The organism is Chryseobacterium sp. ERMR1:04 (genome assembly GCF_001297705.1).
In the GTDB taxonomy this organism is placed as follows: domain Bacteria; phylum Bacteroidota; class Bacteroidia; order Flavobacteriales; family Weeksellaceae; genus Chryseobacterium.
In genome coordinates, this window is sequence record NZ_LIRF01000005.1 from 1 (window position 1) to 57,671 (window position 57,671).

The following is a 57,671-nucleotide window of genomic DNA, read 5'->3' on the forward strand; positions in this document are numbered from 1 at the left end:
AGTTCCGACCTGCACGAATGGTGTAACGATCTGGGCACTGTCTCAACCATGAGCTCTGTGAAATTGTAGTCTCGGTGAAGATGCCGAGTACCCGCAATGGGACGAAAAGACCCTGTGAACCTTTACTATAACTTCGTATTGACTTTGAGTAAGTAATGTGTAGGATAGGTGGGAGACTTTGAAGCAGGCACGCTAGTGTTTGTGGAGTCAACGTTGAAATACCACCCTTTACTTACTTGGAGCCTAACTTCTTTTAGAAGGACATTGCGTGGTGGGTAGTTTGACTGGGGTGGTCGCCTCCAAAAGAGTAACGGAGGCTTTCAAAGGTACCCTCAGCACGCTTGGTAACCGTGCGTAGAGTGTAATGGCATAAGGGTGCTTGACTGTGAGACCTACAAGTCGATCAGGTGCGAAAGCAGGACATAGTGATCCGGTGGTTCCGTATGGAAGGGCCATCGCTCATAGGATAAAAGGTACTCCGGGGATAACAGGCTAGTCTCCCCCAAGAGCTCATATCGACGGGGAGGTTCGGCACCTCGATGTCGGCTCGTCACATCCTGGGGCTGGAGAAGGTCCCAAGGGTTGGGCTGTTCGCCCATTAAAGTGGCACGCGAGCTGGGTTCAGAACGTCGTGAGACAGTTCGGTCTCTATCTATTGCGGGCGTTAGATGTTTGAGAGGGCTTGATTCTAGTACGAGAGGACCGAATTGAACAAACCTCTGGTGTATCAGTTGTTCCGCCAGGAGCACCGCTGAGTAGCTACGTTTGGAAGAGATAAGCACTGAAAGCATATAAGTGCGAAACTCGCCTCAAGATGAGACATCTTTTAAGGGTCGTTGGAGATGACGACGTTGATAGGCTACAGGTGTAAAGTTGGTAACAGCATAGCCGAGTAGTACTAATTACCCGTAGATTTATTGCCTATTAAAAGGAATAAATATAATCATCAAATGAGTAATCATTAATATTACATTAAAAACCTATCTCAAGAATTGCTAGCAAGTGCAAGAAAGGTTTTGTCTTTGTGACTGTTTTTATCGATAAAATAAGGTATCAGGAAAAAGGTATCAGGATTTAGCGTAATGCTAGGGCCTAACCCCTAATCCCTCGAACCTTCATATAACGCCTTTAGGGTGGTTTTAGCGGTGGGGCTCACCTGTTCCCATTCCGAACACAGAAGTTAAGCCCACCAGCGCCGATGGTACTGCGAAAGCGGGAGAGTAGGTCGCCGCCAGTTTTTATTTAAAAGTCTCATACATTTATTTGTATGAGACTTTTTTTTGTTACATACCCAAAGAAAACCCGCAACCCAACTCAAAGTTTGACTTTTGCTAGATGCTAGATGCTAGATGCTAGATGCTAGATGCTAGATGCTAGATGCTAGATGCTAGATGCAATCTCTTTATCCACCAACTCTGCCGCTCTCTTTGTCATCCTGAAAGGATCTCAACAGCGAAATTCAAAAAAAGGGTAGAGATTCTTCACTCCACTACATTCCATTCAGAATGACAGATTCATGACATACTTTGAAATAAAATAAGATAACGATGTATTCGAAGATAAATACTTCAATGCTTACCTCGGGGATTATTTATTGGTAATCCTCATCGCCTCTAAACCTAACAGGTTTTTGAAACCTGTTAGGTTTGCTTTAAGAGTAAAAAAATCAACATTTCATCCATCCACTATTGTCTATGCTCAATCTATTCAATACTTAACCAAACATCTGTGTCAATCTGCGAAAATCTGTGGGAAATGAAAAACAGTCCACTCACGCTTCAAGTCCAAACCTGCTAGATTTACTAGGGTATACCTTATATATAGTATACTTGGGATTGTATTTAATATTCAATAGAGGTGGGCTTCAGCCCACTTTAATGATATGAATATTAAAAGGCTTTAGCCAAAACTTAAATTATGACTTCCATTATCATTTACCTCCAAGTAAGAATAACTCAATAAATAAAAAGAATAGACTTTCCCTTTGTATTCTTTTGATAAGTTTACGCCTTTATTTAGCTTGTATACTCAAACTTCAATCATCCCTTCTGTCTTGCATAAACAAAATAGAAATAAGTATTTGCCCACACTCATAATGCTAATTTTATTCTTTCTTAATTTTCTAAAAATAAAGGGTATTTTAATTTTAAAAATAAAATTAATTAGATTATTAATCTCTGAAATAGCGATAAATAAAGAGAATTTAAATTTTAAATTTATATTTTATTATTTATTTATGTTAAATGTGTTTTTTTTACGAAACATTTGTAAATTAGCGGCTTTATTAGTGTATATGAAAAAGATAATTCTACCTGTTTTATTTGCTGCATTCGCAGTATTTCCTTCTACTTTATTTGGACAAGATAATGAGAAGCTTATTAAAGATTATATCTCTCAAAATAAATTGAGAGAGTATAAAAAATCTGACCTTACGAATTTCATTATTGATAATGTAGATAATTCGAAGTCCTTAAATGGAAATGTTGTTAAATTTCAACAAACATATAATGGTTTTCCAGTATATAGTTCTGTTGGGACCGTACTTATTAAAGACAATAAAATTGTTTATTACACAGATAACTTCGTAAAGAATTACTCGGTATCTACACCAAATACTGCTGTGATTAGCAAAGGTACTGCACTTCAGAAAATTGCTGAAGATTTACAAAATCCGGAAATTAATAACTTTACCATTCTGGAACGTTCTCAGAAAGGTGGGAATAATAATGCAACGGCAAGACAAAGATTAGTTTATGCAAATGATGGGAATGAAAAACTACGTTTAGCATATGAGTATAGTCTGGCAGAGCCTAAAACATCAAATTATTGGAATATACTAGTAGATGCAAATGATGGAAAAATTATTGAAAAAAATAATTTAACATTATCATGTAATTTTACACTTGATCCATATGCTTCAGATTTTACACATGATCATTTGACTGATAATAACAATCAATTAATTGGTGCGGAAAATAAAGCTCCACAAAATTTTCCTTTCTTTGTTCCGGACAATGCTTCCTATAATGTGTTTCCTTTACCTATTGAGTCTGCTACCTTTGGATCTAGGTCAGTTATTTCAAATCCTTGGATGCTTAATGCTTCGCCTGAAGGATGGCATTCTGACGGTACCACTCATTATACTGTAACCAGAGGAAATAATGTTTTTGCGTATGAAGATGTTGCAGGAACAGCTTTAACTATACCTCCTGATTACTTACCAGGAACGCCAGCAGATGGAGGGGCAACAAGGAATTTTAATTTTCCTTTTAATATTGATGGAACACCTGCAGCTAATAGAAATGCTGCTATCACAAATTTATTTTATTTAAACAATAGAATCCACGATGTTTTCTATCAGTTCGGATTTACAGAATCGGCTAGAAATTTTCAAGATAATAACTTTGGAAAAGGAGGTGTAAACGATGACTCTGTATATGCTGAAGCACAGGATGGAAGTGGATTAAATAATGCCAATTTTGGAACTCTACAGGATGGAATTAATCCTAGAATGCAAATGTATCTATGGTTAGGATCAAATCGTAAATTATTTTATAATACTCCATCTGATGCAGTTGCAAGAGTTGTGAACGCTGGTGTCGCACAATTTGGCCCTGCTTTAAATGCTACCGGAATAACTGGTGATGTAAAACTTGGAAGTGTTATTGATGGATGTACTGCGCTACCTGCAGGTGAAATGACTGGTAAAATTGGACTTATTGAAAGGGGAGGTGCTGCTAATTGTGGTTTTGCTGTAAAAGTTAAAAACGCACAAAATGCTGGGGCTATTGGTACAATTATTTATAATAATACAGCTAATGGTGCTACCATAGGAAATATGGGTGGAACAGATGCTACAATCACAATACCATCTATATTAATTACAAATGCTGAAGGAGAATTCATTAAAACAAAACTAGCTGCGAATACTGTTGTGAATGTTGACCTAAGAGTAGATGCAAAATATGATGGAAGCTTTGATAATGGTATTGTTACTCATGAATATGGCCATGGTATTTCAAATAGGCTAACGGGAGCGGGCTACAACTGCTTAAATTCCAATGCAGATAAAGAACAAATGGGTGAAGGTTGGTCAGATTTCTTTGCTTTAATGTTGACCAATAAAGCGGGAGATAATGCTTCAGTACCAAGAGGTATTGGTACTTATGTGATAGGTGAGGATAATGCGGGAGATGGTATTAGACCAGCAAAATATTCTCCAAATTTTACTATTAATAGTTTCACTTATGGTAATACTAACGGTATGGAATATAACAACGGAACTGCTGTTGTTCCGGATGTGCATTCTATTGGATTTGTTTGGGCAACCATGTTATGGGATCTAAACTGGAAATATGTTGAGAAATATGGATACTCTTCTGATGTAACAGCTAATACTACAAATGGTAGTACAAAAGTATTACAGTTAGTTACTGATGCATTAAAGCTGCAACCTTGTAATCCTACATTTATTGATGGCAGAAATGCAATTTTAGCTGCTGAATTGGCTACAACAGGAGGTGCTGATAAATGTATGATCTGGAATGTTTTTGCAAAAAGAGGCTTGGGAGTTAATGCTTCTGCAGGAAGCAAAACGAATATTAATGATCAAGTACAAGATTTGACTGTACCAGCTGAATGTGCTAGCTTAGCAACAAACGAAGTAAAAGCAGTTAAAAATGTGATTTCAATCTATCCGAATCCTGCTAAAAACGAATTCTTCATCAATTTCCCAAGCAATACAATTGGTAAAGTAAGTGTTGAGATCTACGATATGTCAGGAAAATTAGTTTCTTCAGAAGATAAAATATCTCCTGATACTAAAAAAGCAATTTCTACAAGTAATTTAATAAACGGAACGTATATGGTGAAGATCAAAGGCCTTGGCTTTGATGCTGCATCTAAAGTAATTGTTAATAAATAAGATCGAAAAGATCAAATTATATATCGCCTCAAGCTTGCTTGGGGCGATTTTATTTATCTATGATACTAATCACCTTCTGACAAATTTGATTATTATATCGTAACTTTGCCGGCTGTTTAAAAAAAGAATATGAAGAAGAAAAATATACTTAAAGGAGTTTTATTTGTCGGGATTGGAGCCAGTATATATGGTATGCTAGCAACATTTGTTAAGATGGCTTATCATGACGGATATACCACTTCAGAAGTTACAACTGCTCAGTTTATCTTAGGATTGGTAGGATTATTAATTTTAAATTTTATTCAAACCATAACATCAAAGCAAAAATTACCATCACCTAGTCGTAAAGAAATAAAAATGCTTATGCTTGCTGGTACTTCTTTAGGGTGTACAAGTTTGTTTTATTATATCGCCGTTCAGTATATTGCTGTTTCTATTGCTATTGTATTGTTGATGCAGTCTGTATGGTTTAGCGTAGTTGTTGAAAGTTTTTTAACAAAGAAATTACCTAATGCCAGAAAAATAGTATCCGTTGTTATTGTTTTATTAGGAACGGTTTTAGCGACGAATCTTATCAATATGGATATTGAGCTAGATTGGCACGGTATATTCTGGGGATTATTAGCGGCAGCTTCTTACACATTAACGATGTTTACCTCTAATACCTTAGCGACTCATTTACCGGTTTTAAGAAAAAGTATTGTGATGCTTTCAGGAGGTTCTATTGTGATATTTGCATTTTTATTTTTTGCTCAGATAGGACCAATGTATTCTGATGGACTAAGATCTATTTATTTAAATTTCACAGAAAATACGCAGCATATCCACTCTTTTGATTATTCAATATTATGGACGTATGGTTTTGCTCTGGCTATTTTTGGAACAATTATTCCTCCCATTTTGTTTAATATTGGTTTCCCAAATGCGGGATTAGGTTTAGGAAGTATTGTTTCATCATTGGAACTTCCGGTTTCTGTAACCATGGCTTACGTTTTATTGGGCGAAAAGGTTGAATTGATTCAATGGATGGGAATTATCCTTATTCTTTTTGCGATTGTTTTAATGAATCTACCTTCTAAAAAAGAAATGACAATAGCAGAAGTTGCTTAAAAATAATAAGCTATACATATAATGAAAACCGTTTCTCTTGAGACGGTTTTATTTTTTTAATGAAAAGATCTTTCCATAGCTTAGACATCGCCAAAGCCATTCCAATAGTCCATAATTATATTTTTTCAGCCACCATCTACTAAAAATGATCTGTAAAATAAAGACAAGAATGGAAATCAATATATATTGATATAATGGCCAGTCTACCTTTAAACAGATAAAAAGAAAAAAAGCAATGATATTTTGTGTGATATAGTTGGTTAAGGTCATTTTACCGACAATTTGTAACCCTGAGAAAATCCTTTTAGCTTTGCCGGCATTATACATCAAGATAATTCCTGTAGTTATAAACGTCATAATACAAAGTATTTCAGGATAAAATAGATTGTAATACGTATTGAATTCCCACTCATATTTTTCTATTAGAATTTGACTGAAAAATAAAACAGTTGATAAGCTTAAACTAACCCAAAATATCTTCTTTAAAAGTTTTGGATTACTATGTATGATTGAGAAAAAATTACTGCGATGCAGGGCAGCACCAATTAAAAAACAGCCTAATTGTATCAGATGCAATATAATAGAATAACTTAAACGAAACATCCATTTATATCTCATAATAAGGTTGGCCTTAATATGATCGAAGAAAGTATTCCTATCATAAAATTCATAAAACAGGTCGCGGTCTTTAGGTGCAAATAATAAATGATGTCTCCCTAAAAAGGATTGTAAAAATGGAGTTAGTAATAAGATTGTAACTCCAATGATAAATAGATTTTTGGTATTAAGATTATAGAAAAGGAGCAGTATTAATCCCATAAAAGCGTAGTCGTTGAGAATATCACCGCCAAAAAAAAGTGTATTGATAAAAGCAAAAACAAATAGCCACATCATACGCTTGATGAAAAATACATTGGTTGATTGACCGCTGGAGCTTATCTTTTTTAATAAGATGGAAAAACTAAAGCCAAATAATAGGGCGAGTAAAGTCCAGCCTTTTGAACGGAGTATAATTTCAGAAATCCTTTCAATGAGAGAAGTGAGCGTATCTGCTTCTACTGTTATGGAATGAGTATTCCAAGTGTATATCGTGGCATAATTCATGACAACAACGCTAAATAATGCCCAGCCTCGTAAAATATCTATGATGGGAATTCGCTGATTTTGTAAAACAGGACTGTTGTTATTCATAGATAATCGTGATAAGTATAAAAGTATTCTGTGAATAATACTTTTTTTGGTTATTTTTCTCAAATATACTTTTGTATTCTGTGGTCTGAATATTATTTATGTTAATGTTTATATAAAAGAATATTGTAAAATGGTAAATTATCTTAAAAGTTTTAAATGAAAACTAAAATACTCATTATAAACCATTTCCTTTGGAGTAGTTTTTTTAATTTTATACTTAAATAAAAATTCATGAAACATTTTAGAAATGCTGTTGCGGTTATTATGTTATCGATTGCGCCAACTTTACTGTTTTCACAAGTAAAACCTTTGGATGCAGATCTTACCAATTATCAATATCCTTATGAAGTTCATTTCATTAATTTAAAATCTCAGAACAACGATCTGAAAATGGCGTATATGGATGTAAAGCCTAAAACGTCCAACGGGAAAACAATACTGCTGCTTCACGGGAAAAATTTCAATGGGGCTTATTGGGCAAAAACGGCAAAAGATCTTTCAGATAAAGGATTCAGAGTAATTATTCCAGATCAAATCGGATTTGGGAAATCATCAAAACCTCAAAGTTATCAGTTCTCTTTTTCTCAATTGGCAGAAAATACAAAAGCAATTTTGGACGAATTGAAAATTGATAAAACAATTGTTTTAGGGCACTCAATGGGAGGAATGGTTGCCACGAGATTTACATTGCTATATCCTGAAATGGTTCAAAAATTAATTCTTGAAAACCCAATCGGATTGGAGGATTATAAAACCTTTGCAGGCTATCAAACGATAGATCAGGCATATCAGTCAGAATTAAAAAATACCGCAGAAACGTATAAAAACTATCAGTTGAAATTTTATTATGATAATAAATGGAAAGCGGAATATCAGCCTTGGTTGGATTTAATTGCAGGTTGGACTTTACATGCTGATTATCCAAAAGTAGCTTGGGATGCAGCGCTTACCACAGATATGATTTATAATCAGCCGGTTTGTTATGAGTTTAAAAATATTAAAACTCCTACTTTATTAATTATCGGAACGAGAGACAGAACCGCGATAGGAAAGGATAGAGCTCCAAAAGAATTGCAATCCAAAATGGGGCAGTATCAAGAATTAGGAAAAAAAACGCAGCAACAAATTGAAGGTTCAAAATTAGTGGAAATTGAAAATGTAGGACATCTTCCGCACATTGAAGTTTATGATAAATTCTGGAATGCTTTATATGATTTTATTAGATAAGGCAGGAAGCTAGAAGATGAAATTACAGTATTGAGAATAATATGTTCGTTATTCACAATCTTTGTCATTCCGTAGGAATCTAGGCTCATTTTGTAGGAATCGAATTATAAAATTGTTGTTTATATTCCTTTGCAATGACCAAAATAAAAAGAGACTGCTCAAATATGAACAGCCTCTTTTTGTATGTATTGTTGTCTGAATTATTTCTTCTTGTAAGTAGCGTCTTTAATTCTCGCTTTCTTACCTCTAAGATCTCTAAAGTAATAGATTCTAGATCTTCTAACGCTACCTTTTCTGTCAACTTCAATTTTTTGAAGAGCTGGCATATTGATAGGGAATACTCTTTCTACACCTACATCACCAGACATTTTTCTGATAGTGAAAGTTTTTGTAGAACCAGTACCTCTTATTTGGATAACTGTTCCTTTGAAGAACTGAGTTCTAGTTTTTTGTCCTTCTTTAATTTCGTAATACACAGTGATTGTATCACCAGCTTTGAATTCAGGAAATTCTTTTTTTGTAATGTACTTGTCTTGTACGTACTTTAATAAATCCATTTTTATTAATAATAAAATGTTAAGGCTAAGCAACTTACACGTTTTTCGTCAGAGGTTGAATAACAGGTTGCAAATGTACAAAATACTTTTTGAATATGCCAAATAATTTTTTGTTATTAAACTACATATTTTCAGTGTTTTTGGCTTCAAAAATTAACATATCCTTTACGCAGACGGCAGATTGAGTTTACATGGGAATTCCTACTTTTGCCCGAACTAAAAACGACAGTAACCATTTCTTGCATTCATTCCTACACAATTTAAAAATCTATACACTACTTTATTATGAAACATTACTTATTTTTTTTCTTTTTTGTCGTCCAGATGGCATTTGGGCAGGCTTTGTATCCGTATTTACAAAACCCGACACCCAATTCTATGATTGTTAATTGGAAGACTTCTTCTAATAATGAAACAACCGTTATCTACGGAAATTCTCCAACAAGTTTGAATGTTACCGTTACCGGAACAACAAACATTTTTTCGGATACAGGATATAATAACAACTATTATTATCACACGGCGAAGATTACCAACTTGCTGCCGAACACCAAATATTATTACAAAATAAAAACAGGAACCAGCGAATCTGCAGTGTATAACTTCAGAACATTGCCTTTGCCTGGGCAAGCTGTAACAGCAAATGGAAAAATCCGTTTCCTGATTATGGGAGACAACCAGATTAAAGCGGAACCGAGATATGATACCTTAACTTTAAATGCCTATAAAAAGTTAAAAGAAAAATTCGGAGCGACTTCAGATCCTTCTGATAATGTGGCGTTGACTTTTATGGTGGGAGATCAGGTAGATGTAGGAACGCTTGATCATTATGAAAATGTTCACTTTAAAAAGAATATTAATTTATCACCTTATCTTCCAATCCAGACAACCGTTGGAAACCATGAAACGTACGGAACGATGGGGATGAACTCTTATTACGCCCATTTCTATATTGATGAAATTAAATATAAAAATATCACTTCAGGAAATGAGAATTATTATGCTCAACAAGCCGGGAATGTTTTGTTCATCAGTTTAAGTTCAGAACATACGGGTTCGGCTCAACAGACTTGGCTTCAACAGATTTTAAATGAAGCAAATAATGACCCTACCGTAGATTGGATCATTTCGTTAAGCCACAGACCTTATCAGGCTGAGCAATATGTAGGAGATATTTCAACTTGGGTTAGAAATAATGCCGTTCCGCTTTTAACGACATCTAGCAAATATTTGATGCATGTTGGAGCTCACCATCATTTATACCACAGAGGACAATTAAAAGATTCACCAAATTACCAGTTGATTTCTGGTGGAGTGGCTTGGGATCAATATTGGGGAATGTCTACCGAGCAGGATTTTGATGATGTTCAGAAAACATTGACAGATTGGACATATCAAATTGTTGAAGTAGATGTAGCCAGCGGAAAAGTAGATGTTGAATGTTATTCGATTGGTGGCGTTTACAATAAAAAGAATAATGAATTAATAGATACATTCCATAGGTATAAAAATCAGCCTAAACCTGCAAAACCATCGATTACCAATACGTTTTCAGCGCCTATAACGTTGCCGTTAACATTAAATGGAAGTGCTTTTTCATCTTCTAGCAACGAATTATTAAACACAACCCAGTTCTTAATAAGCAAAGCAGCCGATTTTTCTGTTATTGAAAAGGAATTCTACAGAGATTACGAAAACTGGTTTGGGAAAGATGGAAACGGAACACCGGATAAAACTAAAAACTTAAATGCCGGAGTAGATATCACCAAGGCTACCATTGGAACCAATGCTATTTCAAACGGAACGTATTATGTAAAAACCCGTTACAGAGACAGAAATCTAGAATGGAGTGATTGGAGCGATGTAAAACAGTTTCAAGTTACGGGAAGTGTAGTTTCTAATCCTACATTTGTTTTAGATAAAACCGAATACACCCAAAACTCACCTATTACAGCTACTTACACAGGCGGTCCTGGAAATCAGCAAGATTGGGTGGGGATCTATAAAAAAGGACAAAGCCCTGCAGGAGTAACATCTCAAGGTTTTATTTATACGAACGGACAAACTGCCGGAACAGCTCTTTTCACGAATGGTTTACCTAATAAAGGTCAATATTACGCCGGATTTTTTGCCAACAATGGGTACACAGAAATTACACCAAGAAAGAATTTCTATGTAGGTCCGAAAGTCGTTTTACAGGCAACAGCAGATACATATCCTGTGGGCGGAACGGTAACTGTTAATTTCAGTAACGGTCCCAATTTGGTAAAAGACTGGATCGGAATTTATAAAATGGGACAAACTCCAGGAACCAATACTTCTATTAAATGGGATTATGTAACGACAGCTTCAGGAACGCTTAATTTTACAGGACTTCCAAAAGGATATTATTATGCTACTTATTTGCTTGAAGACGGATATACGCCAATTGGGGAGAAAGTTTTCTTTAAAGTGGGAGACATTGTTACCGAACTTTGGGCTAATAAACCAATTTATACTTTAGGGGAAAGTATCACCGCTTCTTGGACAGATTCTCCGGGAATTATCAAAGACTGGTTGGGAATTTATCCTCAGAATATTCAGACGCCGGATGATAATTTTGTTTCTTATACGTATTTTGATGGGGTTACGCAGGGAACAAAGACAATTCAGGGAACAGCAGTTCCTGCGACACCTGGAAATTATTATATGGTAATGTTTACCAATGATTCTTATACAGAGGTTTCAAACAGAGTACAATTTCAGGTAGCAGGGCCAACGTTAGGTACAGATGAAGTTCATAACAGTACTACGAAAAATGTAATTTTATATCCGAATCCTACAAAACCTGGCCAGCCAACATTTATTAAGAGTGATTATCCAATTGATAAAATTGAATTGATCTCAGCGAATGGAGACCTTTTGTATGAATCGAAAAATATCAATAATCAACGATTCTCTTTAGTGAATGAAAACCTTCCAAAAGGAGTCTATTTCGTGAAAGTTCACACAAGAAAATTATTTACGTTGAAATTGATTATTCAGTAAAATTTGAAGTAATTTATTTTTAAAGAAAGAGTCCCAAAGGGACGATTTAACGGAGGATTGGATAAAATCCAATCAAACAAAAAAACAAAAAAACAAAAAAAAGCAGGAATTAATTTTCCTGCTTTTCTGTTATGTATAAGGATCTGCTTTTTTCTTTTTAATAAATCGGTCAATACCAAAAGCTTTATAGCCGTACAATGAAAATAATCCTAAGATCATGATGTATAAAACCTGTGGAAGATAGAAGAAATAGCTCAGCCATGTAAAATTATCCATCGGACGGTTTCCCACTTTAGGATCAATAGGAATTAATTCTGTAGGAATAGAATGAATATCTTTTGTAAAGAGAGCAACAAGCATGACAATGATTAAAGCGAATGAACTCAATCTTGTCAACAGTCCCAAAAGCAATAATAATCCCCAGAACATTTCATTAGATGCAACAAAATTAGCCATCAACTGAGGGTTTGAAAAGCCCAAGCTAGTAATTGTTTTCAGCATATATCCCTGAAAAACGGGATGAAAGAGCTTGTTGAAACCGGTGACAAAAAAGAATAAACCAATGCTTATTCTGCATAGTACATAAAATACGTCTCCGATTTTGTTGAAATTTTCTTTTTGCATTGTGTATTCTATAATTAATTTAAAAAAAACTGTGTATGAGAGGGATTAAGACGCCAAATGTATAAAAAGTAAGATCAAAATTCAAATAAATTCCTAGATACCGTAGTTATGAGAAAAATTATTAAATTTAGCCAACAGAAAAATCTAATATTTCATGATAGATAAAAGAGTAAAAAATGCAAAGGAGGCCATCGACGGAATTAAAGATGGAATGACTTTAATGTTGGGTGGTTTTGGACTTTGCGGAATTCCTGAAAACTCAATTAATGCTTTAGTAGAAAGCGATGTGAAAGATTTAACATGTATTTCAAATAATGCAGGTGTTGATGATTTCGGATTGGGATTATTGCTTCATAAAAGACAAATTAAGAAGATGATCTCTTCTTATGTAGGAGAAAATGCAGAGTTCGAAAGACAAATGCTTTCGGGAGAATTGGATGTTGAATTGACTCCACAGGGAACTCTTGCTGAAAAATGCAGAGCAGCTCAGGCTGGAATTCCTGCTTTTTATACCCCTGCAGGTTTCGGAACTGAAGTAGCAGAAGGTAAAGAAGTAAAAGATTTTCACGGTAAACCTCATATCTTAGAACATGCTTACGAAGCAGATTTCTCTATTGTTAAAGCTTGGAAAGGAGATCACGCAGGAAACCTTATTTTCAAAGGGTCTGCAAGAAACTTCAATCATCCAATGGCTGGAGCGGCAAAAATAACGGTTGCTGAAGTAGAAGAATTGGTAGCACCGGGAGAATTAGATCCTAACCAAATTCATATTCCTGGAATTATGATTCAAAGGATTTTCCAGGGAGAAAAATTTGAAAAAAGAATTGAACAGAGAACAGTGAGAACAAAAGACTAATCTCTTTTGATGAAGAGTATTCGAAACAAAATATTTTAACACTTAAGTTTTTTGAAGTTAAGATTTTACAACAAAGAAGAACATATTAGTTTTTGAAAATCTTTAGATATTGAGCGGAGTCGAAATATTCTTCTTATGTGCTCTTAATTATTTCCAAAGCTTTAAACTTTCTCAAGTGCTAAAATCTTTTGAAACTTTTGTGGTTAAAGAATAAAAACAAAAGCGCTGAAATATTTCAGCGCTTTATTTATGTTATGATTCCGGGGAAATAAGCATTTTCCTTTCCCCAATCTGTTGTCTCCACATCGCATAATACAAACCTTTTTCGGCAATCAAATTATCATGAGAACCCATTTCTATGACTTGTCCGCGTTCCAATACATAAATTCGGTCTGCATGCATGATGGTGCTTAAACGGTGGGCAATAAGAACGGTAATCTGCTCTTTCTCTTCGGAAATATTTTTGATGGTAGAAGTAATCTCTTCTTCAGTAATACTATCCAGTGCAGACGTTGCCTCATCAAAAATCAATAAATGTGGCTTTCTTAAAAGTGCTCTTGCAATGGCAATTCTTTGTTTTTCACCACCACTTAGTTTTAGTCCGCCTTCCCCGATAACGGTTTCGATGCCTTTTTCAGCTCTTTCTATTAATGCGGTACAACTCGATTTCTGTAGCGCTATTTCTATATCAGCATCTGAAGCATTAGGATTCACAAAAAGAAGATTTTCTTTAATGGTTCCTGCAAAAAGTTGGGTGTCTTGGGTTACAAAACCAATTTGATTTCTCAGTTCATCAAAATCAAATTCTTTTCCGTTAATCGTATTATAAAAAATATTTCCTTCCTGAGGTCTATACAATCCAACCAGCAATTTCACCAATGTACTTTTCCCTGAACCACTTGGTCCTACAAAAGCGATGGTTTCACCGTTTTTAACATCAAAAGAGATATTATTTAAAGCTTTATATTGAGCAGACTGATGTTTGAAAGAAACATGTTTAAATTCTAATTCTTCAATAGCCCCAATTTGTTTTGGATGAAGTGGCTTTTCTTCGACTTCTTTTTTCATTAAACGATCAAAATTAGTAAGGGAAGCTTCGGCTTCACGATAAGAAATAATGATGTTTCCGATTTCCTGCATCGGTCCGAAAATAAAGAATCCATAAAACATTAGAGATAAATATTGTCCGGGAGTAACGATGTTTTTAAAAATTAATAATAACAAGGTCATGGTGATCATCTGTTGAAGAAAATTCACCATTGTTCCCTGAATAAAACTTAAAGAACGGATACTTTTAACCTTTCTAAGCTCGAGCCCAAGGATCTTGTAGGTGTTATTATTTAAACGGATAACTTCCTGATTGGTTAATCCTAAACTTTTAACAATTTCAATGTTTCTTAAGCTTTCCGTAGTACTTCCCGCTAAAGCCGTAGTTTCTGAAACTATATTTTTTTGAATACTCTTGATTCTCTTACTTAATAAATTGGTGATAAAAGCAATCAGAAAAATTCCGCAAATATACACCGGCATAATCGACCAATGTAAACGGATAGCATACACGGAAACGAAAATAATGCTGACCAAAATTCCGAAGAAAATATTAATAAAACTTGTAATGAATTTTACAGTATCTTCTCTTACTTTCGTTAGAATAGACAACGTTTCACCACTTCTTTGGTCTTCAAATTCCTGAAATGGCAATGCCATAGAATGCTGTAAACCGTCTGTAAATATTTTGGCGCCAAACTTTTGGGTTATCACACTTACGGCATAATCTTGAAAAGCTTTGGCTATTCTACTGATCATCGCTGTTCCTATAAGCAAAGTTAAAAAATAGAAAACACCGTGGTAAATTCCATCTCCATATAAATATTGATCCATATTTCGGGGAAGGACTTTTTCCTTATCAAAAAAATTAGGGTGGGTAACCAACTGATCCAGGATATTACCTGTTATGGCAGGAGCAAATAAAGAAAAAACCTGATTAATTGTTGCCAAAAATAAACAAAGGGCAATCAACCATTGGTAAGGTTTAAGGTATCTTAAAAGTATTTTCATTCTAATAAATAATTGTACAAAATTAACAATATTATTTTGACTAACAGTGTTAATAATTTTTATGATGAACTGCTATTCTGTATAATTGAAGAAATCTTTGTATTAAAAAGACAGCTTTCTCCCGAACTCAGGTGATAGTAATAATTTTGAATAACAAAGACCTTTTGTATTCAAGTGAAAATATTTAAATTGCAGTCTAAGTTTTTAATATGCTCACAAAAGAACAAATTGCTAAAAGAATTTCAAAAGAACTGAAAGATCGTTACTATGTAAATCTAGGAATAGGAATCCCCACTTTGGTCGCTAACTACGTTCCAGAAGGTATTTCCGTAGAATTTCAAAGTGAAAACGGAGTGCTGGGAATGGGTCCTTTCCCTTTTGAAGGCGAAGAAGATGCAGACGTCATCAACGCTGGAAAACAAACGATCACAATTTTAGAAGGAGGTTCATTCTTCGACTCTGCATTCAGTTTCGGGATGATCAGAGGTCAGAAAGTAGATCTTACTATTCTTGGAGCAATGGAAGTTTCAGAAAACGGAGACATCGCCAACTGGAAAATCCCAGGCAAAATGGTAAAAGGAATGGGTGGCGCCATGGATTTGGTAGCTTCTGCAGAGAATATTATCGTCGCAATGATGCACGTTAATAAAGCTGGAGAAAGTAAGATCCTTAAAAAGTGTTCACTTCCTTTAACGGGCGTAAACTGTGTGAAAAGAGTCGTAACTGAATTAGCGGTTTTAGATGTTACTCCAGAAGGTTTCAAGTTGGTGGAAAGAGCACCCGGAATTTCAGTAGAACATATTGTAAAATCTACAGAAGCAGATTTGATCATTGAAGGAGAAATTCCTGAAATGCAATTCTAAATAAAATAAGAAGGCTGTTTCAGAAATTGAGACAGCCTTTTTTGAATTTATTTCTATATTTTAAAAATAGTAAAATTGTTTAGTTCAACTTCATCATTTTTTCCAAAAGAGGAGGAAGTTTTGTTTCTGGATTTATTTGGTCATTATTCCAAAAGCTCATTACACAACTTACATTTCGATTTCTTATATTTTCTGCAATATAGTAAATGGTTAAAGATTTCCCACCAGACATTTTTGAAAGAGCAGAGGTAAGACCTGTAAAATCATAAATCACTTTTTTTGCCTTTGTTGGAACATCTTCGAAATTGACATCTACAATTTCTTCAGATATAATTTTACCACCTTTTTTTGATTTGGTAATATTTAATTGATTTTCAATTGCTTCTTTTGCATCGTCTAATGTTCTGTGAATAGACCAATTCATTTCACCCATATAAGGACATTGTACAGTATTAAGAAAAGTCCAATAACAACTATTTCCCAATTCTATTTTTTTTCCGGCAAAATCAATTGTATTGATCTTCATCGGGACAAAATTTTCTTTTGGAATCTTATTTTCAATAATTAAGTTTACAAGTTTTTCTTCAGTCTCTTTATCCGTTTTCCCATTTTTTATAAACCATACTACAGTCACTGTTTTATTAGGGTTTTCAATAAAGTAATAATTGTTGGTTTGAAAAAGGTTGTCTGAAATTTTTTGCTGTTTTGTTACAAATAAATTGTTCGGATTAATTTTATCATCCTTCGTTTTAATATCAGAATTTGAAATTTGGTGTTTTTTATAAACTTTTAATAATCCTTTTTCATCAAAAGAATTGTTGAATGTTTCACTTGTAACACTATAACCATCTATATTATACCAAGTTTTCCCATTGTTGTCTAATGCTGAAAGCCTATCTAAGATGTTATTTTCTTGAGAAAATGCAATCGAAAAAAAGAAAATTGTTAAAATATTTAAAAACTTCATTTTTTTGTTTTTTGTGATGAAATATAGATTGGAATATAATCTTTAGAAGATTTCTTCTAATTTCTTGCAATACTTGGCAATGATTTTAAAGCCAATAACACTTTTGTAATTACAATCTAATATATGAAATAATTATATATGATTGATTATCAGTTGTAATATTTGTTTGCTTTCTATTGTTTTTTCTGTGATGATCTTAAGTCATAAAATGAAATTCCTGAAATGCAATTCTAAATAAAACAAAAACCTTGTCATCGACAAGGTTTTTTTATGTGTTCATTAATTGACAAAACAAAATTACGTTATAATAAAACGGTTAGTATTAGGAATGTCATGCTGAGCGTAGTCGAAGCATCTAAATATTTTAATATAGTATCTGTTTTAAGACAAAATAAAATTATTTACCATCCTGCGCTCCAAAAACCTTCTGTAAAATAGAAGTCGTTCTCATGGCAGGCGTATCTCTGATTCCGCTTTCTTTTTGGGCTACCATTTTAAAAACTCCATTGATGGTTTCTGTGGTAACATATTCATTAATATCGGTTGTAACAGCTTGTCCGGTTAAAGTATTGTATTTTGAAATAATAGTTTTCCAAACGCTATCAGCACCCACTTTTCCTAATGAAGCTTTCACTTTTGGTTCAAAAGCGGTAAACAACTGGCTTTGAGTTTTTCCCTGTAAATAAGTTGTTGCTGCATTATTAGATCCTAACAGGATATTTTTAGCATCGGTAATAGTCATTGATGTAATGGCACTTGTGAAAATAGGAGTAGCTTCTGTCACTGCATCTTCAGCAGCTCTGTTCAGTAATTTCACGCCTTGGTCAGCTAAACTTCCCATTCCTATGGAACGAAGGGTAGTATCTATTTTTCTCAGCTTTTCAGGCATTAGAATTTTTACCGCTTCATTTTTTAAAAAACCGTCTGTTACGCCTAGTTTTTTTACGCCTTCCGTCACCCCCATACTTAAAGCTTCTTTTAATCCTGAAGAGATTTGTGTGGAGGTAAGATTACCAATGTTCACAGAAGAATTATTTGTTGAAGGAGTCGTTGTAGAAGGAGTCGGAGTATTTGTTTTCACAGGATTATTAAGGTCTACGCCTGTTTTATCCTTTACGGTAGATTTTATAATATCTAAAATTTGTGCCTGTGCAGAAACTGAAAATAACAGTATGCTGGCTAATAAAATTGTTTTTCTCATCGTTTATTTTTCTGCAAAATTAGATGTTTTATTGTATAATAAGTTAAAAAGTAGGTTGAAGTTTTTCAGAAAATAATTATATTCGCTAAAACCATAATCAAGCAAGATGATACGTTATCTATTTCTATTTTCTGTTCTGCTTTCGAATGCATTTTTTTCTCAAACACAATTGAATTTAATTCCTTATCCCCAAAATGTAAAACTTAATCAAGGAAATTTTACTATTTCAGATGTTCTGATATTGAGTAATAAATTGCCGAAAGAAGAAACGGATTACTTTAAAAAGAAGGTAGGTGCAGATATCAAATTTCAGTATTCAGGCAAGTCTGATGCACAATTGGTATATTTTCAGTTGCCAAAATCAAATAACGCTCAGCAAAATAGTGAGTTTTATACTCTCGAGATTTCTCCAAAGCAGATTCTCATTAAATCATATACCAAACAAGGATATTTTTTAGCACTTCAAACATTAATTCAACTGATTGAATCTAATCAAAATAATAAAAAAATCCCGTGTTTAAAAATCGAAGACCAGCCTAAATTTGCATGGCGTGGAATGCATTTGGATGTTTGCCGCCACTTTTTCACAGTTGAGGAAGTAAAGCAGTATATCGATTATCTGGCCATGTATAAACTGAATACTTTTCACTGGCACTTAACAGACGATCAGGGTTGGAGAATTGAAATTAAAAAATATCCGAAACTCACAGAAATAGGTTCAAAACGTAAAGAATCCATGATTGGAGCGTATGTAGATAATACCTTTGACGGAAAACCGTACGGACCTTATTTTTATACGCAAGAACAGATCAAAGAGGTGGTAAAATATGCTACGGAAAGACATATCACGGTAGTTCCGGAAATTGAAATGCCGGGTCACGCATTGGCTGCATTATCCGCTTATCCTGAACTGGCTTGTACCAAAGGACCTTTCGAATCTGCTACAAAATGGGGTGTTTTTGATGATGTTTTTTGTCCGAAAGAGGAAACTTTTACATTTTTAGAAAACGTGTTGGATGAGGTGATGACTCTTTTTCCGTCTCAATATATTCATATTGGTGGCGATGAATGTCCAAAAACAAGATGGAAAGAATGTGCTCATTGTCAGGAATTAATTAAGAAAAATAATTTGAAGGATGAACATGGTTTGCAAAGCTATTTCATTCATAGAATTGAAAAATATGTCAACAGTAAAGGGCGAAAAATCATTGGCTGGGATGAAATTTTAGAAGGTGGATTAGCGCCCAATGCAGCGGTAATGAGCTGGACTGGAGTAAATGGAGGTATTGAAGCTGCAAAATCAAAACATTTTGCTGTCATGACACCGGGATCTTTTTGTTATTTTGATCATTATCAAGGGGATCCACAGTCAGAGCCGAATGCTTTTGGTGGATTTACTCCTTTAGATAAAGTCTATTCTTACAACCCGATTCCATCAGAATTAAATGCAGAGGAAGCAAAATATATTTTGGGAGTGCAGGCTAATCTATGGACGGAATATATTCTGGATTTTAAACAGGTTCAATACATGATTTTCCCAAGATTGATGGCGCTTTCAGAAGTAGGTTGGGGAACTTCAGATCCGAAAAAATACAAAGAATTCGAAGGAAGAGTAATCAACCAGTTCAACGTGTTGGATAAAATGAATGTGAATTACGCTAAAAGTATTTACAATGTTTTAGGAAAAGTAATTTCAAATAATAGCAATGGAATAGCGTACGAACTTTCAACTTCTCAAAATTTAAACGGAATAAGATATACGTTGGATGGAACAGATCCTACAGGAAATTCTCAGACGTATCAAAACCCAATTCCTGTTTCTAAATCAATGACTATTAAATCGGCATATTTTGAAAATGGACAGATAAAAAGTGCAGTTTCTTCTCAACAATTCACAATCTCAAAAACAACAGGTAAAACAATCACGTTAGAGGAACAACCGAGTGAAAACTATTCTTTTGGCGGCGCTTTTACTTTAATTGATGGAATTATTGGAAATCAAAAACAGCTGGGTAAAACGTGGCTAGGCTTTCAAGGAAAAGATGTTGTAGCAACGATTGATTTTGGAAATAAGACTCAATTTTCAGAAGTATCTTTTAATACCTTAGAAAATAAGGGAAGCTGGATTCATTTGGCAAAATCGGCACAAATTTTTGTTTCTGATGATAATAAAAACTTCAAGTTGATTAAAGAAATCGGGAAAGATGAAATTCAAAATGCAAAAGGAAAAATAAAACTTAACGTAGGAAATCAGAATTCAAAATATATTAAAATTAAAATAGAAAACGCAGGAATTATTCCGGCTGGAAATCCGGGAGCCGATTCAAAAGCATGGCTTTTTGTTGACGAAATCGGTGCAAATTAATATAATTTTAACCGCAAAAGATTCAAAAGATATTAGGGGCTTACTAAAATTTAATTTTTGAGAAATCAAAAGTCTTTAAAAGAATAATATTTCGACTCCGCTCAATATGCAAAGATTTTTTAACTTATGTGTTTTTATTTGTAGTTTAATGATCAACTTAAAATTAGTTTAAACAGACTAATTTTAAATTTAACCGCAAAAGAGGCAAAAGCTGTTTTTACAATTGTTAATAGATGACTACAAGTTCTCAAAAGAATAAAAATCAAAGATTTTTAAAAGCTAATGTTTTCTTTTTTCAGTTTAAGGATAAGCTTTATATTGTATCATCTGATCTTTTGTTTCTTTTGCGGTTAAATAAAAAGTTTAAACAAGTTTAATAACTAAACTGTTAATCTTTTGTAAAAAAAAATAAAGTTTAAATATAAAAACCTGCAACCTAATACCTATAAAAAATCATGAACTCTAGAAGGAAATTTATAAAAAATACAGCTTTGGCATCTTCAGTATTGTTATTGAATCCACTGGATTTAATAGCGGGGAATCTGCCGGAAACACAGAATAAAATTGTCAATAAACCCATTGTTCTTTCTACGTGGGATTTTGGTTTAAAAGCGAATGCAGAAGCCTGGACAATTTTAGGAAAAGGCGGAAAGGCTTTGGATGCCGTAGAAAAAGGAGTTCGTTTAGTCGAGCTAGATCCAAGTGAAAGAAGTGTGGGCTACGGCGGACGCCCAGACAGAGATGGAAGAGTGACATTGGATGCCTGTATTATGGATGATAATTACAATATTGGGTCTGTGGCCTGTATCGAAAATATCAAAAATCCGATTTCTGTGGCAAGAGCAGTGATGGAAAAAACACCTCACGTCATGTTGGTTGGAGATGGCGCTTTTCAGTTTGCTATTTCTCAAGGTTTCAAAAAAGAAAATCTGTTGACTGCTGAGTCTGAAAAAGAATGGAAAGAGTGGTTGAAAGACAGCAAGTATCAACCTATTGTAAACATTGAAAACCACGATACAATCGGAATGATTGCTTTGGACGCTCAAGGAAATCTTTCCGGAGCGTGTACAACGAGCGGAATGGCTTTTAAAATGCATGGAAGAGTAGGAGATTCACCTATTATTGGAGCCGGATTGTTTGTTGATAATGAAGTAGGTGCTGCAACCGCAACCGGACACGGAGAAGAAGTTATCAGAACGGTGGGAACCCATCTTGTAGTGGAATTAATGCGACAAGGCAGAAATCCTCAACAGGCTTGTAAAGAAGCAGTGGAAAGAATTGTGAAGATTACGCAAAAAAGAAATAAAAACTTAAAAGACATTCAGGTGGGCTTTATTGCTTTGAATAAGAAAGGAGAATATGGTTCATATTGTATTCAGGACGGGTTTAATTTTGCGGTGTATGATCAAAAAGGAAACCGTTTGGAAAAGCCAGAATTTGCTTTGAAATAATTGAATGAGCTACCAGATTATAATTTAACATCTTTGTATGATCAATAGGAACGGGCTTTAGCCCGTTTTCAAAATGAAAAATAATCAATTGGCTTTAGCCAAAACCTAAATAACAATGAAATTAATAATTCTTTCTTCCTTATTTTTAATGATTGCTTGTAAAGAAAAGGAAACTGAAAAAGGATCTGAATATAAAGCGCCAACAATAGAAAATCCGGTTTCAGAGAATAAACCCAACGAAGCTGAAGACGCAAAAAAATGGCTGACAGAAAGTATTGAGAAATTCTTCAAAACAGATCTTTCTACGATGGATTCGGCTATGCAGAATATCACCACCAAAGACTATTATGAATATAAAACAGATGCTACCAATGTAGAAATGGATACCAAGGGAAGTCTTACTGAAAAGGAGTTTGAACAAAAATGGAAAAACAAGTTTAATATTCAAAAAGCAGGAACTGGTGTTGGATTTTTAATTTCCGGACAAGATTGGAATGAAATCAAAGTCTCAAAATGCAATTTCATTTCCCAAGATGGAAATACGTATTTGTTTGATGTGATTCTTGAGGATAAAGAATATAAAGCAAAATATCCAATTCAGGTTAAAGTAGCGAAAGAAAAAGAGGGATTTCGCATTGCTGATGTCGTTCAATAATATTTCCCAATTAAAATAAAAGAAGTCAAAAATGTCAAAAATAGAAATAGCCTGCTTCAACTCGGAATCAGCAATCATTGCTTTTGAAAACGGAGCCGATAGAATAGAATTGTGTGACGGATTAAGCGAAGGCGGAACCACACCCAACTTTGAAACAACCAAACAGCTTAGAGAAAAAATAAACATTCCGATTTTTGTAATGATTCGTCCTCGTGGTGGAGATTTCACTTATTCAGATGCTGAATTTAAGCAGATGAAAGAAGAGTTGGTTCAATTAAAATCATTACGTATTGATGGTTTTGTTTTCGGAATTTTAGATGGAAATGAGGAGGTGAATGTTGAGCAAAATAAAGTCTTAATAGAATTAGCAAATCCTCTTCCCTGTACATTTCACCGTGCTTTCGACCGAGCAAAAGGGTTAGAATCCTCTTTAGAAAAAGTAATCGATTGCGGATTTAAAACGATTCTTACCTCAGGTCAAAAACCTAATGTTTCCGAAGGAAAAGAGAACCTTAAAAAGCTGGTCGAGTTATCCAATGGAAGAATAGAAATTCTTGTCGGTGGCGGACTTCGTTCCACAAATATTGAAGAAATCAGAGAATATACACAGGCTCACTATTTCCATTCTTCCGCCATTACTAATGGTGGTTCTTTTGCGAATGCTGATGAGGTGATAGCTTTGAAAAATAGATAATTCTGAATGATTTTAACGCAAAGATTTTTATTGTTAGTGTAAATGTTTTAAGGAAGCAAAGTATTGCGACAGAGTTGCTGATTAAGCGATATGGCTAAAACGCTTGCTTCATCAAATCAATTTTAATTGATTACTTCTTGGCTCCCTTAAAAATAATGAAATGATATAATAAAACTTTGCGTTAAGAAACATACATAAAAACACATCACAAATGACAGAAAATGAATTATCTTATAAAATCATAGGATCAGCAATTGAGGTACATAAAAATCTTGGAGTAGGTTTATTAGAAAGTACATACGAATTAGCTTTAGCCTATGAATTAAAAAAAATAGGATTCGATATAAAACAGCAAATTTATCTCCCTTTACAATACAAAGAAGTGAATATTGAAAATGCATATAAGATTGATTTGCTTGTAGAAAATAAAGTTATAATTGAAGTAAAAGCTGTGTTGGAAATACATTCAGTTTTTAATGCACAATTATTGACTTATTTAAAATTGACAAACTTAAAACTTGGACTTCTTATTAATTTTAATACACCACTTATAAAAGATGGCATTCATAGAATTGTAAATAATTTATAATGAACAAAACTTTATTTTTTGCTTTCCTTTTTATTCAAAACCTCCTATTCTCCCAATTTTCAGAACGAAATTTATCATCTGAAAAATGGCAATTCAAAAACTCAAAGGAACAAAAATGGTTGACAGCCACTGTGCCGGGAACTGTTCATTTGGATTTAATGAGTCATAAAATCATTCCCGATCCTTACAAAGATGAAAATGAAAAGAAAGTTCAATGGATAGAAAATGAAGATTGGGATTATCAAACAAGCTTTAAAATTTCATCAACAGAATTAACCAACGAAAACATAGAGTTGGTCTTTAACGGATTGGATACATTTTCAGAAATTTATCTGAATGGAAAACTGTTGAAGAAAACGGATAACATGTTCAGAAAATGGGATATCCCTGTTAAACATAATTTAAAAATTGGCGATAATCTGCTACAAATCAAATTCAAATCGGCGGTTAATGTTGGAAAAGAATTAGCGAAAAAGGTTCCTTTTGCTATGCCGGAGTCTCCAAGAAGTTTTGTGAGAAAAGCGCAATATCAGTTTGGATGGGATTGGGGACCGAGATTGGTTACAGCAGGAATTTGGAAAGATATTAAGTTGAATTTTTGGAATAATGCCAAGCTTGAAAATATAAAAATCGAACAAAAGAGTCTGACAAAACAAAAAGCAGAACTCAATATTCAAACCGAAATTATTGCAGATAAAGAAGGGAAATATGCTGTTTCCGTTAATAGTAAGACGAATAATTTTCAATTAAAAAAAGGAAAGAATACCATTCAGATTCCCTTTGCTATTAATAATCCAAAACTTTGGCAACCGAATGGTTGGGGCGATCCGAATTTGTATGATCTGAAAATTTCGCTACAAAAAGATTCGAAAATTATTGATAATAAAACTGAAAGAATTGGCTTAAGAACGATTGAATTGATTCAGGAAAAAGATACAAAAGGAAAATCTTTCTACTTTAAAGTGAATGGAAATCCTCTTTACATCAAAGGAACAAACTGGATTCCCGCAGATAGTTTTTCGCCAAGAATTACCAAAGAAAAGTATCAGAAATTGATTAAGGATTCCAAGGAAGCGAATATGAATATGGTTCGCATTTGGGGTGGTGGAATTTACGAAGATGATGAGTTCTACAAGGCTTGCGACGAAAATGGAATTCTGGTATGGCAGGATTTTATGTTTGCTGGAAGTTTTTATCCTTCAGACGATGCATTTTTAAACAATGTAAAAGAGGAAGTAAAAGATCAGGTAAATCGACTTCAAAATCATGCCTCCATTGCGTTGTGGTGTGGAAATAATGAAGTGGATGAAGCCATTGTTAATTGGGGATATCAAAAGCAATTCAATTATTCAAAAGAAGATTCTCTACAGATTTGGAAAGATTATAAAAAAGTTTTTCATGAACTTATTCCTAATACATTAAAAGAAAACTTGTCGCCAGATAAAAATATGTATTGGCCAAGTTCACCATCAATCGGTTGGGGGCATAAAGAAAGTTTAACCGAAGGAGATTCTCATTATTGGGGCGTTTGGTGGGGCGAACAACCATTTGAAATGTATAATGAAAAAGTTCCTAGGTTTGCTTCAGAATACGGTTTTCAAGGAATGCCAACATTGGAAACTACAAACTCTATGTTTGCAGGAACTCCCGATTTAAGTTTGGAAAATGGAACCATTAAAGCTCACGAAAAACATGCAAGAGGTTGGGAAATCATGAATACCTATATGAAAAGGGATTACAATGTTCCGACAGATTTTGTGAAATACAATTATGTTTCTCAGCTACTTCAAGCACGTGGAATGCAAATTGCTATTGAGGCCCATCGTCGTGCAAAACCTAACAATATGGGAACGTTATATTGGCAGCTGAATGATTGTTGGCCTGTTGTTTCATGGTCTTCGATTGATTATTTAGGAAATTGGAAAGCGTTGCATTATCAAGTAAAAAGGAGCTTTGAAAATCAGATCATTTTAACGGAAGAGAAAGATGGAGTTTTAAACTTTTATGCGATTAATGATGAGGCAAAAAAGTTTGAAGATGTGAATGTTGAAATTCAGATAATCAATTTTCAAGGGAAGGTTTTGAATACAATGAATATAGTCTCAAATGGAAAAGTCTTAGAAGGAATTGTAAAATTTGAACCTATTGAAATAGAAAATTTAATTCCAAATTCTAATCGAAATGAAGTCTTTTTGAAATTAATTTTAAAAGATAAAAGTGATAAAACGATTGCTCAAAATCATTATTTCTTCTCAAAGCCAAAAGACTTAAAGCTTACAAAACCAAACATTCAAATCAAGAAAATATCTTCAACAGAAATTGAAATTTCCACGGATGTGTTAGCAAAAGATGTGTATTTAATTGGTGACATACATTTCAGTGATAATTTTTTTGATCTGCTCCCGAAAACATCAAAAAGAATTACCCTTTCTAAACCTTTAGAAAAAGTTGAGGTAATGAGCTTGTGGGATACGATGAATAATTAATCTGCATATTTAAAAACCTTTAGTATTAGAAATGTCAGTCTGAGCGGAGTCGAAGACTTTTATAATAAGGCAAAATGAAATTAACAGTTCAAAAAAAATAGGATTAAGCGAGTTAAACTTTCTAAAGTGTACTAAAGTGTTAAAAAATAAAAGCTTTTGAAACTTTTGCGGTTAAATTTTCAATAAATAAAATGTAATAGTTTGTATTTTCCTCAGTACAACAAAAATTATGTAAAAAATACAAGTTTTCATTCTCAACTAAAAAATCAACTGTAAATTTGCATCATATTTCTCACGTATGGTAAATTTTGTTCTGATCGCGGTTTGCATTGTAGCAGGAATGATTTTCAAAGCAACAAAATCTATCCATCCCGATGCGCACAAAGGCATTAATACCTGGATTCTTTACCTGGCACTTCCCGCGGTTTCCTTTAAATATTTGCCTAAAGTTTACTGGACAACAGAAATGCTTTTCCCGATTGTCGCAACCTTTCTAATTGCTGTTTTTTGCTTCTTTTTCATGATGTTTTACAGCAAGAGTAAAGGCTATTCCAGAAGATCCAGAAGTACAATGGAATTGGTAAGTGGATATAGCAATACCTCATTCATTGGGTTTCCTTTAATAGCAGCTTTTTATGGTGAAAGCCTTTTGAGTATCGCTATTATTTGTGATCAGACGATGTTTTTTGCGCTTTCAACTTTAGGAATTATTGCGGCTGTAAAAGGAGGAAGTAAATCAGGGAAAGTCAGCGCCTTATTTATTTTGAAAAGATTGGTCACTTTTCCGCCACTTGTGGGTTGTGTCGCAGCTCTTGTTTTATCTCAGTTCATTGATTTCACTCTAGCAGAGCCGTTTTTTGATAAACTGGCAGCCACGGTAAGTCCATTAGCTTTGTTTTCGGTGGGATTGCAATTAAAATTCAATGGTTGGAAAAAACTAATTCCTCAAATGTCCGTTTCAATGCTGTATAAATTGATTTTGGCACCTGCGATTGTATTAGGATTAGCCTTATTATTAGGAATAAAAGGCGATGTAGCAAAGATTACGGTGTTTGAAGCGGCAATGCCAACCGTTGTAACTTCAAGTATCATTGCAGAACAATTTAGGCTCAATACCAAACTGACGAATTTAATTATAGGATTCAGTATTATTGTAGGATTTCTGACGACAGCAATTTGGTATGAGATTATTGAAGTAATATTCTGAAAAATAAAAAGGTGAACATTTTAGTTCACCTTATATTTTAAATTATTTAGGTTCATCAGGAATCCATCCTCCACCCATACATGATTTTTTGAAAGTGAAATCAATAGTATTGACACCACTATTGTACTCATAGTTGAAAATATCACCTCCTTGCTCTCCGTGAAAAAAGTATTTAGCATTTGTAATCTCAAGTTTAAAATTCCCTGTCCTAATTTCTGTAATTTTACCACAAGGAACATAGCCTTCAATTTGGCATACTGTATCTATAGTTGCCCAGGTTTCTCCTTTTGGAATGAGAACTATTGCCCAAGGATTGGGGACAGATAAATAATTACCATTTGAATTTTTTTGTTTTAATGTTAAGGTAAATTTTATATCATATGGTGCTGGCTGAGAAATCTGAAGTTGCAAGTTTTTATTGTCTAAAGAAATATCATTATAACAGCTTGGTGAAATTGGTGATGTGCTTAGTGTAACAATTGTAGTTGTTTTTTTTGCCGTTTTTGAAACTGTAGAGTTTTGATTGTTTTCTGAAGAAGCATTTTCAAAATCTCCATTGGTACAAGATACAGTCATTATCAAAACTATACCTAAGGCTAATATTTTTTTCATGTAAATTAATTTTTCACAAAAGAATGAAAAAAAATATTTAATCCCAAATCTGTATTTGAATTTTATGTTTATTTAAAATTTGTACTAATTTAAATAAACGATAAATATTGCAGTTCTCTAAAGAAAATTTTAATTTTACACTTTAAATATTTCCCCTTGCGATACGCCCAAATTGTTTTACCCCTAAATTTAAAAGGTTCTTTCACATATAAAGTTCCTGAAGAACTGATGTCTGTCATTCTGCCCGGAATGCGTGTTTTGGTTCCTTTTGGCGGGAAGAAAATTTATACGGGAATTGTTTTTGAACTTCATGATAACGAACCTGAAAATTTTGTTGCCAAAGAAGTCATAAGCCTTTTGGATGATTCTCCGATTTTACCGAAAGAACAGATCAATTTCTGGAATTGGCTTGCAGACTATTATTTGTGTGGGCTGGGAGAAATTTACCGCTTTGCATTTCCTTCTTCTTTGAAATTGGAAAGTGAAACGTACTTAAAGTTAAGAGCCAACGTAACGGTTGACTTTGAAAATCTGGATGTAAACGAAATGTATCTTATTCAGGCTTTAGAAGTAAGACAGCTGATCAATCTTTCAGATATTGAGGCTTTTATTCCGAAAAAAGAGATTATTAAGACCATCAATTCTTTGATTGACCTTCAATACATTGAGATTGATGAAAAAATAACAGAAAAATACAAAGCAAAAGAAGTAGCTTATGTAAAGATCAATCCATCGGTTTTAAGCAATCAAAATCTTACGGAGATCCTTTCAAAACTGAATAAAGCTCCGAAACAAAAAGACCTTTTTCTTATTATTCTGGATAAACAGACCGAAGATCCTTCAGGTTTTATAAAGAAATCTGATTTGTTTGCAGATGGAAATTTTGGAAGTTCGCATTTCAAATCTTTAGCAGATAAAGATCTGGTTGAAGAATATTATATGCAGAAAGACAGGATTGAAAGTTATGAAGGTGAAATTGAAGAAATCGAAGAACTTTCAGAATTACAGAAAGCAGCAAAGGCTGAGGTTGATGAAGCGTTTGAAGCCAAAGAAAATGTTTTGCTTCATGGCGTTACTTCTTCAGGAAAAACGCATATTTATTTAGATAAAATTGAAGAATGTATCAATGAAGGTAAAAATGTTTTGTTTTTACTTCCTGAGATTTCTTTAACCAAGCAAATCACCCAAAGATTAGAAAAAAAATATGGCCGACAAATCGGTTTTTATCACCAAAAACTAACAGATTTTGAGCGGGTAGAAGTGTGGAGAAGAATCAAGCAAAACGATATCCGAATTCTTATTGGAACGCGAAATTCTTTGTTTTTACCGTATCAAAATTTAGGATTAATTATAGTTGACGAAGAGCATGACTCTGCCTACAAACAGTTTACGCCTTATTTTAATGGGAAAGATTCAGCGTTGGTTTTGGCGAGCTTTTATGATGCAAGAGTAATCTTAGGATCAGCAACACCATCGGTGGAAAGTTACTATCGCGCAAGAAAAGGGAAGATGAAATACATTTTCCTTACAGAACGTTTCGGAAATGTAGACTTACCTGAATTTGAATTGATTAATTTTAAAGAAGCTCAGGATTCTAAAAAAGTGTCAGGGAACTTTTCTTTACGATTAATTGAAGAACTTCAGAGAACTTTAGACGATAAAAATCAGGCTATTATTCTTCACAACCGCCGTGGGTATTCTAATGTGGTGGAATGTGAAAGTTGTGGCTACGTAAATTACTGCTCCAATTGTGATGTGGTGATGACCTTTCATAAGGCGGCGAATGAAATGAAGTGCCATTATTGTGGTCAAAGAGCATCAAAACCTAAAGCTTGTCCAAAATGTAATTCTGAAAAACTGAATGAAAAAGGAGTCGGGGTAGAGCAGATTCATGAGGAGGTTTCTAAAATTTTCCCAGATAACGAAGTAGACCGAATGGATGTAGATTCTATGCGAAAAAAATTCGCCTACGAAAAATTATACGAAAAAATTGAAGATCGAGAAACCGATATTGTGGTCGGAACCCAAATGATTTCCAAAGGGCTGGATTTTGATCATATAGAATTGGTAGGTATTCCGAAAGCAGATTCCTTATTATATGTTCAGGATTTCAGAGCAGAGGAAAGAGCCTATCAGTTGATTACGCAGGTTTCAGGGAGAGCGGGAAGAGTTTCGGGTAAAGGGAAGATTTTAATTCAGACCTATAATCCTGATCATTCTGTTTTTCAGCTGATCAAAATGAATAATACGGCTAAGATTTATAAATATTTCCTTACAGAACGTCAAAAATTCCATTATCCGCCTTTCACAAAGCTCATCATGATCGAGATGAAGCACAGGAGAGAAGATAAAGTAGACCGTGCTTCCCAGTTTTTAGGATCTATTCTTAGAAAATACCTTCCGGAAGACTGTGTATTGGGTCCTGAAAGAGCGCAGATTACAAGGATGAATAATCTCTATCAGTTTCAGATTATGCTGAAGCTTCCAAGAGGGAAAAACTATGAAAAGTTTAAGAGCATGGTTTTGTTAAGTTTAAAAGAATTTGACGAAATTGCTGCTTACCAAAGCATCAAAAAAGACGTTTTAGTGGACTTTTAACAATTTTTAACAAAATTTACAGTCTTTTATAAGCGTTAAAGGGTTGATTTCTAACAATAATTTCTACTTTTGGACGTTGATTAGATGTTTGGTTCTTTTATTGATTGATTTTAACGAATCTTTTTTATTTGAATCAAATAGAAAACAAAAAACAAATTAGATGGTAAATTTCAGAAAATATGTTTCAAGTGTAGCAGTATTGGCTTCTGGTTTATTCCTCGCTCAATCTACTGTTTCTACGGTTCTTTATTCTCAGGCTTACGACAATCAAAGAAGCAATTTAAACCTTCCTTCTCCTATAGCTGCGGTTGTGGAGAAAACGGTGTTGTCGGCTAAAGAATTGGTAGACATTAATGTAAACACAATGATGGCAGATCCTGTGCTGAAAAATGCAACATGGGGATTTGTAGTCTATGATCCAAAAACGAAGAAAATCATTTCTTCGTACAATGAAAACACCCCTTTGGTTCCGGCCTCTACAACGAAATTATTAACTACAGAAACAGCGTTGAACCTGTTAGGAGAGAATTATCGTTGGATGACGCAGTTGGAATACTCAGGAAGTGTAGATGAAAATGGAGTTTTAAATGGTAATCTGTATGTGATAGGTAGTGGTGATCCTTCTTTAGGAACAAACAAAGCCGGAGCTTGGTCGTACAGAGATATTGTGTCAGACTTCATCAGTGGGATGTCTCGTGAGGGAATCAAAAAGGTAAATGGTGATATTATTATTCAGACAGCGCTTTTCAAGGGTAACATTTCGCGACTTCCGGAAAATGTTGTTTGGTTAGAGAACAATAATTATTATTTACCCGTTGGTACAACTCGTGAAATAAATCCTGCCAACGAAAAACTGATCGTTAAAAAAGGAAATACTTTCTCAGGAGAGAAGAAATTTTTCTATGTTTCTCCTTACAACAGCCAAATGGTTTTTGCAGATAAATATGAGGGTGACGGAGTTTTAACGACAAAATTACCTGACGCACCTGCATTTTTAGCGAATACGTTAAGAGCAACCATGGTAAAAAGCGGACTTTCTGTTACCGGAAAAGTAATGCCTAAGATGACAGATGCTACCCCTGAAAGCAGAAAATTGGTCTCGTCTTATAAATCTCCAACGTTAGGGGATATTATTTACTATACGAACCAGCATAGTGATAATTCTTTAGCGGAGGCTTTATTGAAAACAGTAGGCTTTCAGAGTAAAGGAGATCAAACTTCTGAATCGGGAAGAATCGTGGTAACGAATCACCTGAAAGAAGATGGTTTTGATATGTTAGGATTAAATTACATCGATGGAAGCGGACTTTCAAGAAGTAATAATGTAACGCCAATTTCTCAGGTTAAATATTTAACGTCTTTAATGGATGAAAAATATTATAAAACGTATTTAACTTCATTACCAATCGGTGGACAATCTGGAACCTTAAAAAGAATGTTTGTAGGAACAGGAAACGGACAAATCTTTGCAAAGACCGGAACTTTAAATAAAGTAAAAGCTTTAGCAGGATATATGAAAACAAACTCAGGCAAGACTTTAGTGTTTTCATTACTCGTTAATAATTATTCAGGATCGGTTGATATGGTGAAAAAAAGAATGGAAAAAATTCTTGAACCGGCCTTAGATCTTTAAGAAATATTTATTTCAATAATACAAGAACCTTTTAATCAATGATTAGAAGGTTTTTTTTATCTTTGATATTCTAATGTACTGAATATGAGAAAATTTTATCTGCTGGTTGTGGCTGTTTTAGCAGTTCAGCAATTGTATAGTCAGACTCAGGATCAAAATATAGAAATGAAAGGGCTCATTGCAAAAGAGGCTAAATCTTTTGCCAAGAAAATGACTGCTTACAATATTAATCCTAATACTTTAAATTACGATTTGCAGTATCAGAGAATGGATGTTACTTTAAACCCATCGGTGTATAATATTTCGGGCTCGGTAACTTCTCATTTTAAGCCGACTCAAAGTATGAGCAGTATCTATTTTGATCTGGCGAACACGCTTACGGTTTCTCAGGTACAATACCATGGATCAAATCTTATTTTTCAACAACTGCCCACGAAAGAACTCAAGATTGATTTTCCGGCTTCTCTTCCCGCCAATGTGTTGGATTCTCTAACCATCAAATATGCTGGACCGCCCGATACGGCTAACAGTGCTTTTGCAACAGGAACTCAAAACGGAAACTTTATTCTTTCAACATTAAACGAACCGTATGGTGCCCAAGATTGGTTTCCTACCAAGCAAAGTATGAATGATAAAATCGACCGTTTTGATTTTAAAATTACAACACCGTCTCAGTATAGCGTAGCAGCGAATGGTAAATTAATGTCTGAAACTTCACTTCCCAATGGTCAGAAATTGACTTTTTGGAGAACAATGTATCCAACATCGGCTTATTTGATTGCTCTTGCGATTACGAATTTTGTAAAATTAAACGACACCATGGGAAATCCTCCTTTTCCTTTTGTGAATTATTTGTATCCTACTTCTGCCAGCAATCCATCTATTATGGCTGATATTGATTGGACGAAGCAGATCATGAATACTTTTGAAACGTATTTTGGACTATATCCTTTCAGAAATGAAAAGTATGGACACATGGAGTTTCAATATGGAGGGACGTGTATGGAACATCAGACAATGTCTTCTATGAGTGGTTGGAATAAGCCTGTTATAGCTCACGAGTTGGCCCATCAATGGTTTGGAGATAAAGTAACCTGCGGCGCATGGAATGATATTTGGCTGAATGAAGGTTTTGCTACATTTGGTGAGCACCTTGCAAACGAAAAACTACTTCTTACAACTCCTCAGTTTATGACTTATTTGCTGGGGCAGAAAGATAATATCACAAGCTCACCGGGTGGAAGTACCTATGTGCCTGATTCTAAATTAGGGAATATTGGAGATATTTTCAGTGGGAGATTATCGTATTCAAAAGGTGCGTACGTTCTGAGAATGATCAAATGGATCTTAGGAGATACAGTCTTTTATCAAGCGATTAAGGATTATCATTCCAGACCCAACTTAGCGTATAATTATGCGAAAACGCAGGATCTTAATGCTTCTTTATTGCAATCTACAGGAAAAGATTTTACAGAATTTTTTAATGATTGGATATATGGTGAAGGATATCCTACCTATACGATCAAATGGAGACAGGTGGGTAATCAGGTAACTTTTAAAGTTTCTCAAATACAGAGCAGCCCAACGGTAAGCTTTTTTGAAATGCCTTTGCCTATAAAAGTAACAGGAACCGGAGGGGAAACCGCTTATTTTGCCTTGAATAATACTTCAAACAATCAGTATTTTACAGAATCAGTTTCTTTTCCTGTAGCAAGTGTACAGTTTAACTATGAATATCAGATGCTGGAGAAAAATTCTACGGTAGCTCAGGATAATACACTGTCTACAGAAGAATTGAGTATTGACCAGTTTTCTTTATATCCAAATCCTGCGAAGAATGAATTGTATGTAAAAGGAATTGATAAACCAACAGAATACACGATTCACTTTGTAGATGGTAAATTGGTTAGAAAGGATAAATACCAGCCTAATAAACCAATCAATATTTCTGAATTGGTTCCGGGAACGTATATTTTCACGATTAAAGAAAAGAATATTAAGTTTATTAAGCATTAAAATAAATACTCTAAATAGACAAGAAGAGCTTTCAGAAATGAGAGCTTTTTTTTTGTTTATTTTTTTAACAAGTTGAGATATAAAAATTATTTTTTTTAGGTGTTTTGTTCTTATTTTATGGATTATGAGATTGTTTTTCTTATTTGTTGTGTAATCATTTGAATATTGATTCTATACCTATAAATTAGATTCTTAATTTAAAACACACTCCATATGAAAAGACATTATTTATTTTTTGCAGCGCTATTGCTATTTCAATATTTTTCTGCCCAGAGTTTTAAAAAGAAAGAATTAATTGCAAAAGAAGCAAAGTCTTTTGCTAAGAAAATGATAACGTACAATGTAAATCCTCATACTATAAACTATGATTTACAATATCAAAGATTACAGATAAATTTAGATCCTGCTGTACATTATATTTCAGGTAATGTAACATCACACTTTAAACCTTCTCAGAGTTTGAGCAGTATTTATTTTGACCTGTCAGACACATTAACAGTTTCTCAGGTACAATATCACGGGACAGATCTTGTTTTCCAGCAACTTCCAACCAAAGAAGTGAAAATAGATTTTCAGACTTCTATTCCTGCCAATGTTTTGGATTCATTGACTATACATTATTCAGGAACTCCTTCAATAAACAGTGATGGTTTTTTTACCGATTCTCAAGGAGGAATTCCTACTCTTCATACCTTGAATGAACCTTATGGAGCACAGGAATGGTTTCCAACCAAACAGAGTATGAATGATAAAATAGATAGATTTGATTTTAAAATTACAACACCCTCTCAATACAGTGTAGCAGCCAATGGAAAAATGATGTCGGAAACGATTCTTCCCAATGGGCAGAAATTAACTTTTTGGAGAACAATGTATCCAACGGCAGCATATTTAATAGCACTTTCTGTTACAAATTTTGTAAAATTAAATGACACCATTGGAAATCCTCCTTTTCCTTTTGTGAATTATATTTATCCCTCTACAGCAAGCAATACTATAAGTATGTCTAATATAGAATGGACAAAAGAGATGATGAATACCTTTGAAGCATATATTGGTCCTTATCCTTTCAGAAATGAAAAATACGGACATATGGAAGCCAATATAGATGGCGGAATGGAGCATCAAACCATGTCTACGATGGCGGGCTGGGATAAAGATCTTATTGCCCACGAGCTGGCTCACCAATGGTTTGGAGATAAAATAACCTGTGGCGCTTGGAATGATATCTGGCTGAATGAAGGTTTTGCCACATTTGGGGAGCATTTTGCAAATGAAAAATTATTGATGACCAATACCGAATTTATGACTTATCTACTCGGAGAGAAGGATGACATAACAAGCGAACCGGGAGGGAGCAGTTATATTGATGATGCCAATATAGGAGATAGCGGATATATTTTTAGTGGGAGATTATCTTATTCAAAAGGAGGCTATATTGTGAGGATGCTCAAGTGGGTATTAGGAGATGATGTATTTTATTCGGCAATAAGAGATTATCTTTCAAGCCCTAATTTAGCGTATGGTTACGCAAGAACAGCAGATTTAAATGCCTCGTTATTACAATCTACAGGAAAAGATTTCACAGAATTTTTTAATGATTGGGTGTATGGAGAGGGGTATCCGACGTATGATATCAAATGGAAGCAGGTGGGTAATCAGGTAACTTTTAAAGCTTCTCAAATACAGAGCAGTCCAACAGTTAGCTTTTTTGAAATGCCTTTGCCTATAAAAGTAACAGGAACCGGAGGAGAGACTGCTTATTTTGCTTTAAATAATACTTCAAACAATCAATATTTTACAGAATTGGTTTCGTTTCCTATAGCAAGCGTACAGTTTAATTATGAGTATCAGATGGTGGAAAAAAGCTCTACGGTAACTCAGGATAATACGTTATCCACCACAGAGAATACGATTGATCAATTTTCACTATATCCAAATCCTGCTAAGAATGAATTATACGTGAAAGGAATTGGTAGATCCACAGATTATTCAATCCATTTTGTAGATGGAAAGCTTATTAGAAAAGATAAATACCAGCCTGGTAAACCGATCAATATTTCTGAATTGGTTCCGGGAACATATATTTTCACGATAAAGGAGAAGAATATTAAATTCATCAAGAATTAAAATAATACTTTAGAAACATAATAAAACCATCAATATTGATGGTTTTATTATGTTAAATTGTTGATAATTTGACTGTTGTGTTTTGTTTTTTTTGTTAAAAATTTGAAAGTTCACATAAAAATGAGTAAATTTAAGTAAACAAATAAATGGAAATACTATGAGAAAAATTTTACTAATTCTGTCATTTACTTCTAGTTTGGCAGTATACGCTCAGGTGATTTTTAATCAAGGTTTTGATACGTTTAGCACCTTAGCAGGTGCAGGTTGGACGAGTACTAATCAAAGTAGTCCTAGTGGTGCCAGTACATGGGCACAGGGTGGTGGTACTGCCTTTAGTGGCGGTGGACAAGCAGGAGGGGCAACCTCTTTTACGCTTTGTAATTTTAACAGTGTATCAGGAGCAGGAACAATCAGTAATTGGCTTATTACTCCTCCAATTATTGTGAAAAATGGAGATGTAATTTCATTTTATACAAGAAAAGGAGGGTCAAGCGGTGACTTTCCGGATAGATTAGAATTTCGTTTAAGTAGTCAAGGGGCAACATCCGTTATTCCTTCGGGAGCTACAGATGTGGGATCATTCACTAATGTAGCAATTTCAGTTAACCCTAATCTTACAACAAATACAACGGCTGTAGATGGTTATCCTTTAACTTGGACTCAGTATTCTTATACCGTTTCAGGATTAGCAGCAGATACGAGCATGAGAATGGCTTTCCGTTATTTTGTAACAGATGGCGGGCCAGCGGGAAGCAACTCAAATATTGTAGGGGTTGATACTTTTGCTGTAACAAGAACCACTACGTTGGCGGTAAGTGAAACAGGGAACCAAAAAGATTTCTCTTTATATCCAACTATTGCAGATAGAGAATTGCATATTAGTTTAAAAAACAATCAGCAAATAACCGCAATCTCAATATATGATATGTCTGGAAAAGCTGTTCAGTCTGTGAAGGCTGATGTTATTGATAAGAGCAGCTCGATCGTTGATGTATCTGGCTTGGCAAGCGGAAATTATATTATTAATCTAATAACTAAAGACGCAAAATACTCAAGTAAATTTATTAAGAAATAGTTTTTAAAATATTTTTTAGATAATTAAAGCCTTCATGATTGAAGGCTTTTCTTGAATCTCTTTCTGATGAATTTCATTAATTCATTTAGAAAAATAGGTAATGAATCGGTTTACATTAAAAAATAGGATAATAAAAATAATGTGAACGTTCTGCAGATAACATAGCATAAAGTAATTCCATTGGGTAAAATATTTTAATTGTTAATGATTTTATAATTGCGTTATCAGATTTGAAAACTGCTGTGTCTTTTAAGCGCTTTTTGTGCTCGTTTATTGGCAATCTTTACTTTATAATTAAACCATTTTTCTTTAAAGATCTTTCTCATGGCATTGTCAAAATGTCTAATGATTACCAGATTTTTAAAGCCTCTCCATTTCTCCAGCCAACTTGAAGGGAGTGCTCTTATAGAAACGGAGTATCCTTCCGTTTCATATTGAATATAATGCCACCAACCCGACGGAATATAAAGCGTTTCTCCAGGTTGTATAATGGCTTCATATCCGTTGAGGTATTCCAAAGCAGGATATTTTTTATAATCGGCTTCTTGAAGATTAATCAGGCTATGGAAATTATAAGGCAGTTTATACATCAGGTCAGACTGTTCCCACGGAAAAAGCCAGATCTTTTTGATTCCCTTAAATTGGGTAATAAAAACATGAGACATATCGATATCAATATGATTTCGGGTGATAGAACCTTTTCCTCCAAAGAACATAAACGGCAGCCATTTTAAAATTTTCCCTTTGGTGATATCGTTATAATGAATGTCCTCTTTCATTTCCGGTTTTATGCTTAAAAGATTGAATAGAAATAAACGATGTTCTGTAGCTTTCGAACTGATGAGGTCTAGATATTCTGAAAATGTTGTTTCACCAACAGGTTTGCTGGCCACTCTGTCGATAGATTCTAGTTCGCCTCCATAAACATTCACTTTTGTATTTCCGGCAACTTCTTTAAAAAATGCGTAATTCCATTTGGTATAGGCAGGGCTGTTGGCATCTATAAAGTCTTCTAAAATAATAGGTTGATTGGGCTTCATGAAATCGTTCAGAAAATCTTCCGATGCTAAATTCTTGGTCTTTTTTACTGGAGATAATTTCATTCTGTAAAATTTATAGTTCAAATGTAATCATTATCCTACTAAATTGGTAGACTAATGATTAAAATTTAATAATCAATATCAAAATTTTACAATAAAGAATCATAAAAGCAAATACTTTAAAGCCTTTTTACTAAATTAGCGCATCAAAAAATTATCTAAAATGATCTCTGAAAAATATCTTCAAAATTTACAGAACGAACTTAAGAATATTGAGAACGACGGGCTTTTCAAAAAAGAAAGAATCATCACTTCTCAGCAAAGTGCAGAAATTGAAGCCAACGGTAAAAAACTGTTGAACTTCTGTGCCAACAATTATTTGGGATTATCAAACAATGCAGAGGTGATGAAAGCTTCTCAGGAAATGATTGGGTCTCACGGATACGGAATGTCTTCTGTACGTTTCATTTGTGGAACTCAGGATATTCACAAACAGTTGGAAGAAAAAATTGCTGAATTCTTAGGTCTTGAAGATACTATTTTATATGCAGCTTGTTTCGATGCGAATGGAGGTGTTTTTGAACCTTTATTTACAGACGAAGATGCTATTATTTCAGATGAATTGAATCACGCTTCGATCATTGACGGAGTTCGTCTTTGTAAAGCGGCAAGATACCGTTACAAAAACAATAATATGGGAGATTTGGAAGCTCAGTTAATTGCAGCTTCTGAAAAAAATCACCGTTTCAAAATTATTGTAACAGACGGAGTTTTCTCTATGGACGGAATTGTTGCAGATCTAAAAGGAGTTTGTGACCTGGCAGATAAATATGATGCGTTGGTAATGGTTGATGATTCTCATGCAACAGGTTTCATAGGAAAAACTGGTCGTGGAACACACGAAGCCAACGAAGTAATGGGTAGAGTAGATATTATTACTTCTACACTAGGAAAAGCGTTGGGTGGTGCTTTAGGTGGATTTACTTCAGGTAAAAAAGAAATTATCGATATGTTGAGACAACGTTCTCGTCCGTATTTATTCTCCAATTCATTGGCTCCTGGAATCGTGGGTGCTGCTTTGAAGGTATTGGAAATGATCTCAGACGATACTTCTCTTCGTGATCAGGTAATGGAAAATGCAGAATATTTCAGAGCAGAAATGAAAGCTAAAGGTTTTGATATTCCTGATGGTGATGCTGCGATTGTTCCGGTAATGTTATACGACGCTCCATTGGCTCAGAAAATGGCCGAAAAATTAATGGATGAAGGTATTTATGTTATTGGTTTCTTCTATCCAGTTGTACCAAAAGGAAAAGCAAGAATCAGAGTTCAGCTTTCTGCAGCGCATACAAGAGCGCATTTGGATAAAGCAATTGTTGCTTTTGAAAAAGTAGGTAAGGAGCTTGGAGTAATTTCTTAATAGTTCTCTGTAATTTGATATGATGGAAAGTTTTTTGTGAACTTTGCTGAGTAGAACGCCTTTGCGGACTTAAAAATTAACGTAATTATTTGCAAAAAAACTTTGCGCTCTTTGCGTTAAAAATGAAGTATTAAAAGCAGGCACTCAATAATTTCTTAATAATAAAAAATTTAAAAGCAGGTTATGAAAAAAATAATGCTCATCATTGGTTTTGTTTGTTTTCAAAGCTTCTTTGCACAAGACATTATGGATTTCGATCTTAAAAATGTTGAACTGCAAGGCATGAGACCTGCTAAAATAAATAAAGAAATGAAAGACATCGGGATTACTCAGATCCCTTTTGTGACGGATAATCCCGATGTTATTTCTAGAATTGAAGAGAAGGAAGTTGGTTCATCTGTCAAAAAACTATACGCCTATATTTATAATAACAGAGAAAGAGGGGATGGCGGAGTTATCATCATTGAATTTAAAACAAAAGATGATCTGGATGCTTATTTGTCCAAAATTTTTGAACAACCGAATTACAGAGTTTTAGTAAAAGATTTGTTTTTTATCCGCGTTTGGAGTGATTACAGTTTGCATGTAGAAGGAAAAGAAACAAGCGAAGATCATTTAAATAAATTAGAAAAATATTACACGAAGTTAGGCGCAAAGAAAATACAGTTAAAGCCCAATGATGCTATTGTTACAGACGTTACCGATTCTGTAGCTAAATAATTATAAATGAAAATACATTTTTTGCTCTTTTTAGGATGTCTCGTTTTAGTTTCATGTACAACTAAAATGAATCAGTACGTAAAAGATCAGAATAAGGTAAATAAGAGACACGGAAAATGGCGAGAAGAATATTCTGCAGATGATGGAACTCTTATTGCCGTAGGGAAATATAAAATGGGGGAGAAGGTGAAAACCTGGAAAACGTTTTTTGACAACAAGATTTATCAGAAAGATAAAATCAGAAAAGATATTACAAAGACCAAGAAATATTTTCCCAATGGAAGCATCATGGAAATTGGACAGTCAAAATTAGATATTTCTAAAACCCAACGCCACTGGTATTACTTTGGAGACTGGAAATATTACAACGATCAAGGGAAACTTTTGTATATAAAAAGATACAAGGAAGGAACAAAGATCGATAGCATTTCCTACATAAAATAGACATTTAGAATGCTTTATACAATAATAAAAGCTTTACACATTATTTTTATGGTAAGTTATTTTGCGGGAATTTTTTATCTCGTAAGAATTTTCGTTTACTATAAAGATACCGATGAATTTGCCGAAGAAAAGAAGAAGATCTTAAGAGAGCAGTACACTTTTATGGCCCGAAGATTATGGAATATTATTACCGTTCCTGCAGGTGTTATTATGACGGTGTGCGGATTGGTGATGATCTTTTTGAATCCTGGTTTAATGAAAATGCCTTGGTTTCATTTAAAATTAACCTTTCTGATCGGTTTGGCAATCTACCATTACTGGTGCTGGAAAAAAGTACTTCAACTAAAAGAATTAAACGGAAATACACTGGAAACAGCCAATATTAAACTGAGGCAAGCAAACGAAATTGCGACCTTTATTTTATTCCTGGTGGTATTCACAGTCATATTAAAATCAATGGCGATTGAATATTGGTGGCAATTAATTGCCGGATTTTTCGTTCTGGTATTTTTAATCATGATGACCGTTAAATTGGTTAATAAGAGCAAAAAAAAGAAATAATAGCTAATGGTGAATAGCGAATGGTCAATTGTGAATTTTTCCAATACCAGATTCCTAAACCCTATTACCTAAACCCTAAATAAAACTATGATTGCAATTTTTAAGAAAGAACTTTGGAGTTACTTTGGGAATTGGAGCGCGTGGATCATCATTGCGGCTTTCAGTTTGATAGCGACTCTTTTTCTGTTTTTTTTCGATAACGATTCTAATATTTTCGAGATCGGAATGGCTTCCCTACAAAGTTATTTTGTATTGGTGCCGTGGCTGTTGATGTTTATCATTCCGGCATTGTCTATGAAAACTTTTGCAGAGGAACAACAGACCGGAACATTAAACTGGTTGTTTTCTCAACCGTTGAAAATTTCAGATTTTGTTCTTGGAAAATTCCTTTCCGTTTGGGTTGTTGGGATCTTATGTTTGATTCCTTCATTGATCTATCTTTATACAGTCTATGTTTTGGGCGTTCCTGCAGGAAATATAGATTTAGGAATGACGTTCGGAAGTTATATAGGTTTAATCATTTTAATTGCTGCATTTTCAGGAGTTGGAATATTAGCTTCTTCCCTTTCTCAAAATCAAATCATGGCTTATTTGTTAGGCGTTTTCATGTGTTTCATCATGTATTTCGGGATCGAGCAATTGGCAAGTTATAAATTATTGGGCGGAGCAGATTTTATCTTACAGAATGTTGGTTTTTATCAACACTTTTTAGGTTTCACAAGAGGTCTTATCGATTTCAAGGATGTCGCTTATTTTGTTTTTATCATCGGTGTTACGCTTGTTTTGTCTAATCATTTTATCAATAAAAAGAAGTAGAATTATGAAGAAGATACAGTTTAAATCTCCATTAGGAATTTTACTTTTTGTTATTTTGCCCTTGGTCATTATCCTTGCTGTTTCAGGGGTTAGATTAGATTTAACAAAAGAAAAAAGATATACGCTTTCTGACAATACGATCAAGGTATTAAAATCAGTAAAGAAACCATTGATCGTTGATGTGTACTTGGAAGGTGATTTTCCTGCAAGTTTCAAACAGATTCAGAGCGAAACAAAATTTATGTTGGAAGAGTTTAGAAAAATCAACTCAAACATAGATTTTAAATTTATTGATCCTATTAAAACCAAAATGTCTCAGGATACTTTGATGGCGATGGGAATGCAGCCTTCTGTACTTCCGGATATCAAAGACGGAAAGGTTTCTCAGATCATGCTTTTTCCGTATGCGGTGATTAAGTATGACAAAAAAGGGGTTTCTATTCCTTTGGTGGTGCAACAGGCGAATATCAATGCAGACGAGCAACTGACAAAATCTATTGAAAATCTTGAATATAATTTGGTTTCAAACATTAAGAATGTTTCAGCTAATAAAAGAAAAAAGATTGGGATTTTAGTTAATCATGACGAATTAAATCCGCGTGAATTTCATGGTTTTATGGAATTAGCTTCTGAAAGCTATGATGCAGGACCTGTGATTCCTAAAAATCAGGTGGAGCTGACTGTTGCTGATGTTCCTTTGTTGAAACAAATGAGCGCTTTGGTGATTGCAAAACCTAGAAAAGCATTTACGGATGGCGAAAAAGTAATTCTTGATCAATACATCATGAATGGCGGAAAAACATTGTGGATGATCGATGCCGTAAACGCCGAAATGGATACGTTAATGAGATCTCAAAAAGTAATGCCTTTCCCTGTGGATATCAATATGACGGATTTCTTTTTCAATTACGGACTGAGAATCAATCCTTCGCTGGTGAAAGATTTAAAGAAATTTGCTTTACTGAAATTGGTAACAGGAGAAGTAAGTGGAAACCCGCAATACACAAGCCTTCCGTGGCCATATTATCCTCTTGGAATTGCGGAACACAATAATCCGATCACTAAAAATATCAATCCTGTAAAATTTGAATTCCCAACCTCAATTGATACGTTAGGAAGAAAAAATATTAAGACCAATATTCTTTTTGAATCAAGTGAAAGAACGTTGTTAAAGCAGGTTCCCAACTATGTTGATCTGAAAGAAATTGCAAGCGTAGACAGTCTGGGACAAAGAGAAAAACCAAGCACTCCGAAGATTTATGCCGTTGCCTTAGAAGGAAAATTCACTTCTGCGTACGGATCTAGAATTGAGAGAAAATCATATCCTGGATTTAAGGCTCAAAGTCCTGAAAACAAAATGATCGTTATTGCAGACGGTGATGTCGGAAGAAATAAAGTGATCAAAGGCGACCCTTTACCTTTAGGCGTTGACCTGATGACAAATGAGCAATTCGGAAACGAACAGTTTTTAAGAAATGCTTTAGACTATCTGTTAGACGATAGTAATTTAATGGATTTAAGAAACAGAAACATTGAAGAAAGACTTCTTGACCGACACAGAATCACCGAAGAAAAAGCCAATTGGCAGTGGCTGAATTTGCTGCTTCCTTTAGCAATTATCGGATTGTTAGGAGGATTGTTCTTCTGGCTGAGGAAGAAGAAGTTTGGATAGAATATAAAAAAAGAGAAACTGTAAGGTTTCTCTTTTTGCTTAAGGCTAAGAATTAATCTTTAATTTTATCATATTCACCATATGTATCAACTTCTTGTGCGTGAATTCTTATAGTATTTAAATTTGATGCAATTCCTTTATCTTCATAAAATTTTTCTAATTCATCTATAGAAATCCATCTACTTCCGGCAATATTACTTACAAATAACTCTTCAAAAATACTTCCTTTAATACTTTTATCTTTAATTGATAATTTAGTTAATTTACCATCCTTATCTAATAGTTTTAAAGCTTGACAAAGAGGAACATGGTAACCTGATGTGACTAGTTTACTATTATTTGCTTGTAACTTAGAAGTAGGTCGTAAGAATGCTGAACAATAAGGAAATCTGTATTCGCTTGGTGAACTCTCGTGACCATCACAGAATGAAGAGTCGCAAATATGATCTTTCATTTTTAATAATTGAGCTCTCATATTACTAGACGCGGATTCATAAAGAACACTATTGTTCCATGTCTTATACTGCATATGAGCAAAACGAACAATTTCAAATTCCATATCAAAATGTTCATAAATTAAATCAACACCTAGAATTGCTTCATCTTTGTCAGGATGTAATAATCGTAATCTTAGAATTTTATTCTTGTTAATTTGATAATCTTTAAAATTATCTGTTTCATAAATAGGTTTGCCAAAATAATCATCTCTGCTTCTTAAATAGAAATCATGGTTTAGGCTTTTATGTTCTGACTGATTTCTTGGTGTGAAATATTCTTTTGCAGCAACCAAACCGAATTTCCTTTTTTTTAGATATGTATTATTTCTTTTTTTGTTTTAAGAATATCTTCTAATTCATTAAGTTCTTTTTGAATTAAATCAATAGGGTCTAAAATATTATCTTCAGAACTTAATGCTTCAGCTATTTCTTTGTAATATTTTACGATTTCATTTTCATTTTTAGAAACAAGCAAATTAATGATTGATTCATATAATTCTTTGTCTAAATCATAAATAATACTAAATGCAAATTCATAAGTTATTGGGAGTGATGAATTTTTTGCTAAAGTTACAGATTCTCTAATTGCATTTACTGTTTGAAATGCTGTATCTCTTCTCTCGTCCTCTGGAATTTCATCATTTAAAAAGTAATCATTTTTGTTTATGTCCATCTTGGTTTTAGTTGTTTTTTAATAAAAATATAAAATTTTATGGATTTATCAAATTTAAAAAGCAAATTACATGAATAATTCATACTTTTAAAAACAAAAAAAGAGAAACCCAAAAGTCTCTCTTTCCTAATTAGTTATAAAATAGATACTACCACGGGCTTATCCCAATTTCATCCTCAATATCATTACTGTAAAACTGTCCTGTTGGTGCATTTTCGTCGGTTAGGGTGTGTTTAACGATAAAAGAGGCGGCGCTTTCAACAGAACCCGGACCATTGTGGTTATTAAAATCTGTAGCCGTATACCCAGGATCGATAACATTTACTTTAAAAGGAAGATCCTTCAATTCATAGGCTAGAACAATGGTGTAAGCATTCAAAGCAGATTTTGAAGGTCCGTAAGCTGCTGCTTTTACATTGTAATATTTCCAAGACGGATCGCTGTGCAGCGTTAGTGAACCCAATCCGGAAGTGATGTTACTGATTCTCGGGCTTTCCGATTTTTTAAGTAATTCTAAAAAGGCCTGTGTCACACTGATCACTCCAAAAAAGTTGGTATCAAATACGCTTTGAATATCTTTGATCGAGGTTTCTGCTGCCGTTTGAGGATTTACCCCTAGAATTCCTGCGTTGTTGATAAGAATATCCAGTTTTCCCTGTTCTTTTTCGATCAAATTTTTAGCAGCTAAAATGGAATCAGGGTTGGTAACATCTATTTCAATCGCTTTGATATTTTGAAATCCTTTTTCGGCTAATTCTTTTACGATAGCTTCTCCTTTTTCAAGATCACGGCTTCCTAAATAAACGAATAATCCTTTTGCAGAAAGTTGTTTTGCGGTTTCAAGGCCAATACTTCTGTTGGCGCCTGTAATTAATGCTGAATTCATTTTTTTTGTTTTTAATTGGTGATGTAAAAGTCCGCCAATTAAATAAGATAACATTTGCCAAATGACAAAAAGCGATGATAAGTTGGGAATTGATTAATTCAATAAAAATTAAACCACAAAAGTCACAGAGGATTTATGACACTTAAATTATTTTAAGTTACTACTAAACTCCTAATAAGAACACTTAAGCTTTTTTTGAAAATCGAAGATTTTCTCTTTATGACCTAGGAAGCTGTAGCGTTAAAAAAATAAACTTTGTGAACGTTAAGAAAATTCTACTGTTTGAAGCGCGAGACAAATTCAGTATCGAAGCATAAATATTGAATTCGCGCAAGTTTTAGAATTTTTAGAGAACAAATTTTATTTTTAGCGGAAGATTCCAGTCTTGAATTTTTGGTTCGTTTGTTTCAAGACAAAAGAACATGCAAAATAGTTTATTTTGGCAAATGTATTTAGATTCTTCAAAAATGGCAATTAGTGTAAACAATAAAATTCATTTTTAAACGCAAAGTTTTACTATAAAAATGAATTACTTTTAGTCAGCAAAGAGAGAGGCGATAAAGTCGCTGATGAAGGCAGCTTCTTAAGAATCAATTATATTGATTCAATTCTTTGCTTCCTAAAATATGCAGAATCAAAAAAAAATCTTTGCGTTAAAAAAAATATTCTAAGTACGGTCTTTATGACCAATATTTTTCCTAATCCTACTCAAAGAAGACTGCGTTACGCCCAAATAAGAAGCAATATAAGAAAGCGGAATACGGTTGACAACCGTAGGGTAGATCTCCAAGAATTTAAGATAGCGAGTCGTAGCATCTTCCGAAACAAGCGGACTTCTTCGTTCTACTTTCTGCATCAAGGCTCTTGAAATAATTTTATGAACAATCATTTCCCAGCCGACGATCGTTTGTAGCAATTCCAGCCAGTCTTTTCTTGAAAAAACAATCATTTTACAGTCGGTTACGGCCTGAACATAAGCGCTGGAACAAATTTCATTATCAAAGCTTTCCAGATCTACGACCAGATTATTTTCATCAATAAAGTATTTGGTAATTTCTTCACCTTTGTTGTTGTAATAGCAAACGCGCAAAATTCCGTCGATAATAAATCCGACTTGCTTTGCCACTTTCCCTGCTTCCGAAAAATACTCGTCTTTTGAAAGATTGATCTCGGTCGCTTTGCTTGAAATAAAATCGATCTGTTGTTGATTAAGATTTCCAAACCTTAAAATAAAATCAAATAATTGTTTCATGAATGCAAGTTAGGCAAACTTCGTTTTCCGGCATTTGTCATTTGACAAAAAGTGATGAGAAAGAATAATTTGTGCTTTTTTAATTAAACGATTTCCGAAACTCCAATGGCGACTGATTCGTTTTTTGCTTAAACAGTTTACTAAAAGACTGTGGATGTTCAAATCCTAATTCATACGCAATTTCACCCACAGATAAACTCGTTGTGCTTAAGCGTTCTTTTGCGGTATTAATTAACTTGTTTTGAATATGTTGCTGTGTATTTTGTTGGGTATGAATACGCAATAATGTTCCCAAATAATTGGGAGAAATATTCATCTGTGCGGCAATGGTTTTTACGGATGGAATACCATTTTCAATGAGATTTCCATTCTCAAAATATTGGGAAAGGACTTGTTCAAACCTTTCCAGTAATTCATGACTTGATTTTTTTCGGGTAAAGAACTGACGCTCATAAAAACGTTCGGCATAAATCAGGAACAGTTCCAATTGGGCAACAATGAGTTCTTGGGTGAATTTATCAATATTGGTTTGATATTCTTTTTCAATATTTTTAAACAAATCAACAATAATTTTCTCTTCTTTATCTGAAAGAAAAAGGGCTTCGTTAATTTGATAGCTGAAAAATTCGTACGATTTTATTTTCTTGATCAAGGAAGTTCCCCAAAGAAAATCGGGATGAATGAGCAGTAAATATCCTGTTGGTTCCACTTCAACATCTGGCTTCATTTCAAGGCTTAAAAACTGAAGCGGAGAAACAAAACACAAAACCCCAGAGTCGAAATCATATTTCTGCTGACCGTAATTAAATTTAGCATTAACATTCCGTTTTAAGCCAATCGAATAAAAATTCTGAATCCATTTCAACTCATTATCGTCCGTAGGATAATTGACCTTACTGTAATCTATCAGGCTGATCAACGGATGTTCAGGATTCGGAAGATTACAGAAAGCATGAAATTCCGAGATTGAATTAAAACGAAATGTCTGTTTCATAATGCTAAGGTATTGATTTTATTTTTTCGTGAGATGTATTCGTCATTATTATGGGAAAGGCTTCGATTCCGCTCAGAATGACAGTGTTAAAGTTTTGCGTATTAATTAAAACGGTTAGTATTAGCGCTGTCATCCTGAGCGGAGTCGAAGGATCTATAAAAAACTTTTTAGTAAATTAAATTACAGTCGATAACGTCAAACTTTCCCATTTATCAGCATCTCCTTTAATCGCAGCAATTTTATTATCCAAAAACTCATGCGTTCCACTTCCCAATAAGAAATGTACAGGCGGATTTTGTTCTTCACTGATTGCGATCAAAGCTTCTGCTCCTTTTTCAGGATCATTGGGTTGATTTCCATTGATTTCATCAAGATGTGCATGTTCAGAATTTCTTGCGGCTTCATATGCTGGGATAGCATTTTCAGGCGTTTTGATAGAATCTTTATCTAAGAAATCCGTTCTGAAATATCCGGGATAAACAACGGTTGCTTTCACTCCGAAATCTTTAATTTCCTCTGCCAACGCTTCTGTAAGTCCGGCCACCGCAAATTTTGTAGCACAATAAATTCCCCATCCCGGAAAGTTTCCGGAATACCCTCCAATGGAAGAAATATTAAAAATATGTCCGGATTTTTGCTGACGAAGATAAGGCATTGCGTTTCTGATTACATTCAGCGTTCCGAATACATTGATGTCGAAATTACCTCTTGCTTCTTTGTCGGAAAGTTCTTCCAAAGTACCAATCAATCCGTAGCCTGCATTGTTGACGATCACATCAAGCTGTCCAAAATGATTAATACTTTTTGCGATGGCAGATTGCACATCTTCATTGTTGGCTAAATTAACTTCAAGCGGTAAAAATTGTTCAGAAGCGTCTCCAATTTCTGAAATTAATGATTGAGTATTCCTTGTCGTAGCAACAACACGATAGTTTTTTTCTAATAATTTTTTGACTAAGGCTAATCCCAAACCTTTTGAGGCTCCTGTAACGAACCATACTTTTTTTGTTTCCATTTTTTTATTGGTTTTAAATGATGGTACAAAGGTGGAAATATGGGCAGTGGAAAAAGTAGCTCAATCAATGAATGATGTAACCGAATCGTGAATGGGGGATATCTCTATATAAAAATGGTTAAAGTATCGGGTCGTACTCTAATGAAACTATTGTATTGTCTTTAGTCTCAAGGTAAAAACCAACTTGACGGATGTGATCTGAAATGGCTATTTGGTTGTAAATGATACCATCTTTTATTTCAATTAATAGATCAATCACTTCTAGATTATTAAACCATTCTTCATTTATATGGCTTAATTTGTAATCTATTCTTGCATCCATATAAAAAACCATTAGATCTTTCTTTACATCAGCAATCCATTCAATATGGCTTATGATTTTTTTGATTTCCAATTCACCAAAATTATATTCAGAATAAATTTCAATAAATCTTCTTTTAACATATTTATTGAGGACAACAATATTTTCTATATGCTCAGGAATCTCCGTTCTATAAACATCTTTATCCTTTACAATATTGAAGTCTTTAGAAGAAAAAATCAATGAAAAAATCTTTTTTATTTTGGCCTCACGTAAATCTCGATATGGTTCTTTATTGTAGAAAGATACAGATTCTTTCTTTAGATTAATAAGAAGTTTTTCTAGTTTTTCTTTCTCTTTTTTTTCTGCAAACTTTATAGCGGGTTCTAATATTTTTATAGCTTTTCTATTGAAACGAAGGAGTTGATATGTTTTTGATAGAATATAAATTTCTTCCAAATTTTTTTCTTTTACCTCCAATTCATAAACAAGGTCAAAGAGTTTTTCAACGCTTTTTTCTGAATAGTGTGATTTTTTAAATTCTGCGGAGATTGAGTTAAAATATTTAATTAAATTTTGCATGCATAAAATAATTTTCAATTTAACAAAAAAAAGAGAAACCCGAAAGCCTCTCTTTATCTATTTAGTTTTCTAAAGTAGGAATCAAATGCTCCCATTTTAGTTGTTTGGCAAAGTCTAACGCTGTTTTTCCGTTGTTGGATTGTTGATTTCTATCAGCTCCTGCTTCGAGAATAACTTCTACAGAACTTAAATTCCCTGCAATCGTTTCTTTATGAAGAAGTGTCAATCCGTTATCATCAACATTCGTTAATTCATTAGGATATTCTTGTAAAAATTTCACAAAATCTTCCTTCATATTTCTGCTCATCGGATGTTCCACAAGATTTTCGGGTTTTTCTTTCTGTTCATGAACCACTTCAACATCATTGAAATCTCCGAAATCAAGTTGCCAGGCATCATCATGTTCCTGTCTTTCTGCTTCTTCCATGTCAGCACGCATTTTTTGTATGGTGAAACCACCGTAAGCTTTAGGTATAGGTTCCTCAGTGGAGAAGAAGAGTTTAGAAAGTCCTTTGGGTTTCTTCACTGCCGGAGTAATGGCAAAAAGCCAATCGCTGATCTCATTTACGGGGATTTCAAAATAATCTCCGGGCTGTATGTTGGTGATATCATTGGGCTCATTCATCAAATACCCTTTTACATGATCTCCGTCAAAATCAATATCGTTGATCCACATATGTTCTACAATATCTTTTCCTGTTTCCGGATCTTCCTGTGAGAAAGTAGCTTTTACACAAGCCAAATTTAGTCCTGGAACAATTCTTCTGTATTCCCAAGATTGCTCTCTCCAGAAATATTTAAAAGTTTCCCGCGCTTTTTTATAAGCTTCGATCATTTTGGGGTCGGTTCCGTCTGTAAAAATAAACGAATTATTTTCCATTATATTTAAAATTTTTGTGATTTGAATTTGAAAAAAGCAGTGAAAAAGGATTATGAATTAAGCTTGAAAGCATTATGGATATTCACAAAACTGATATTTTTACTGTTCAACTAAAATATGAAAAATTTTAAACCAAGGTTTGATTTTGTAGTTAAATTTTAATTAAAGTTATATTGTTGTTAGATCGAATTTTACTTTGATATGTTTTTAAAACATAGAATATCCTCTCAAATTGTCTTGGATTCTACTTTCAATTAAACCTTGTAGTGTTCCACCTGTTCTTCGGTAATAACTTTCCAAAGTAGGATTATTTATAATCTGGTTCAGTGGAGGATTATGTCCTTCATCTAAAAAAAGAAAAAGAGGAAGGCCATGTGAGATGAGACATACAAAAAAGACAGGTCTAGGAATAATAAAATTATGAATGTTTAAAAGCTCTTCGTGTTCTCCCTGTTGCATTTCTATCTGGCTATCATAAACACTATAGTCTAAGGCGTAACAAAAATTTCCTGCTAAAGTAAGAAGCTCTTTTAGAACTTTTGGAAAAGGATTTTCTTTATTATAGATGTATTCTAGCAATAAAATTTCATCTTCAGAAATTCCTTTATTTTTCCACTTGTCGTGTTCCGGATATTTTATAAGTATATCTAAGTATTTTATTTCCATTGAAGAAAGATTAATAGATTATTCTTTATGAATTCATGATAATAAAATTCTTTATTTTTCATAAAATGAATCCATTCTTCTAAAAGCCTCCAGCATATGTGCTGTGCAAAAGGATCCCGGAATTTTTGAATTTATGCATGTGAAATAATCTTGGAAACCTTTTATTTTTTCTTAAAGGTAAGATCATATTTATCAGAAACTTTCATAGTTTAAACATCCTTTATAAAATCCTCATATTCATAATAAAACCTCTCAAAACCATCCATTTTTTCCACAAAGAATTCGAAGATTTCCTGCCAGGTGTTTTTATTGAAAACAGAAACGTCATGCTTTTCAACCCAGATTTTAGCGATTACTTTTCCGTTGTCTAATGTAAAATATTCTTCTTTTTGAAAATCTCCGATAAAATCTTTCAGAATATCCTCCAGCGACCATATTTTGTTATAATAGGCATTTCGGAAATCTTCATCTTTCATTTCTATATCTAAAGAAACTTCTGCTTTTCTGGTTTCTGCATTAAATTTGAATGAAAAATCCTTAACCTTTGTATTATACAACAGCCATTTTCTAGGAAATGATTTCCCAAAAGCGGTCCAAAAGTCTTTTTTTATTTGCTGTGCCTCTTGTTTACTGAACATGGAGCAAAAATAGGGATTTTGGATGGAAGTTGGAAGTCTGATGATGGAAGTAAATAATGCAGTTTAAAGGCTTCCAGTACCCATCTTCCAACTTCTGTACTTACTATTACACATCTCAAACTATTTTCTTATTTTTGCTGTAATGCTATCTAAAAAATCTCAATATGCTTTTAAGGCACTCTCATATCTTGTAGAAAAAAGAAATGACGGGCCTGTTCTTATTTCCGAAATTGCGGAACGAAAAAAAATTCCATTAAAATTTCTGGAAAATATCTTACTTGAATTAAAAAAAGCCGATGTCCTTGATAGTAAAAAAGGAAAAGGAGGAGGTTACTTTTTAAGAGAACATCCTGAAAATGTAAAACTTGCGAAAATTATTCGTTTGGTAAATGGCCCAATTGCATTGTTGCCCTGTGTGAGTTTAAATTTTTACGAAAAATGTGAAGATTGTAACGAAGATCACTGCAGTTTACATGATGTTCTGATTGAAGTTCGAGATGCATCACTTAAAATTTTAGAAGAAAAAACTCTACTGGATTTGATCGATTGATCAGATCCATTTTTTTCGAATAATTAGTCTACTTATTTGGTAGGATAATTATTTTATTAGATATTTGCATGACTTCAAATGAATAAATATGATTTCAACAGAAGATGCAGATACACTACAACAGCTTTCACTAGAGGATGGATTGAAATTTATCTCAGAAAAATTCTCAAATGGAGTTGTTTTCTCAACATGGCTTGGTCAGGAAGATCAGGTTATCCCCGATATAATTTTTAGGCAAAAATTACCCATTAAAGTTTTCAAACGAGATACAGGAAGATTTTTCTTCAAACATTACGATTTACTTTCAAAAAACAATTCAAAATATAAGACCAAAACAGAGGTTTATCTTCTTAATTAACCCAAGATGTGAAGGGGTATTAATGGAATGGAGTTTCAAAAATTTCAGTAAAATGTATACAATATGGTAATTTCAAGAAAAATTCAAATACGATTAAATGTATTATTGGTGACAGCTGTAATACTAGCTATTGCTGTCTTCTCAATGTATGAGATCGGATATTTGGATGAACTTTTAGCCATTTTAGAAAAAGATAATCATATTTTTTACTGGATGCTTTTGGTAGGTGTTTTTGCAGAAATTGTTGCGGGATCTATGGGAATGGGGTATGGTGTGATTTGTACAACGACGCTTTTATTACTAAATATTCCTCCTCATATTGTGAGTGCAAGTATTCATTCCGCCGAAAGTTTTACAACGGCTGCGGGAAGTGTTAGCCATGTTAAATTGAAGAATGTAAGTAAAAGTTTGGTTAAAAAATTAGCCATTCCTGCCATCATAGGAGCTGTTATCGGAGCTTTAAGCCTTACCTATGTTGGTGAATATTATTCAAAAATTACCAAAACGGTTATTGCTTTCTATACCTTATATCTTGGAATTCAGATTCTGTCGAATGCTTTTAAACCTAAACAGAATAAAGCATTAAAAAGAAAAACGAATTTAACAAGATTAGGATTAATAGGAGGTTTTATAGATTCGTTTGCCGGTGGAGGTTGGGGACCTCTGGTTACCGGAACATTAATTAAAAATGCTTTTACTCCAAGATTTGCCGTAGGGAGTTCAACAGTTGCTAAATTTATTTTAACCATCACCGCTGCAGTTACTTTCTTTTTTACATTAGGAATACAACACTGGAATATTATTCTCGGTCTTTTGATTGGAGGAATTATCACCGCACCATTTTCAGCGATGCTTACTGCAAAATTGCCTGTAAAGAAAATGTTTATTGTTATTGGAACATTGGTGATTGTGATGAGTTCTATTACGATTTATAAATCTATTTTCAGTTAAAAAAAAACTGGGTAAAAATGTATTTCGGTTTTGAAAATACTTTACATTTATACGATAAAAAATAGAACATGAATTTACACGTTGTTGCACTTTTTAAGTTTAATGAAAATTACTTGATGGATGCGGTTGAATTGTTTCAAAATCTGGTAAAAGAAACCAGAAAAGAAGAGGGTTGTCTGCAGTATGACCTTATTGAAGACAAAGATAATAAAGGAACTTTTCTAATGATTGAATTATGGGAAAGTGAAGAACATCATAAACTTCATAACGGCCAAGATCATCTTTTAAATTTCAGACAGGATGCTTCAAAAATGCTCGAAAGCTCGACTCAGGTTTATAAAGGATTTAAGATATATTAAACATTTTCTGATTCCTCAAAAATAATTTTAAAAGGCTGCTTACAAATTGTAGGCAGCCTTTTATTAGAAAAAATAGAAAGTATTAAAATTTAAGTTTTAAGAATAAAATGTAAATTAATTTGTTATCAAGTTTAATATTCACTATTAACAATTCACCTTTTATTATTTTATAATCAGCTTTTTAGTCTCTGAACTTCCTCCGAAAGTTATCTTCACAAGATAATTTCCTGAAGTAAGATGAGAAAGATTCAGGTCTTGCTTGTAGAAACCTGTCTGATTAGTGAGTTCTGCCGAGTATACTTTTTTACCGGTAAGGTCGTATACTTCTACATTCCCTTTATTATTTGCTTTTTCCTTAACATCAAATAAAACGGTAACGTTTTTATCAGCTGTTGTTGGGTTTGGATAAATACCAAATGAAGCTTTTTTATTAGCCAGGTCCGTAACGCCTAAGGTTCCCGAAATATTTTTGTATTTGAAATACATATTACCTGTTGATTGACCTCCATTTGAAACGAAATACAATCTGTAATAATCACTTCCTTTTTTAATATAATAAACTACATCGCTGTAAACGCCGGAAACAGGTTTCCATGAATGGCCAATTGAAGTAATTTTGTTTGAAAAAGCAGTTGATCCAGGAAGTGCAAAAGTAGATGTTGCCTGAGCTTCAGGTTGTACTTTTGCAACGGTTATACTAGGGTTTTGGATAACTCCGGAAAGCGGATACATCATGATATTGTTATAAAAAGTGTAATATTTTGTAAACATCAGATCCCATGAAGTTTTTGCAGGCTCAAGATTAGCTACTTTATCATTTGTTGTGAATGAAAAATAGTTGAAATATGCATCATCTGTTCCGTTTGCTAGTGTTTTTGTTTGAGTTGCATCCCAGGTTGTCCCATTCCATTTAGAATATTTAAAAGTATACCCTCCAAAATAATCAAGAAGAGCAAATTTCACATAAGTCCCGTTTGCATATTTTAAAACAAATATAATTGATCCTTCTACATGATGAGTTGCCCCATTATATTGTCCCCATCCGTAAGGAGCAGAACCTTGTTCAAAAGCACCTTCCTGAATAGAAGTTGCTTGATCCGGATTATAAAATGGATCCCCCCAAGTTGATTCATTTGCGATATTGATATTATCCCAATCTGCAAGGTTATTTGAAGCCTGATATACCGAAATATCTTTGGCGTCATTAATTCTTGTTCCGAAATTCATTGCAGAATTTCTAAAAAATGCAACATCCCATGAGTTTGCAGGTTGAGAAACAATATTATTAGCAGGTAAACTAAAAAATACACGATTCTGGTATCCTGATCCCATTGAAAGATCTACTTGTGTATATCCGTTAGCATCTGTTTGCGCCAACACAGTTTGTTGAACTGAAAAAGCAAGTATTGAAGCTAAAAGTAATTTTGTTTTCATGTTGTTTTCTTATTTAGAATGATTCTACAAAAGTATATATTTATTTTTAACTATTCTAAATAAAAACATGATTTTTATCTTGTTTATTATTTATTCAACATATAAAATTCACTGTTAATGGGCTTTTAATAGTAGTTTTAATTTTTGTTCATAAAAAAAGGCTGACCTATGAATTTCATAAGTCAGCCTTTTAAAACGTAAGTTCGTCTAATAAATCTTACTTTTTAATGAATTTTGATTTCACTACTGAACCTTCTGCAGTTTCAATAATGATATAGTAAACGCCTGTTTGAAGAGCGCTAATATCGAATGTTTGTCCTTTTAATTTTCCTTCAGCTACTTTTTGTCCTCCTGAAGCATAAACCTGAATGTTTTTAGGATCTTTTTTAGCAACAAACTGTAATGCTGTATTTTCAGAATTCACTGCAAATTTGATTTCTTCTTTAGATTTAGCAGCATCAGAAACAGCTAAAGTAGAAGTGGTGTTGTATACTACATTATCAACTTGAATTGCAGTATGAGCAATTGTTGGAGTAAATTTGAAAACAAGATATGCTGTTCCTGTAGATGCAGGAATTGGAACACTGATATTTTGAATTGTTCCAGGTCCCACTATCGTAATTGGGCTACCTACTGCAACAAATGTTGACATGTCTGTTGGGCTTGACGCTACTCCGATTTGAATAGTTGCCGGACTTGTATATGGGTCTACTGCTGTAGCAGCAAACGATAACGTTTTATCTCCTGTTGGCGTAACAATCTGAGGAGTTACTAAATAAGATGGAGCGGTTGCATTATTTCCTGCATAAGACTGAATCATCTTATTGCTTGTGTTATTTGCTTCCT

General features: G+C 33.8%; 48 protein-coding genes and 2 rRNA genes (1 of these 50 running past the window's edge). 30 read left to right on the forward strand and 20 right to left on the reverse strand.

Annotated features, from left to right (window positions below):
* From AMQ68_RS10505 to AMQ68_RS10520, 4 genes are all read left to right on the forward strand, one after another.
* Nucleotides 1-922 (forward strand): 23S ribosomal RNA (locus AMQ68_RS10505); the annotation flags it as partial.
* Between the two features lie 207 nt (nt 923-1,129).
* Nucleotides 1,130-1,237 (forward strand): 5S ribosomal RNA (gene rrf / locus AMQ68_RS10510).
* 1,056 nt (nt 1,238-2,293) lie between these two features.
* On the forward strand, nt 2,294-4,924 hold the full coding sequence (locus tag AMQ68_RS10515) for a T9SS-dependent M36 family metallopeptidase (protein ID WP_123905668.1): 2,631 nt from the start codon (nt 2,294-2,296) through the stop codon (nt 4,922-4,924).
* 129 nt (nt 4,925-5,053) lie between these two features.
* Nucleotides 5,054-6,034, forward strand: coding sequence for a DMT family transporter (locus tag AMQ68_RS10520; protein WP_054510601.1), 981 nt, complete (start codon nt 5,054-5,056; stop codon nt 6,032-6,034).
* 48 nt (nt 6,035-6,082) lie between these two features.
* Here AMQ68_RS10520 and AMQ68_RS10525 read toward each other — a convergent pair whose 3' ends face one another.
* A complete protein-coding gene (locus AMQ68_RS10525; protein WP_054510602.1) occupies nt 6,083-7,225 on the reverse strand; it encodes a DUF418 domain-containing protein in 1,143 nt (380 codons plus the stop codon).
* A gap of 231 nt (nt 7,226-7,456) precedes the next feature.
* Here AMQ68_RS10525 and AMQ68_RS10530 point away from each other — a divergent pair, with 231 nt between their 5' ends.
* The gene (locus tag AMQ68_RS10530; protein ID WP_054510603.1) at nt 7,457-8,452 is read left to right on the forward strand and encodes an alpha/beta fold hydrolase; all 996 of its coding nucleotides are present in this window, start codon (nt 7,457-7,459) and stop codon (nt 8,450-8,452) included.
* Nucleotides 8,453-8,652: 200 nt separating this feature from the next.
* On the opposite strand, the gene rplS is transcribed toward AMQ68_RS10530, so the two are convergent.
* Nucleotides 8,653-9,009 (reverse strand): 50S ribosomal protein L19, encoded by a 357-nt coding sequence (gene rplS / locus AMQ68_RS10535; protein ID WP_054510604.1) that lies wholly within the window; start codon nt 9,007-9,009, stop codon nt 8,653-8,655.
* Nucleotides 9,010-9,294: 285 nt separating this feature from the next.
* Between rplS and AMQ68_RS10540 the strand changes: the two genes are divergently transcribed.
* Entirely contained in the window at nt 9,295-12,036 is a 2,742-nt protein-coding gene (locus AMQ68_RS10540) for a fibronectin type III domain-containing protein (RefSeq protein WP_054510605.1), read from the forward strand.
* Nucleotides 12,037-12,165: 129 nt separating this feature from the next.
* On the opposite strand, the gene AMQ68_RS10550 is transcribed toward AMQ68_RS10540, so the two are convergent.
* The gene (locus AMQ68_RS10550; RefSeq protein WP_054510607.1) at nt 12,166-12,660 is read right to left on the reverse strand and encodes a DoxX family protein; all 495 of its coding nucleotides are present in this window, start codon (nt 12,658-12,660) and stop codon (nt 12,166-12,168) included.
* 154 nt (nt 12,661-12,814) lie between these two features.
* Here AMQ68_RS10550 and AMQ68_RS10555 point away from each other — a divergent pair, with 154 nt between their 5' ends.
* Nucleotides 12,815-13,516 (forward strand): CoA transferase subunit A, encoded by a 702-nt coding sequence (locus tag AMQ68_RS10555; protein WP_054510608.1) that lies wholly within the window; start codon nt 12,815-12,817, stop codon nt 13,514-13,516.
* A 252-nt stretch (nt 13,517-13,768) separates the two neighbouring features.
* Here the strand turns inward: AMQ68_RS10555 and AMQ68_RS10560 are convergent, their stop codons facing one another.
* Entirely contained in the window at nt 13,769-15,574 is a 1,806-nt protein-coding gene (locus AMQ68_RS10560) for an ABC transporter ATP-binding protein (RefSeq protein WP_054510609.1), read from the reverse strand.
* A 209-nt stretch (nt 15,575-15,783) separates the two neighbouring features.
* Between AMQ68_RS10560 and AMQ68_RS10565 the strand changes: the two genes are divergently transcribed.
* Entirely contained in the window at nt 15,784-16,437 is a 654-nt protein-coding gene (locus AMQ68_RS10565; RefSeq protein ID WP_054510610.1) for a CoA transferase subunit B, read from the forward strand.
* 79 nt (nt 16,438-16,516) lie between these two features.
* Here AMQ68_RS10565 and AMQ68_RS10570 read toward each other — a convergent pair whose 3' ends face one another.
* Both AMQ68_RS10570 and AMQ68_RS10575 read right to left on the reverse strand, forming a co-directional pair.
* On the reverse strand, nt 16,517-17,404 hold the full coding sequence (locus tag AMQ68_RS10570) for a hypothetical protein (RefSeq protein WP_054510611.1): 888 nt from the start codon (nt 17,402-17,404) through the stop codon (nt 16,517-16,519).
* A 397-nt stretch (nt 17,405-17,801) separates the two neighbouring features.
* Nucleotides 17,802-18,605 (reverse strand): DUF4197 domain-containing protein, encoded by an 804-nt coding sequence (locus AMQ68_RS10575; RefSeq protein WP_054510612.1) that lies wholly within the window; start codon nt 18,603-18,605, stop codon nt 17,802-17,804.
* 106 nt (nt 18,606-18,711) lie between these two features.
* On the opposite strand from AMQ68_RS10575, the gene AMQ68_RS10580 reads away from it, so the two are divergent.
* The 7 genes from AMQ68_RS10580 to AMQ68_RS10610 all read left to right on the forward strand — a co-directional run bounded on the left by AMQ68_RS10580 (nt 18,712) and on the right by AMQ68_RS10610 (nt 28,052).
* Complete coding sequence (locus tag AMQ68_RS10580; protein WP_054510613.1) at nt 18,712-20,970, forward strand: family 20 glycosylhydrolase; 2,259 nt, start codon at nt 18,712-18,714, stop codon at nt 20,968-20,970.
* A gap of 455 nt (nt 20,971-21,425) precedes the next feature.
* On the forward strand, nt 21,426-22,421 hold the full coding sequence (locus AMQ68_RS10585; RefSeq protein WP_185113398.1) for an isoaspartyl peptidase/L-asparaginase family protein: 996 nt from the start codon (nt 21,426-21,428) through the stop codon (nt 22,419-22,421).
* Between the two features lie 115 nt (nt 22,422-22,536).
* The gene (locus AMQ68_RS10590; protein ID WP_054510615.1) at nt 22,537-23,076 is read left to right on the forward strand and encodes a hypothetical protein; all 540 of its coding nucleotides are present in this window, start codon (nt 22,537-22,539) and stop codon (nt 23,074-23,076) included.
* A gap of 31 nt (nt 23,077-23,107) precedes the next feature.
* Nucleotides 23,108-23,770, forward strand: a complete 663-nt coding sequence (locus tag AMQ68_RS10595) for a copper homeostasis protein CutC (protein WP_054510616.1) — start codon at nt 23,108-23,110, stop codon at nt 23,768-23,770.
* Nucleotides 23,771-23,981: 211 nt separating this feature from the next.
* Nucleotides 23,982-24,359 carry a GxxExxY protein gene (locus tag AMQ68_RS10600; RefSeq protein WP_054510617.1) on the forward strand — a complete coding sequence of 126 codons (378 nt, stop codon included), beginning with the start codon at nt 23,982-23,984 and terminating at the stop codon, nt 24,357-24,359.
* The gene (locus AMQ68_RS10605; protein WP_054510618.1) at nt 24,359-26,845 is read left to right on the forward strand and encodes a glycoside hydrolase family 2 protein; all 2,487 of its coding nucleotides are present in this window, start codon (nt 24,359-24,361) and stop codon (nt 26,843-26,845) included. The genes AMQ68_RS10600 and AMQ68_RS10605 overlap by 1 nt, the downstream gene beginning before the upstream one ends.
* A gap of 298 nt (nt 26,846-27,143) precedes the next feature.
* Nucleotides 27,144-28,052 carry an AEC family transporter gene (locus AMQ68_RS10610; RefSeq protein WP_054510619.1) on the forward strand — a complete coding sequence of 303 codons (909 nt, stop codon included), beginning with the start codon at nt 27,144-27,146 and terminating at the stop codon, nt 28,050-28,052.
* Nucleotides 28,053-28,094: 42 nt separating this feature from the next.
* Here AMQ68_RS10610 and AMQ68_RS10615 read toward each other — a convergent pair whose 3' ends face one another.
* Nucleotides 28,095-28,664, reverse strand: a complete 570-nt coding sequence (locus AMQ68_RS10615; protein WP_054510620.1) for a hypothetical protein — start codon at nt 28,662-28,664, stop codon at nt 28,095-28,097.
* Nucleotides 28,665-28,820: 156 nt separating this feature from the next.
* Between AMQ68_RS10615 and priA the strand changes: the two genes are divergently transcribed.
* The 5 genes from priA to AMQ68_RS10640 all read left to right on the forward strand — a co-directional run bounded on the left by priA (nt 28,821) and on the right by AMQ68_RS10640 (nt 38,116).
* On the forward strand, nt 28,821-31,262 hold the full coding sequence (gene priA / locus AMQ68_RS10620; protein ID WP_054510621.1) for a primosomal protein N': 2,442 nt from the start codon (nt 28,821-28,823) through the stop codon (nt 31,260-31,262).
* Nucleotides 31,263-31,422: 160 nt separating this feature from the next.
* The gene (gene dacB / locus AMQ68_RS10625) at nt 31,423-32,895 is read left to right on the forward strand and encodes a D-alanyl-D-alanine carboxypeptidase/D-alanyl-D-alanine-endopeptidase (RefSeq protein WP_054510622.1); all 1,473 of its coding nucleotides are present in this window, start codon (nt 31,423-31,425) and stop codon (nt 32,893-32,895) included.
* 84 nt (nt 32,896-32,979) lie between these two features.
* On the forward strand, nt 32,980-34,911 hold the full coding sequence (locus AMQ68_RS10630; RefSeq protein WP_054510623.1) for a M1 family metallopeptidase: 1,932 nt from the start codon (nt 32,980-32,982) through the stop codon (nt 34,909-34,911).
* Between the two features lie 213 nt (nt 34,912-35,124).
* A complete protein-coding gene (locus AMQ68_RS10635) occupies nt 35,125-37,041 on the forward strand; it encodes a M1 family aminopeptidase (protein ID WP_054510624.1) in 1,917 nt (638 codons plus the stop codon).
* A 157-nt stretch (nt 37,042-37,198) separates the two neighbouring features.
* Entirely contained in the window at nt 37,199-38,116 is a 918-nt protein-coding gene (locus tag AMQ68_RS10640) for a choice-of-anchor J domain-containing protein (protein ID WP_054510625.1), read from the forward strand.
* 224 nt (nt 38,117-38,340) lie between these two features.
* Here AMQ68_RS10640 and AMQ68_RS10645 read toward each other — a convergent pair whose 3' ends face one another.
* A complete protein-coding gene (locus AMQ68_RS10645) occupies nt 38,341-39,219 on the reverse strand; it encodes a cupin-like domain-containing protein (RefSeq protein ID WP_054510626.1) in 879 nt (292 codons plus the stop codon).
* 160 nt (nt 39,220-39,379) lie between these two features.
* Between AMQ68_RS10645 and kbl the strand changes: the two genes are divergently transcribed.
* From kbl to gldG, 6 genes are all read left to right on the forward strand, one after another.
* Nucleotides 39,380-40,576, forward strand: a complete 1,197-nt coding sequence (kbl, locus tag AMQ68_RS10650; protein ID WP_054510627.1) for a glycine C-acetyltransferase — start codon at nt 39,380-39,382, stop codon at nt 40,574-40,576.
* A gap of 183 nt (nt 40,577-40,759) precedes the next feature.
* Nucleotides 40,760-41,296 carry a hypothetical protein gene (locus AMQ68_RS10655; protein ID WP_123905669.1) on the forward strand — a complete coding sequence of 179 codons (537 nt, stop codon included), beginning with the start codon at nt 40,760-40,762 and terminating at the stop codon, nt 41,294-41,296.
* Nucleotides 41,297-41,302: 6 nt separating this feature from the next.
* Nucleotides 41,303-41,740 (forward strand): hypothetical protein, encoded by a 438-nt coding sequence (locus AMQ68_RS10660; protein WP_071254776.1) that lies wholly within the window; start codon nt 41,303-41,305, stop codon nt 41,738-41,740.
* Between the two features lie 9 nt (nt 41,741-41,749).
* Nucleotides 41,750-42,301, forward strand: coding sequence for a CopD family protein (locus AMQ68_RS10665; protein ID WP_054510630.1), 552 nt, complete (start codon nt 41,750-41,752; stop codon nt 42,299-42,301).
* Nucleotides 42,302-42,388: 87 nt separating this feature from the next.
* A complete protein-coding gene (locus tag AMQ68_RS10670) occupies nt 42,389-43,117 on the forward strand; it encodes an ABC transporter permease (RefSeq protein ID WP_054510631.1) in 729 nt (242 codons plus the stop codon).
* 4 nt (nt 43,118-43,121) lie between these two features.
* Nucleotides 43,122-44,789, forward strand: coding sequence for a gliding motility-associated ABC transporter substrate-binding protein GldG (gene gldG, locus AMQ68_RS10675; protein WP_054510632.1), 1,668 nt, complete (start codon nt 43,122-43,124; stop codon nt 44,787-44,789).
* Between the two features lie 52 nt (nt 44,790-44,841).
* On the opposite strand, the gene AMQ68_RS10680 is transcribed toward gldG, so the two are convergent.
* The 10 genes from AMQ68_RS10680 to AMQ68_RS10725 form a co-directional block, all read right to left on the reverse strand.
* Complete coding sequence (locus AMQ68_RS10680) at nt 44,842-45,579, reverse strand: hypothetical protein (RefSeq protein WP_054510633.1); 738 nt, start codon at nt 45,577-45,579, stop codon at nt 44,842-44,844.
* Between the two features lie 17 nt (nt 45,580-45,596).
* Nucleotides 45,597-45,959, reverse strand: coding sequence for a hypothetical protein (locus tag AMQ68_RS10685; protein ID WP_054510634.1), 363 nt, complete (start codon nt 45,957-45,959; stop codon nt 45,597-45,599).
* Between the two features lie 148 nt (nt 45,960-46,107).
* Nucleotides 46,108-46,845, reverse strand: a complete 738-nt coding sequence (locus AMQ68_RS10690; RefSeq protein ID WP_054511096.1) for an SDR family oxidoreductase — start codon at nt 46,843-46,845, stop codon at nt 46,108-46,110.
* Nucleotides 46,846-47,512: 667 nt separating this feature from the next.
* A complete protein-coding gene (locus AMQ68_RS10695; RefSeq protein WP_054510635.1) occupies nt 47,513-48,097 on the reverse strand; it encodes a Crp/Fnr family transcriptional regulator in 585 nt (194 codons plus the stop codon).
* A 79-nt stretch (nt 48,098-48,176) separates the two neighbouring features.
* Nucleotides 48,177-49,091 (reverse strand): AraC family transcriptional regulator, encoded by a 915-nt coding sequence (locus AMQ68_RS10700; RefSeq protein ID WP_054510636.1) that lies wholly within the window; start codon nt 49,089-49,091, stop codon nt 48,177-48,179.
* 175 nt (nt 49,092-49,266) lie between these two features.
* On the reverse strand, nt 49,267-50,106 hold the full coding sequence (locus tag AMQ68_RS10705; RefSeq protein WP_054510637.1) for an SDR family NAD(P)-dependent oxidoreductase: 840 nt from the start codon (nt 50,104-50,106) through the stop codon (nt 49,267-49,269).
* A 118-nt stretch (nt 50,107-50,224) separates the two neighbouring features.
* Entirely contained in the window at nt 50,225-50,989 is a 765-nt protein-coding gene (locus AMQ68_RS10710) for a hypothetical protein (protein WP_054510638.1), read from the reverse strand.
* 61 nt (nt 50,990-51,050) lie between these two features.
* Nucleotides 51,051-51,869, reverse strand: a complete 819-nt coding sequence (locus AMQ68_RS10715) for a DUF2314 domain-containing protein (protein WP_054510639.1) — start codon at nt 51,867-51,869, stop codon at nt 51,051-51,053.
* Nucleotides 51,870-52,076: 207 nt separating this feature from the next.
* Entirely contained in the window at nt 52,077-52,535 is a 459-nt protein-coding gene (locus AMQ68_RS10720; RefSeq protein WP_054510640.1) for a hypothetical protein, read from the reverse strand.
* A 209-nt stretch (nt 52,536-52,744) separates the two neighbouring features.
* Nucleotides 52,745-53,173 (reverse strand): DUF4268 domain-containing protein, encoded by a 429-nt coding sequence (locus tag AMQ68_RS10725; protein WP_054510641.1) that lies wholly within the window; start codon nt 53,171-53,173, stop codon nt 52,745-52,747.
* Between the two features lie 142 nt (nt 53,174-53,315).
* On the opposite strand from AMQ68_RS10725, the gene AMQ68_RS10730 reads away from it, so the two are divergent.
* The 4 genes from AMQ68_RS10730 (at nt 53,316) to AMQ68_RS10745 (ending at nt 55,391) form a co-directional block, all read left to right on the forward strand.
* The gene (locus tag AMQ68_RS10730; protein WP_054510642.1) at nt 53,316-53,723 is read left to right on the forward strand and encodes an Rrf2 family transcriptional regulator; all 408 of its coding nucleotides are present in this window, start codon (nt 53,316-53,318) and stop codon (nt 53,721-53,723) included.
* An 88-nt stretch (nt 53,724-53,811) separates the two neighbouring features.
* Nucleotides 53,812-54,081, forward strand: coding sequence for a hypothetical protein (locus tag AMQ68_RS10735; protein ID WP_054510643.1), 270 nt, complete (start codon nt 53,812-53,814; stop codon nt 54,079-54,081).
* Between the two features lie 63 nt (nt 54,082-54,144).
* Nucleotides 54,145-55,032, forward strand: coding sequence for a sulfite exporter TauE/SafE family protein (locus AMQ68_RS10740; RefSeq protein ID WP_054510644.1), 888 nt, complete (start codon nt 54,145-54,147; stop codon nt 55,030-55,032).
* Between the two features lie 68 nt (nt 55,033-55,100).
* Complete coding sequence (locus AMQ68_RS10745) at nt 55,101-55,391, forward strand: putative quinol monooxygenase (protein WP_054510645.1); 291 nt, start codon at nt 55,101-55,103, stop codon at nt 55,389-55,391.
* Nucleotides 55,392-55,553: 162 nt separating this feature from the next.
* Here the strand turns inward: AMQ68_RS10745 and AMQ68_RS10750 are convergent, their stop codons facing one another.
* On the reverse strand, nt 55,554-56,825 hold the full coding sequence (locus AMQ68_RS10750) for a T9SS type A sorting domain-containing protein (RefSeq protein ID WP_054510646.1): 1,272 nt from the start codon (nt 56,823-56,825) through the stop codon (nt 55,554-55,556).
* A gap of 217 nt (nt 56,826-57,042) precedes the next feature.
* Nucleotides 57,043-57,671: the 3' portion of a choice-of-anchor J domain-containing protein gene (locus AMQ68_RS10755; protein ID WP_054510647.1), read on the reverse strand. It continues 193 nt past the right edge of the window; only the last 629 of its 822 coding nucleotides appear in the window; the start codon falls outside the window, past its right edge; it ends in the stop codon at nt 57,043-57,045.

Excerpts from the sequence above, each read along its gene's own strand:
- AMQ68_RS10515 (WP_123905668.1), top strand. The coding sequence starts at position 2,294 with ATGAAAAAGATAATTCTACCTGTTTTATTTGCTGCATTCGCAGTATTT.
- AMQ68_RS10520 (WP_054510601.1), top strand. The coding sequence starts at position 5,054 with ATGAAGAAGAAAAATATACTTAAAGGAGTTTTATTTGTCGGGATTGGA.
- AMQ68_RS10525 (WP_054510602.1), bottom strand. The coding sequence starts at position 7,225 with ATGAATAACAACAGTCCTGTTTTACAAAATCAGCGAATTCCCATCATA.
- AMQ68_RS10530 (WP_054510603.1), top strand. The coding sequence starts at position 7,457 with ATGAAACATTTTAGAAATGCTGTTGCGGTTATTATGTTATCGATTGCG.
- rplS (WP_054510604.1), bottom strand. The coding sequence starts at position 9,009 with ATGGATTTATTAAAGTACGTACAAGACAAGTACATTACAAAAAAAGAA.
- AMQ68_RS10540 (WP_054510605.1), top strand. The coding sequence starts at position 9,295 with ATGAAACATTACTTATTTTTTTTCTTTTTTGTCGTCCAGATGGCATTT.
- AMQ68_RS10550 (WP_054510607.1), bottom strand. The coding sequence starts at position 12,660 with ATGCAAAAAGAAAATTTCAACAAAATCGGAGACGTATTTTATGTACTA.
- AMQ68_RS10555 (WP_054510608.1), top strand. The coding sequence starts at position 12,815 with ATGATAGATAAAAGAGTAAAAAATGCAAAGGAGGCCATCGACGGAATT.
- AMQ68_RS10560 (WP_054510609.1), bottom strand. The coding sequence starts at position 15,574 with ATGAAAATACTTTTAAGATACCTTAAACCTTACCAATGGTTGATTGCC.
- AMQ68_RS10565 (WP_054510610.1), top strand. The coding sequence starts at position 15,784 with ATGCTCACAAAAGAACAAATTGCTAAAAGAATTTCAAAAGAACTGAAA.
- AMQ68_RS10570 (WP_054510611.1), bottom strand. The coding sequence starts at position 17,404 with ATGAAGTTTTTAAATATTTTAACAATTTTCTTTTTTTCGATTGCATTT.
- AMQ68_RS10575 (WP_054510612.1), bottom strand. The coding sequence starts at position 18,605 with ATGAGAAAAACAATTTTATTAGCCAGCATACTGTTATTTTCAGTTTCT.
- AMQ68_RS10580 (WP_054510613.1), top strand. The coding sequence starts at position 18,712 with ATGATACGTTATCTATTTCTATTTTCTGTTCTGCTTTCGAATGCATTT.
- AMQ68_RS10585 (WP_185113398.1), top strand. The coding sequence starts at position 21,426 with ATGAACTCTAGAAGGAAATTTATAAAAAATACAGCTTTGGCATCTTCA.
- AMQ68_RS10590 (WP_054510615.1), top strand. The coding sequence starts at position 22,537 with ATGAAATTAATAATTCTTTCTTCCTTATTTTTAATGATTGCTTGTAAA.
- AMQ68_RS10595 (WP_054510616.1), top strand. The coding sequence starts at position 23,108 with ATGTCAAAAATAGAAATAGCCTGCTTCAACTCGGAATCAGCAATCATT.
- AMQ68_RS10600 (WP_054510617.1), top strand. The coding sequence starts at position 23,982 with ATGACAGAAAATGAATTATCTTATAAAATCATAGGATCAGCAATTGAG.
- AMQ68_RS10605 (WP_054510618.1), top strand. The coding sequence starts at position 24,359 with ATGAACAAAACTTTATTTTTTGCTTTCCTTTTTATTCAAAACCTCCTA.
- AMQ68_RS10610 (WP_054510619.1), top strand. The coding sequence starts at position 27,144 with ATGGTAAATTTTGTTCTGATCGCGGTTTGCATTGTAGCAGGAATGATT.
- AMQ68_RS10615 (WP_054510620.1), bottom strand. The coding sequence starts at position 28,664 with ATGAAAAAAATATTAGCCTTAGGTATAGTTTTGATAATGACTGTATCT.
- dacB (WP_054510622.1), top strand. The coding sequence starts at position 31,423 with ATGGTAAATTTCAGAAAATATGTTTCAAGTGTAGCAGTATTGGCTTCT.
- AMQ68_RS10630 (WP_054510623.1), top strand. The coding sequence starts at position 32,980 with ATGAGAAAATTTTATCTGCTGGTTGTGGCTGTTTTAGCAGTTCAGCAA.
- AMQ68_RS10635 (WP_054510624.1), top strand. The coding sequence starts at position 35,125 with ATGAAAAGACATTATTTATTTTTTGCAGCGCTATTGCTATTTCAATAT.
- AMQ68_RS10640 (WP_054510625.1), top strand. The coding sequence starts at position 37,199 with ATGAGAAAAATTTTACTAATTCTGTCATTTACTTCTAGTTTGGCAGTA.
- AMQ68_RS10645 (WP_054510626.1), bottom strand. The coding sequence starts at position 39,219 with ATGAAATTATCTCCAGTAAAAAAGACCAAGAATTTAGCATCGGAAGAT.
- kbl (WP_054510627.1), top strand. The coding sequence starts at position 39,380 with ATGATCTCTGAAAAATATCTTCAAAATTTACAGAACGAACTTAAGAAT.
- AMQ68_RS10655 (WP_123905669.1), top strand. The coding sequence starts at position 40,760 with ATGAAAAAAATAATGCTCATCATTGGTTTTGTTTGTTTTCAAAGCTTC.
- AMQ68_RS10660 (WP_071254776.1), top strand. The coding sequence starts at position 41,303 with ATGAAAATACATTTTTTGCTCTTTTTAGGATGTCTCGTTTTAGTTTCA.
- AMQ68_RS10665 (WP_054510630.1), top strand. The coding sequence starts at position 41,750 with ATGCTTTATACAATAATAAAAGCTTTACACATTATTTTTATGGTAAGT.
- AMQ68_RS10670 (WP_054510631.1), top strand. The coding sequence starts at position 42,389 with ATGATTGCAATTTTTAAGAAAGAACTTTGGAGTTACTTTGGGAATTGG.
- gldG (WP_054510632.1), top strand. The coding sequence starts at position 43,122 with ATGAAGAAGATACAGTTTAAATCTCCATTAGGAATTTTACTTTTTGTT.
- AMQ68_RS10685 (WP_054510634.1), bottom strand. The coding sequence starts at position 45,959 with ATGGACATAAACAAAAATGATTACTTTTTAAATGATGAAATTCCAGAG.
- AMQ68_RS10690 (WP_054511096.1), bottom strand. The coding sequence starts at position 46,845 with ATGAATTCAGCATTAATTACAGGCGCCAACAGAAGTATTGGCCTTGAA.
- AMQ68_RS10695 (WP_054510635.1), bottom strand. The coding sequence starts at position 48,097 with ATGAAACAATTATTTGATTTTATTTTAAGGTTTGGAAATCTTAATCAA.
- AMQ68_RS10700 (WP_054510636.1), bottom strand. The coding sequence starts at position 49,091 with ATGAAACAGACATTTCGTTTTAATTCAATCTCGGAATTTCATGCTTTC.
- AMQ68_RS10705 (WP_054510637.1), bottom strand. The coding sequence starts at position 50,106 with ATGGAAACAAAAAAAGTATGGTTCGTTACAGGAGCCTCAAAAGGTTTG.
- AMQ68_RS10710 (WP_054510638.1), bottom strand. The coding sequence starts at position 50,989 with ATGCAAAATTTAATTAAATATTTTAACTCAATCTCCGCAGAATTTAAA.
- AMQ68_RS10715 (WP_054510639.1), bottom strand. The coding sequence starts at position 51,869 with ATGGAAAATAATTCGTTTATTTTTACAGACGGAACCGACCCCAAAATG.
- AMQ68_RS10720 (WP_054510640.1), bottom strand. The coding sequence starts at position 52,535 with ATGGAAATAAAATACTTAGATATACTTATAAAATATCCGGAACACGAC.
- AMQ68_RS10725 (WP_054510641.1), bottom strand. The coding sequence starts at position 53,173 with ATGTTCAGTAAACAAGAGGCACAGCAAATAAAAAAAGACTTTTGGACC.
- AMQ68_RS10730 (WP_054510642.1), top strand. The coding sequence starts at position 53,316 with ATGCTATCTAAAAAATCTCAATATGCTTTTAAGGCACTCTCATATCTT.
- AMQ68_RS10735 (WP_054510643.1), top strand. The coding sequence starts at position 53,812 with ATGATTTCAACAGAAGATGCAGATACACTACAACAGCTTTCACTAGAG.
- AMQ68_RS10740 (WP_054510644.1), top strand. The coding sequence starts at position 54,145 with ATGGTAATTTCAAGAAAAATTCAAATACGATTAAATGTATTATTGGTG.
- AMQ68_RS10745 (WP_054510645.1), top strand. The coding sequence starts at position 55,101 with ATGAATTTACACGTTGTTGCACTTTTTAAGTTTAATGAAAATTACTTG.
- AMQ68_RS10750 (WP_054510646.1), bottom strand. The coding sequence starts at position 56,825 with ATGAAAACAAAATTACTTTTAGCTTCAATACTTGCTTTTTCAGTTCAA.